Origin of the sequence: Pseudomonas brassicacearum, from assembly GCF_003732225.1 — a bacterium.
Taxonomy (GTDB): Bacteria; Pseudomonadota; Gammaproteobacteria; order Pseudomonadales; family Pseudomonadaceae; genus Aquipseudomonas; species Aquipseudomonas brassicacearum_E.
The window spans coordinates 1-55,557 of sequence record NZ_MOBJ01000001.1 but is presented as its reverse complement, the minus strand read 5'-3'; the positions used below and the strand labels follow the sequence as shown (position 1 = coordinate 55,557).

General features: G+C 59.4%; 58 protein-coding genes. 45 read left to right on the top strand and 13 right to left on the bottom strand.

The features are described 5' to 3' along the window. Window positions 1-175 precede the first annotated feature (175 nt). From BK659_RS00295 to BK659_RS00280, 4 genes are all read left to right on the top strand, one after another. Window positions 176-955 carry a transporter substrate-binding domain-containing protein gene (locus tag BK659_RS00295; RefSeq protein ID WP_123423214.1) on the top strand — a complete coding sequence of 260 codons (780 nt, stop codon included), beginning with the start codon at window positions 176-178 and terminating at the stop codon, window positions 953-955. A 57-nt stretch (window positions 956-1,012) separates the two neighbouring features. Further along, window positions 1,013-1,741 (top strand): ABC transporter permease, encoded by a 729-nt coding sequence (locus tag BK659_RS00290; protein ID WP_123423213.1) that lies wholly within the window; start codon window positions 1,013-1,015, stop codon window positions 1,739-1,741. Continuing rightward, on the top strand, window positions 1,738-2,448 hold the full coding sequence (locus BK659_RS00285) for an ABC transporter permease (protein ID WP_019689329.1): 711 nt from the start codon (window positions 1,738-1,740) through the stop codon (window positions 2,446-2,448). Before BK659_RS00290 ends, BK659_RS00285 begins: the two co-directional genes overlap by 4 nt. Before the next feature lie 77 nt (window positions 2,449-2,525). Next, the gene (locus BK659_RS00280) at window positions 2,526-3,290 is read left to right on the top strand and encodes an ABC transporter ATP-binding protein (RefSeq protein ID WP_123423212.1); all 765 of its coding nucleotides are present in this window, start codon (window positions 2,526-2,528) and stop codon (window positions 3,288-3,290) included. Between the two features lie 117 nt (window positions 3,291-3,407). On the opposite strand, the gene BK659_RS00275 is transcribed toward BK659_RS00280, so the two are convergent. The 3 genes from BK659_RS00275 to BK659_RS00265 all read right to left on the bottom strand — a co-directional run bounded on the left by BK659_RS00275 (window position 3,408) and on the right by BK659_RS00265 (window position 5,549). Beyond that, complete coding sequence (locus BK659_RS00275; protein ID WP_123423211.1) at window positions 3,408-4,046, bottom strand: LysE family translocator; 639 nt, start codon at window positions 4,044-4,046, stop codon at window positions 3,408-3,410. Between the two features lies 1 nt (window position 4,047). After that, the gene (locus BK659_RS00270) at window positions 4,048-4,818 is read right to left on the bottom strand and encodes a 2OG-Fe(II) oxygenase (protein ID WP_123423210.1); all 771 of its coding nucleotides are present in this window, start codon (window positions 4,816-4,818) and stop codon (window positions 4,048-4,050) included. A 104-nt stretch (window positions 4,819-4,922) separates the two neighbouring features. Then, entirely contained in the window at window positions 4,923-5,549 is a 627-nt protein-coding gene (locus tag BK659_RS00265) for an alanyl-tRNA editing protein (RefSeq protein ID WP_123423209.1), read from the bottom strand. A 90-nt stretch (window positions 5,550-5,639) separates the two neighbouring features. Here BK659_RS00265 and BK659_RS00260 point away from each other — a divergent pair, with 90 nt between their 5' ends. Further along, window positions 5,640-6,638: a LysR family transcriptional regulator gene (locus BK659_RS00260; RefSeq protein WP_123423208.1), complete on the top strand. Its 999-nt coding sequence runs from the start codon at window positions 5,640-5,642 to the stop codon at window positions 6,636-6,638. A 292-nt stretch (window positions 6,639-6,930) separates the two neighbouring features. Here the strand turns inward: BK659_RS00260 and BK659_RS00255 are convergent, their stop codons facing one another. Continuing rightward, the gene (locus BK659_RS00255) at window positions 6,931-7,329 is read right to left on the bottom strand and encodes a PA2817 family protein (protein WP_123423207.1); all 399 of its coding nucleotides are present in this window, start codon (window positions 7,327-7,329) and stop codon (window positions 6,931-6,933) included. A 95-nt stretch (window positions 7,330-7,424) separates the two neighbouring features. After that, complete coding sequence (locus BK659_RS00250; RefSeq protein ID WP_123423206.1) at window positions 7,425-9,872, bottom strand: acyl-CoA dehydrogenase; 2,448 nt, start codon at window positions 9,870-9,872, stop codon at window positions 7,425-7,427. Window positions 9,873-10,121: 249 nt separating this feature from the next. On the opposite strand from BK659_RS00250, the gene BK659_RS00245 reads away from it, so the two are divergent. From BK659_RS00245 to BK659_RS00230, 4 genes are all read left to right on the top strand, one after another. Further along, window positions 10,122-10,781 (top strand): transglutaminase-like domain-containing protein, encoded by a 660-nt coding sequence (locus BK659_RS00245; protein ID WP_123423205.1) that lies wholly within the window; start codon window positions 10,122-10,124, stop codon window positions 10,779-10,781. Window positions 10,782-10,826: 45 nt separating this feature from the next. Then, a complete protein-coding gene (locus BK659_RS00240; RefSeq protein ID WP_123423204.1) occupies window positions 10,827-11,450 on the top strand; it encodes a glutathione S-transferase family protein in 624 nt (207 codons plus the stop codon). A gap of 133 nt (window positions 11,451-11,583) precedes the next feature. Next, complete coding sequence (locus BK659_RS00235) at window positions 11,584-12,516, top strand: ABC transporter ATP-binding protein (RefSeq protein ID WP_123423203.1); 933 nt, start codon at window positions 11,584-11,586, stop codon at window positions 12,514-12,516. Next, window positions 12,513-13,292 carry an ABC transporter permease gene (locus tag BK659_RS00230; RefSeq protein WP_019689336.1) on the top strand — a complete coding sequence of 260 codons (780 nt, stop codon included), beginning with the start codon at window positions 12,513-12,515 and terminating at the stop codon, window positions 13,290-13,292. The genes BK659_RS00235 and BK659_RS00230 overlap by 4 nt, the downstream gene beginning before the upstream one ends. Window positions 13,293-13,462: 170 nt before the next feature. On the opposite strand, the gene BK659_RS00225 is transcribed toward BK659_RS00230, so the two are convergent. Then, window positions 13,463-13,981, bottom strand: a complete 519-nt coding sequence (locus BK659_RS00225) for a DUF2062 domain-containing protein (protein ID WP_123423202.1) — start codon at window positions 13,979-13,981, stop codon at window positions 13,463-13,465. A 135-nt stretch (window positions 13,982-14,116) separates the two neighbouring features. Between BK659_RS00225 and BK659_RS00220 the strand changes: the two genes are divergently transcribed. The 11 genes from BK659_RS00220 (at window position 14,117) to BK659_RS00170 (ending at window position 24,513) form a co-directional block, all read left to right on the top strand. Continuing rightward, window positions 14,117-16,351 (top strand): DNA internalization-related competence protein ComEC/Rec2, encoded by a 2,235-nt coding sequence (locus BK659_RS00220; RefSeq protein WP_123423201.1) that lies wholly within the window; start codon window positions 14,117-14,119, stop codon window positions 16,349-16,351. A gap of 110 nt (window positions 16,352-16,461) precedes the next feature. Further along, on the top strand, window positions 16,462-17,097 hold the full coding sequence (locus tag BK659_RS00215) for a MotA/TolQ/ExbB proton channel family protein (protein WP_046031667.1): 636 nt from the start codon (window positions 16,462-16,464) through the stop codon (window positions 17,095-17,097). Further along, window positions 17,094-17,522 (top strand): ExbD/TolR family protein, encoded by a 429-nt coding sequence (locus BK659_RS00210; protein WP_123423199.1) that lies wholly within the window; start codon window positions 17,094-17,096, stop codon window positions 17,520-17,522. The genes BK659_RS00215 and BK659_RS00210 overlap by 4 nt, the downstream gene beginning before the upstream one ends. Next, window positions 17,522-18,532 (top strand): tetraacyldisaccharide 4'-kinase, encoded by a 1,011-nt coding sequence (lpxK, locus tag BK659_RS00205; RefSeq protein ID WP_123423198.1) that lies wholly within the window; start codon window positions 17,522-17,524, stop codon window positions 18,530-18,532. The genes BK659_RS00210 and lpxK overlap by 1 nt, the downstream gene beginning before the upstream one ends. Before the next feature lie 24 nt (window positions 18,533-18,556). Then, window positions 18,557-18,742, top strand: coding sequence for a Trm112 family protein (locus tag BK659_RS00200; RefSeq protein WP_071551147.1), 186 nt, complete (start codon window positions 18,557-18,559; stop codon window positions 18,740-18,742). Then, window positions 18,739-19,515 (top strand): 3-deoxy-manno-octulosonate cytidylyltransferase, encoded by a 777-nt coding sequence (gene kdsB / locus BK659_RS00195; RefSeq protein ID WP_123423197.1) that lies wholly within the window; start codon window positions 18,739-18,741, stop codon window positions 19,513-19,515. Before BK659_RS00200 ends, kdsB begins: the two co-directional genes overlap by 4 nt. Beyond that, window positions 19,515-19,979 carry a low molecular weight protein-tyrosine-phosphatase gene (locus BK659_RS00190; protein WP_123423196.1) on the top strand — a complete coding sequence of 155 codons (465 nt, stop codon included), beginning with the start codon at window positions 19,515-19,517 and terminating at the stop codon, window positions 19,977-19,979. The genes kdsB and BK659_RS00190 overlap by 1 nt, the downstream gene beginning before the upstream one ends. Then, window positions 19,976-20,995 (top strand): UDP-N-acetylmuramate dehydrogenase, encoded by a 1,020-nt coding sequence (gene murB, locus BK659_RS00185; RefSeq protein WP_123423195.1) that lies wholly within the window; start codon window positions 19,976-19,978, stop codon window positions 20,993-20,995. Before BK659_RS00190 ends, murB begins: the two co-directional genes overlap by 4 nt. A 136-nt stretch (window positions 20,996-21,131) precedes the next feature. After that, complete coding sequence (locus tag BK659_RS00180) at window positions 21,132-21,602, top strand: (2Fe-2S)-binding protein (protein ID WP_123423194.1); 471 nt, start codon at window positions 21,132-21,134, stop codon at window positions 21,600-21,602. Then, the gene (locus tag BK659_RS00175) at window positions 21,599-23,914 is read left to right on the top strand and encodes a xanthine dehydrogenase family protein molybdopterin-binding subunit (protein WP_123423193.1); all 2,316 of its coding nucleotides are present in this window, start codon (window positions 21,599-21,601) and stop codon (window positions 23,912-23,914) included. Before BK659_RS00180 ends, BK659_RS00175 begins: the two co-directional genes overlap by 4 nt. Further along, a complete protein-coding gene (locus tag BK659_RS00170; RefSeq protein ID WP_123423192.1) occupies window positions 23,914-24,513 on the top strand; it encodes a nucleotidyltransferase family protein in 600 nt (199 codons plus the stop codon). The genes BK659_RS00175 and BK659_RS00170 overlap by 1 nt, the downstream gene beginning before the upstream one ends. A 197-nt stretch (window positions 24,514-24,710) precedes the next feature. Here BK659_RS00170 and rne read toward each other — a convergent pair whose 3' ends face one another. Next, on the bottom strand, window positions 24,711-27,878 hold the full coding sequence (gene rne / locus BK659_RS00165; RefSeq protein ID WP_123423191.1) for a ribonuclease E: 3,168 nt from the start codon (window positions 27,876-27,878) through the stop codon (window positions 24,711-24,713). A 740-nt stretch (window positions 27,879-28,618) separates the two neighbouring features. On the opposite strand from rne, the gene rluC reads away from it, so the two are divergent. The 3 genes from rluC to BK659_RS00145 are packed head-to-tail and all read left to right on the top strand — an operon-like array spanning window position 28,619 to window position 31,244. Continuing rightward, window positions 28,619-29,581, top strand: coding sequence for a 23S rRNA pseudouridine(955/2504/2580) synthase RluC (gene rluC, locus BK659_RS00155; protein WP_123423190.1), 963 nt, complete (start codon window positions 28,619-28,621; stop codon window positions 29,579-29,581). After that, on the top strand, window positions 29,568-30,233 hold the full coding sequence (locus tag BK659_RS00150; protein ID WP_123423189.1) for an HAD-IA family hydrolase: 666 nt from the start codon (window positions 29,568-29,570) through the stop codon (window positions 30,231-30,233). Before rluC ends, BK659_RS00150 begins: the two co-directional genes overlap by 14 nt. A gap of 21 nt (window positions 30,234-30,254) precedes the next feature. Next, window positions 30,255-31,244, top strand: a complete 990-nt coding sequence (locus BK659_RS00145; RefSeq protein ID WP_123423188.1) for a S49 family peptidase — start codon at window positions 30,255-30,257, stop codon at window positions 31,242-31,244. Between the two features lie 112 nt (window positions 31,245-31,356). Here BK659_RS00145 and BK659_RS00140 read toward each other — a convergent pair whose 3' ends face one another. Then, window positions 31,357-31,935 (bottom strand): Maf family protein, encoded by a 579-nt coding sequence (locus tag BK659_RS00140; protein ID WP_123423187.1) that lies wholly within the window; start codon window positions 31,933-31,935, stop codon window positions 31,357-31,359. Between the two features lie 105 nt (window positions 31,936-32,040). On the opposite strand from BK659_RS00140, the gene BK659_RS00135 reads away from it, so the two are divergent. The 13 genes from BK659_RS00135 (at window position 32,041) to BK659_RS00075 (ending at window position 42,216) form a co-directional block, all read left to right on the top strand. Next, window positions 32,041-32,568: a YceD family protein gene (locus BK659_RS00135; protein ID WP_008152342.1), complete on the top strand. Its 528-nt coding sequence runs from the start codon at window positions 32,041-32,043 to the stop codon at window positions 32,566-32,568. A 13-nt stretch (window positions 32,569-32,581) separates the two neighbouring features. Continuing rightward, the gene (rpmF, locus tag BK659_RS00130; RefSeq protein WP_003179396.1) at window positions 32,582-32,764 is read left to right on the top strand and encodes a 50S ribosomal protein L32; all 183 of its coding nucleotides are present in this window, start codon (window positions 32,582-32,584) and stop codon (window positions 32,762-32,764) included. Window positions 32,765-32,767: 3 nt separating this feature from the next. Further along, on the top strand, window positions 32,768-33,778 hold the full coding sequence (gene plsX / locus BK659_RS00125; protein ID WP_123423186.1) for a phosphate acyltransferase PlsX: 1,011 nt from the start codon (window positions 32,768-32,770) through the stop codon (window positions 33,776-33,778). A gap of 126 nt (window positions 33,779-33,904) precedes the next feature. Further along, on the top strand, window positions 33,905-34,843 hold the full coding sequence (fabD, locus tag BK659_RS00120) for an ACP S-malonyltransferase (protein WP_123423185.1): 939 nt from the start codon (window positions 33,905-33,907) through the stop codon (window positions 34,841-34,843). 17 nt (window positions 34,844-34,860) lie between these two features. Next, complete coding sequence (fabG, locus tag BK659_RS00115) at window positions 34,861-35,604, top strand: 3-oxoacyl-ACP reductase FabG (RefSeq protein ID WP_123423184.1); 744 nt, start codon at window positions 34,861-34,863, stop codon at window positions 35,602-35,604. Window positions 35,605-35,796: 192 nt separating this feature from the next. Then, the gene (gene acpP / locus BK659_RS00110) at window positions 35,797-36,033 is read left to right on the top strand and encodes an acyl carrier protein (RefSeq protein ID WP_003175607.1); all 237 of its coding nucleotides are present in this window, start codon (window positions 35,797-35,799) and stop codon (window positions 36,031-36,033) included. Window positions 36,034-36,143: 110 nt separating this feature from the next. Continuing rightward, complete coding sequence (gene fabF, locus BK659_RS00105) at window positions 36,144-37,388, top strand: beta-ketoacyl-ACP synthase II (protein ID WP_123423183.1); 1,245 nt, start codon at window positions 36,144-36,146, stop codon at window positions 37,386-37,388. Further along, on the top strand, window positions 37,388-38,203 hold the full coding sequence (gene pabC, locus BK659_RS00100; RefSeq protein WP_123423182.1) for an aminodeoxychorismate lyase: 816 nt from the start codon (window positions 37,388-37,390) through the stop codon (window positions 38,201-38,203). The genes fabF and pabC overlap by 1 nt, the downstream gene beginning before the upstream one ends. Before the next feature lie 3 nt (window positions 38,204-38,206). After that, the gene (gene mltG / locus BK659_RS00095) at window positions 38,207-39,385 is read left to right on the top strand and encodes an endolytic transglycosylase MltG (protein WP_123423181.1); all 1,179 of its coding nucleotides are present in this window, start codon (window positions 38,207-38,209) and stop codon (window positions 39,383-39,385) included. Window positions 39,386-39,404: 19 nt separating this feature from the next. Continuing rightward, window positions 39,405-40,037, top strand: coding sequence for a dTMP kinase (tmk, locus tag BK659_RS00090; protein WP_123423180.1), 633 nt, complete (start codon window positions 39,405-39,407; stop codon window positions 40,035-40,037). Beyond that, entirely contained in the window at window positions 40,030-41,016 is a 987-nt protein-coding gene (locus BK659_RS00085) for a DNA polymerase III subunit delta' (RefSeq protein WP_123423179.1), read from the top strand. Before tmk ends, BK659_RS00085 begins: the two co-directional genes overlap by 8 nt. A 42-nt stretch (window positions 41,017-41,058) precedes the next feature. Next, window positions 41,059-41,415 (top strand): PilZ domain-containing protein, encoded by a 357-nt coding sequence (locus BK659_RS00080; RefSeq protein ID WP_123423178.1) that lies wholly within the window; start codon window positions 41,059-41,061, stop codon window positions 41,413-41,415. 12 nt (window positions 41,416-41,427) lie between these two features. Beyond that, on the top strand, window positions 41,428-42,216 hold the full coding sequence (locus BK659_RS00075; protein ID WP_123423177.1) for a TatD family hydrolase: 789 nt from the start codon (window positions 41,428-41,430) through the stop codon (window positions 42,214-42,216). A gap of 239 nt (window positions 42,217-42,455) precedes the next feature. Here the strand turns inward: BK659_RS00075 and BK659_RS00070 are convergent, their stop codons facing one another. After that, window positions 42,456-43,589, bottom strand: a complete 1,134-nt coding sequence (locus tag BK659_RS00070) for an aminotransferase class V-fold PLP-dependent enzyme (RefSeq protein WP_123423176.1) — start codon at window positions 43,587-43,589, stop codon at window positions 42,456-42,458. 79 nt (window positions 43,590-43,668) lie between these two features. On the opposite strand from BK659_RS00070, the gene BK659_RS00065 reads away from it, so the two are divergent. The 4 genes from BK659_RS00065 to BK659_RS00050 all read left to right on the top strand — a co-directional run bounded on the left by BK659_RS00065 (window position 43,669) and on the right by BK659_RS00050 (window position 46,833). Then, window positions 43,669-44,307, top strand: a complete 639-nt coding sequence (locus BK659_RS00065; protein ID WP_123423175.1) for a TetR/AcrR family transcriptional regulator — start codon at window positions 43,669-43,671, stop codon at window positions 44,305-44,307. 140 nt (window positions 44,308-44,447) lie between these two features. Beyond that, the gene (locus BK659_RS00060; RefSeq protein WP_123423174.1) at window positions 44,448-45,416 is read left to right on the top strand and encodes a GTP 3',8-cyclase MoaA; all 969 of its coding nucleotides are present in this window, start codon (window positions 44,448-44,450) and stop codon (window positions 45,414-45,416) included. A gap of 233 nt (window positions 45,417-45,649) precedes the next feature. After that, window positions 45,650-46,255 (top strand): DUF4823 domain-containing protein, encoded by a 606-nt coding sequence (locus BK659_RS00055; protein ID WP_123423173.1) that lies wholly within the window; start codon window positions 45,650-45,652, stop codon window positions 46,253-46,255. A 17-nt stretch (window positions 46,256-46,272) separates the two neighbouring features. Continuing rightward, a complete protein-coding gene (locus BK659_RS00050; protein ID WP_123423172.1) occupies window positions 46,273-46,833 on the top strand; it encodes a DUF1285 domain-containing protein in 561 nt (186 codons plus the stop codon). A gap of 63 nt (window positions 46,834-46,896) precedes the next feature. Here the strand turns inward: BK659_RS00050 and BK659_RS00045 are convergent, their stop codons facing one another. The 3 genes from BK659_RS00045 to BK659_RS00035 form a co-directional block, all read right to left on the bottom strand. After that, window positions 46,897-47,769: an esterase/lipase family protein gene (locus BK659_RS00045; RefSeq protein WP_123423171.1), complete on the bottom strand. Its 873-nt coding sequence runs from the start codon at window positions 47,767-47,769 to the stop codon at window positions 46,897-46,899. A 119-nt stretch (window positions 47,770-47,888) separates the two neighbouring features. Next, complete coding sequence (locus tag BK659_RS00040) at window positions 47,889-49,109, bottom strand: MFS transporter (protein WP_123423170.1); 1,221 nt, start codon at window positions 49,107-49,109, stop codon at window positions 47,889-47,891. A 112-nt stretch (window positions 49,110-49,221) separates the two neighbouring features. Next, a complete protein-coding gene (locus BK659_RS00035; protein WP_123423169.1) occupies window positions 49,222-49,887 on the bottom strand; it encodes an HD domain-containing protein in 666 nt (221 codons plus the stop codon). 122 nt (window positions 49,888-50,009) lie between these two features. Between BK659_RS00035 and BK659_RS00030 the strand changes: the two genes are divergently transcribed. From BK659_RS00030 to BK659_RS00015, 4 genes are all read left to right on the top strand, one after another. After that, complete coding sequence (locus BK659_RS00030) at window positions 50,010-50,492, top strand: GNAT family N-acetyltransferase (RefSeq protein WP_123423168.1); 483 nt, start codon at window positions 50,010-50,012, stop codon at window positions 50,490-50,492. A gap of 222 nt (window positions 50,493-50,714) precedes the next feature. Further along, a complete protein-coding gene (locus BK659_RS00025) occupies window positions 50,715-51,716 on the top strand; it encodes a 2-dehydro-3-deoxygalactonokinase (protein WP_123423167.1) in 1,002 nt (333 codons plus the stop codon). 9 nt (window positions 51,717-51,725) lie between these two features. Next, entirely contained in the window at window positions 51,726-52,355 is a 630-nt protein-coding gene (locus tag BK659_RS00020; protein WP_123423166.1) for a 2-dehydro-3-deoxy-6-phosphogalactonate aldolase, read from the top strand. 60 nt (window positions 52,356-52,415) lie between these two features. Then, entirely contained in the window at window positions 52,416-53,210 is a 795-nt protein-coding gene (locus BK659_RS00015; protein ID WP_123423165.1) for an IclR family transcriptional regulator, read from the top strand. Window positions 53,211-53,222: 12 nt separating this feature from the next. Here BK659_RS00015 and BK659_RS00010 read toward each other — a convergent pair whose 3' ends face one another. Continuing rightward, a complete protein-coding gene (locus BK659_RS00010) occupies window positions 53,223-54,275 on the bottom strand; it encodes an NAD(P)-dependent alcohol dehydrogenase (protein ID WP_123423164.1) in 1,053 nt (350 codons plus the stop codon). Window positions 54,276-54,455: 180 nt separating this feature from the next. Between BK659_RS00010 and BK659_RS00005 the strand changes: the two genes are divergently transcribed. After that, complete coding sequence (locus BK659_RS00005) at window positions 54,456-55,346, top strand: AraC family transcriptional regulator (RefSeq protein ID WP_123423163.1); 891 nt, start codon at window positions 54,456-54,458, stop codon at window positions 55,344-55,346. Window positions 55,347-55,557: the final 211 nt, after the last annotated feature.

Sequence of the window (55,557 nt, the reverse complement as noted above, 5' to 3'; positions counted from 1 at the left end):
TTGGCTGGTTGATTGCATATGCTTGTATGTACAAGTAAATGTGTGTGCGTGGGAGTCGCCGGCAGGCGTTGACGCGCAGCATTGCTTTGAGGTTCAGGTTCACAGCGTCACACGCATTCCAGTAACAGCACCCATGCGCCATAAGCGCCCGTAGTGGTTTTAGGAATTGATAATAATGAAAAGAACATTGCTGACCCTTTCTGCTTTGACCTTGTGCATGGCCGCAGGTGTAGCCACGGCCAAAGAGTACAAAGAGCTGCGTTTTGGCGTTGATCCTTCTTACGCACCGTTCGAGTCCAAAGCGGCTGACGGTAGCCTGGTGGGCTTCGATATCGATCTGGGCAACGCGATCTGCGCCGAGCTGAAGGTCAAGTGCAAATGGGTCGAGAGCGATTTCGACGGCACGATTCCAGGCCTGAAGGCCAACAAGTTCGACGGCGTGATCTCTTCCATGACCGTGACTCCAGCCCGTGAGAAAGTCATCGACTTCTCCAGCGAACTGTTCTCCGGCCCGACCGCGCTGGTCTACAAGAAAGGCTCCAGCGTTTCTGACGTGGCCTCGCTCAAGGGCAAAAAAGTCGGCTACGAGCAAGGCACCATCCAGGAAGCCTACGCCAAGGCCGTACTGGACAAGGCCGGGGTAGAAACCAAGGCCTACGCCAACCAGGACCAGGTTTACGCTGACTTGATGTCCGGTCGCCTCGACGCCACGATCCAGGACATGCTGCAAGCCAAGCTGAGCTTTTTGAAGTCGCCGCAAGGGGCTGATTTCGAGGTCAGCCAACCGATCGACAGCGAGTTGTTGCCCGCTAAAACAGCGGTGGGTATCGCCAAAGGCAACACCGAGCTCAAGGCCCTTCTCGATAAAGGCATCAAGGCGATCCACGATGACGGCACCTACGACTCGATCCAGAAGAAACACTTCGGTGATCTGAGTCTCTACAGCGGCAAGTAAGGCCCCGGTGCCCGTCCTCGGGACGGGCGCTTTTTTATCGCTATAGGTTCCTGAATTATGTTCGAAGCACTTTTGCAGACACTCGGGCTCTCCGCATTCAGCTTGAAGGGGTTCGGCCCCCTGTTGCTGGAAGGCTCCTGGATGACCGTTAAGTTATCGATACTGTCGCTGTTGTTGAGCGTTCTGCTCGGCCTGATCGGCGCCAGTGCCAAACTCTCCAGCGTCAAACTGTTGCGGATTCCGGCCCAGCTCTACACCACGCTGATTCGCGGCGTGCCGGACCTGGTGCTGATGCTGCTGATTTTCTACAGCCTGCAAACCTGGTTGACCAGTTTCACCGAGGCGCTGGGCTGGGAATACATCGAGATCAATCCGTTCGCCGCCGGGATCATCACCCTGGGTTTCATCTACGGCGCGTACTTCACCGAGACCTTTCGCGGCGCGATCCTCGCGGTGCCTCGTGGGCAGATGGAAGCGGCCACGGCCTACGGCTTGAGCCGTGCTCAGCGCTTTCGCTACGTGGTGTTCCCGCAAATGATGCGCTTCGCCCTGCCAGGCATCGGCAACAACTGGATGGTGATCCTCAAGGCCACCGCGCTGGTGTCGATCATCGGCCTCGCCGATCTGGTCAAGGCCGCGCAGGACGCCGGTAAAAGCTCCTATCAACTGTTCTTTTTTCTGGTGTTGGCCGCGCTGATCTACCTGGTGATCACCAGTGCGTCGAACTATGTCCTGCGCTGGCTCGAACGGCATTACGCGGCAGGTTCCCGGGAGGCTGTACGATGATTGAATTACTGCAGGACTACTGGAAGCCCTTCCTCTATAGCGACGGCTACCACATCACCGGCCTGGCCATGACCCTGTGGTTGCTCAGCGCCTCGATTTTCATCGGTTTCCTGGTGTCGGTTCCACTGTCGATTGCCCGGGTTTCCAACAAGCTCTACGTGCGCTGGCCGGTGCAGTTCTACACCTACCTGTTTCGCGGCACGCCGCTGTATATCCAGTTGCTGATCTGCTACACCGGGATCTACAGCCTGGCCGCGGTCCGTGCGCAACCGGTGCTCGATGCGTTCTTTCGCGATGCGATGAACTGCACCATCCTCGCGTTTGCCCTGAATACCTGCGCCTACACCACGGAGATTTTCGCCGGGGCGATTCGCAGCATGAACCACGGCGAAGTCGAAGCCGCCAAAGCCTACGGCCTGACGGGCTGGAAGCTCTATGCCTACGTGATCATGCCGTCGGCCCTGCGTCGCTCGTTGCCGTACTACAGCAACGAAGTGATCCTCATGCTGCACTCGACCACCGTGGCCTTCACCGCCACCGTCCCGGACATTTTGAAAGTGGCGCGGGATGCCAACTCGGCGACCTTTTTGACCTTTCAATCGTTCGGTATTACCGCGCTGATCTACCTGTTGGTCACCTTTGCGCTGGTCGGTCTGTTCCGCATTGCCGAACGTCGTTGGCTGGCCTTTCTCGGCCCGGCTCACTAATCAGGCCACGGGCTTTGTCGCCGCTTGCGACGTCTACGCAGCGGCGACCCATTTTCCCTTAGAGGATGATTGCGCACATGTACAAATTGACTGTTGAAGAACTACACAAGAGTTACGGTAGCCACGAAGTGCTCAAGGGTGTTTCCCTGAAGGCCAAAACCGGTGACGTGATCAGCCTGATCGGCGCCAGCGGCTCGGGAAAAAGTACCTTTTTGCGCTGCATCAACTTTCTCGAAACACCGAACGACGGCGCCATGAGCCTGGACGGCAAGCAGATTCGCATGGTCAAAGATCACCATGGCATGCGCGTGGCCGACGATGCCGAACTGCAACGACTGCGCACCCGTTTGGCGATGGTGTTCCAGCACTTCAACCTGTGGGGCCACATGACCGTGCTGGAAAACATCACCATGGCTCCGCGCCGGGTGCTGGGTGTCAGCAAGAAAGACGCAGAAGATCGTGCCCGTCGTTATCTGGACAAGGTCGGCCTGCCGGCTCGCGTGGCGGATCAGTACCCGGCGTTCCTGTCGGGTGGCCAGCAACAGCGTGTCGCTATTGCTCGCGCATTGGCAATGGAGCCGGAAGTCATGTTGTTCGACGAACCGACCTCGGCGCTGGACCCGGAACTGGTGGGCGAAGTGCTCAAGGTAATCCAGGGCCTGGCCGAAGAAGGCCGGACCATGATCATGGTGACTCACGAAATGAGCTTCGCCCGTAAAGTGTCGAATCAGGTGCTGTTTCTGCATCAGGGGCGAGTGGAGGAAGAGGGCGCGCCAGAGGACGTGCTGGGCAACCCGAAGAGCGAGCGTTTGCAGCAGTTTCTCAGTGGCAATCTGAAGTAACCCCCAGAACCCTGTAGGAGCTGCCGCAGGCTGCGATCTTTTGACTGCTCTGGAAATGCCCACGAGCGAAGATCAAAAGATCGCAGCCTGCGGCAGCTCCTACAGGGCGGGCACGGCTCACATCGACAGAATCAAGCGTCCGGCAAACAGAATCAGGATCACTCCCATGGTTCGTTCGAACCAATGGCCCATGCGCATGAACAGCAGTCGCACCCGAGCGCTGGAAAAGAACAGCGCAACGATCACGAACCACAAGGCGTTTACAAAACACATCCACAGCCCGTACAGCGCCTGAATCTGCAGCGGTGTCGAGGCGCTGATAATGGTGGTGAAGATCGCCAGAAAAAACAGCGTGGCTTTGGGGTTGGTGGCGTTGGTCAGAAACCCCGTGGTGAATGCCTTGAACAACGTCTGTTGTTCAGTTGACTTGTCTGCAACTTTGTCGCCTTCAATCGCCGATTTGGGTTTGCTGCGCAGCAGGCTCACGCCGAGGTAAAGAATGTAGGCTCCCCCCACGACTTTCGCCACGGTCAGTAACCAGGGGGTGGTGTGCATCAGTGCACCGACCCCAAGCAAGGTGTACAGCACATGCACCGAAATGCCCGCGCCAATGCCGAGTGCGGTGCATATCCCGACCAGACGCCCGAAGCGCACACTCTGGCGAATAGTCACTGCAAAGTCAGGTCCCGGCGCGACGACGGCGAGAAAGTGGATCGTCGCCAGTGCAAGGAATTCGCCTAGGTAGTTCGAAAGCATTTCAACTCCAGAAAGTAAGGGGTGAGGCATTGCCGCGATAGCCGACAAAAAACGACAGACTCAATCGCGGATCGGCCACACCAGGGGTTACCGAGTGCATGCACCGCGAATTGAACATGATGAAATCGCCGGGCTCCGGGCGGATTTCCAATGTGGGAGGGCCGAGCAGGGCGGGGTCGATACCGTAGCTGTCGCCGCGCATTTCATCGAACTGGTCCGGCGAAATGTCGTGATCCCACATTTGCAGGGCACCGCCTTCGGTTGGCATGTTCAGGTAAACGTTGCAGGCGAATTGAGCCTCCAGACTCTTGGCCTGAAAGCTGTCGGGCGCGTCCTTGGCGAAAATGTCGTGATGGGCGAGAAAGCACACACCGGGTTTGACCACGCGAGACAGGCCGACGTACATCTTGCGGCCGTAGAGGTTTTCCAGGTGAGCGCCCGCTGGCCAGGACTCGTCGAGCATGCAGCGCAGGGTGTCGACAGGTGAGGAGTAGGGCGCGCAGCGGGCCCGCAGCTCGGCGATGTTGGAGGTGGCTCGTTCGAAATAGTCTTCGATCAGCAGGGGCTGGTTTTCCGCTTCGTAGAACGCCATGCCGATGCGACCGATGCTGGGAGCGTTGATGTAGCCCTCGAAGCCGGGGGCGAGAATCTTGTCGCCGATCTGGATGGCGAGCGGCTCTGCGATAAAGTTCTTTAGCCGAATGGCGAGTACTTCTTCGTTGGCCAGCTTTTGTATGCACGTCTCATCGAGACGCTCGACGTCAAGCATCATGTCTTAGATCCATCTATCAGATTGTCGTCGAGCCCGCGAGCGCAGGCTCCCCAGGCTTCAGGCGATGACGTGGGTCCGGTGTCGGAGCGGCATCGCCGAAGGGTTCAGTCCACGGTGTAGCGAACTGAGAGCGTGCCCTTCTTCTGCGAGAGGGATGCGATCGTAACCGTGCCTAATTCCTGTAGGCGCCGTACATGAGTACCGCCGCAGCCGTAGGCGGGCAACTCGCCGAAACCGATTTCCCGCGCGCCTTCACGCAGCGAAGTCAGGCGTGGCAGGTCGTCGGCAATCCACTGCGCGAGGGTGTTTTGAATAACCTCGGCGTCGAGTTCCTGTGGCGTTTCCCCTGGTTGGAACGTAACCCGGCCTTCGCCTGGCCAGTGGTGCGCCTTGATCGGCGTCCAGCCCCGGGTCTCGGCGAAGTGACCGATCAGGTGGCCGGCAGAATGCAAACGGCTGTTGAGCTGGCGGCGTTGCTCGTCGACCTTGATCGAGGTCATCCCCAGTTTTACCGGCTGGTCGACGTAATGGACGATCCGCTCCGGTTCCTGGACTACCCGCAGCACCTGGCTTTCGCCGATCCAGCCGGTATCACAGGGCTGACCACCGCCCTGCGGGTGAAACAATGTGGCGCGTAGCACCACGGCGAATTCGTTCTCACAGGGCGTGCAACCCAGGACTTCCACATTGGCCTTGAGGTCATCACTATGGAAAAAGAGGCGAAGCGTCATATTCCATGCCCTTATTAAAGTTTCTATTTTTATTATATGAAGGCCGGAATTGCGTGATAATCCATTCAAACATCAAAGGACTGTTGCGCTGTGAGCATAAATCTACCGCTGCCGTTGCTGGGTGAAATGGCGATTTTCGTCAAGGTTGTCGAGACCGGTAGTTTCTCTGAAGCTGCCCGACAGCTGGGGTCTTCGCCTTCGGCGATAAGTCGCAGCATCTCGCGCCTGGAGAAGGCGCTGGCCACTCGGCTATTGCAGCGGACCACGCGCAAGTTGCGTCTGAGCGACGGTGGCGAAGAGGTGTTCAAGCGTTGCCAGGAAATGGTCAGTGCCGCCCGCTCGGTGATGGAAATCAGCGGCCAGTTCACCCATGAGGCCGAGGGGTTGATACGGGTCAGCGTGCCGAAGGCCGTGGGACGATTCGTGATTCATCCGCATATGCCGGAATTTCTTCGGCGTTATCCCAAAGTCGATGTAGAGCTGCTGCTTGAGGATCGTCAGGTCGACCTGATCGACGATCATGTCGATCTGGCGATTCGTATCACGGATCGACCGCCGGCCGGGCTGGTCGGCCGGCAGCTGCTGACCATCGATCATTTGCTCTGCGCGACCCCGCAATACCTGGCAGAGCACGGTACCCCGACTCATCCCCATGACCTGCTGAATCACAGCTGTATCTATCTGGGCGAAACACCAAGCGATGCGCGCTGGAAGTTCAAGAAAGGCACCAAAGCAGTGACCGTCGGTGTCCGCGGCCGGTATGCCGCCAACCACACGGGCGTGCGGCTGGGGGCGGTTTTGCAGCACATCGGGATTGGCAGTTTGCCGTATTTCACGGCACGTTATGCGCTTGAACAAGGGTTGATCGTGCAAGTCCTGCCGGACTGGACTTTTCTCGCGTCTTATCACGGCGGCGCCTGGCTACTGCATTCACCGACACGCTATCTTCCGCCCAAGCTTCGAGTGTTTATCGATTACCTGGTGGAGTGCCTGGAGAAAGAGCCGACGCTGAGCAAGCACAGCAAGTTGAGTGTTTCCAGCAAGGCTGTGCTGGCGTATGAATTGCCGGAAAGCGATGGTTTTTTTTAGTGCGGCGTATCTGTCCGAACAAGCAAAAAGGCCTGCCGGTTAAACCGTGCGAGCCTTTATAAGTATCGACACATTTTTTTGCTTTAACGCCCGTAGCAGCTGTCGAGCCTGCGAGGCTGCGTTCGGCTGCGCAGCAGTCGTGAGATCAGGCAACGCATTCTTTCAGGCTTAACCGCGTACGCAGGATTTGCGAGGACTTCGTCCTCGAACGCAGCCTCGCAGGCTCGACAGCTGCTACGAGTTCAGCCCTGGACCGTATTTCAAAGTTGTGTAGTTACTTTGTGGATTGGGATCAGTGCTTGCTGTCCTGGTTGGACAGGGTCAGCAGTTGTTTTTCCTGGTTCCAGTCGAACGGTTCGTCATTTTGCTCGGCTTCGAAGCGACGTTCTTCAAGGGCTTGATACAGGTCGATTTCATCATCAGGCATGTAATGCAGGCAGTCGCCAGCGAAGTACCACAGCAGGTCGCGCGGAACCAGATGGGCAATTTGCGGATAACGGGTGATGACCTGACAAAGAATGTCCTGACCCAGGTATTGGCTTTCGATCGGATCGATGGGTAGCGACGCGCGCAGTTCGTCGAAGCGCTCCAGGAACAAGGCATGACTTTCGTCTGGAACCTGCTCGGCTTCACCGACAGCGACCAGGATACTGCGCAGGAGGTCGAGCTGGACGAGAATTTGGTCGAGCATAACGGGAGTCCTCTAGAACTAAAGCAAAACGGGCGCTGGAGTATATAGCTCCAGCGCCCGCTTTTCATCATTGACCCGCCGGACGAACCGCCGCGTTAACGGGTCTTGCCCTCAGCCAGCTGAAGCTGCTCCCTGGAAAAGTCATCGACGTCGATCACTTTGCGCCGTGCGGCTTCGGCCTCATGCAAGGTATAGGCTTCTGCAGCTTGCAGCACACCGGCCTCCAGGGCGGCGTCGATGACGTGCTCCCCGGCACTCGGTTTGAACTGCCCGCTCTTGAGCGCAATGTGCATTTTTTTCTGCAACGGTTGTGCAGCGCTCAGCAGGTTGCAGGCATGTTGCAGGGCGCCGACCGGGTCATCGACCGATTGCGGGCGATAGCACCCCCCCAGCAACTCTTCAAGCGTCGGGTCGCCTTTGGCCCGGCCAATCACCGCAGCCACTTCGGCACCGAGTTTATCCGACGGCCCTTTGTGACGACGACCGAACGGGAACACGATCACCCGCAACAGGCAACCCAGCACCTTGCTCGGGAAGTTGCTCAGTAGTTCATCCAGTGCTCGTTCCGACTGGCCGAGACTCTCTTCCATGGCCCAGGCGAACAGCGGCGTCATGTGCTCCGGCGAGTCGAGGTCGTGGTAACGCTTGAGGGCGGCGGAGGCCAGGTACAGGTTGCTCAGTACATCGCCGAGTCGGGCCGACAGGCGTTCGCGACGTTTCAGTTCACCGCCCAGCAGCATCATGCTCAGGTCAGCGAGCAGGGCGAATGCCGCGGCCTGACGGTTGAGGGCACGGAAGTAGCCCTGACTGAGTTTGTCCCCAGGTACATGTTCGAAGTGCCCGAAGCCGAGGTTCAGCACCAGGGTGCTGGCGGCGTTGCTCACGGCGAAACCGATGTGCTTGAGCAGCAGGCCGTCGAATTCCTTCAGTGCCTGGTCCTTGTCTTCACGGCCAGCGAGGGCCATTTCCTTGAGCACAAACGGATGGCAACGGATCGCGCCCTGACCAAAGATCATCAGGTTGCGTGAAAGGATGTTCGCGCCTTCCACCGTGATGAAGATCGGAGCACCTTGCCAGCTGCGCCCGAGGTAATTATTGGGCCCCATGATGATCGCCTTGCCGCCATGCACATCCATGGCGTGGCTGATGCATTCGCGACCGCGTTCGGTGAGGTGATACTTGAGAATCGCCGAGAGCACCGAAGGTTTTTCGCCAAGATCCACCGCGTTGGCGGTAAGCATCCGCGCGGCGTCCATCATCCAGGCGTTGCCGCCGATACGCGCCATGGCTTCCTGAATCCCTTCGAAGGCAGATAGCGGTACGTTGAATTGTTCGCGAACCTGAGCGTACTGGCCGGTCACCAGACTGGTGAACTTGGCCGCGCCAGTGCCGACTGCCGGCAGCGAAATCGAACGTCCGACCGACAGGCAATTCATCAGCATCATCCAGCCTTTGCCGAGCATTTCCTGGCCGCCGATGAGGAAGTCCAGCGGCACGAATACGTCCTTGCCGGAGTTCGGGCCGTTCATGAACGCGGCGCCGAGGGGCAGGTGGCGGCGACCTATTTCGACCCCGGCGGTGTCGGTAGGGATCAATGCGAGGCTGATGCCAAGGTCTTCCTCGTCCCCCAGCAGATGGTCCGGGTCATAGGCCTTGAACGCCAGGCCGAGCAGGGTGGCGACCGGGCCCAGGGTGATGTAGCGTTTTTCCCAGTTCAGCCGAAGGCCCAGGGTTTCCTGGCCTTCCCATTCACCTTTGCAGATCACCCCGGTGTCGGGCATGGCGCCCGCATCGGAGCCGGCCAGCGGGCCGGTCAACGCGAAGCACGGGATATCGTCGCCACGCGCCAGGCGGGGCAGGTAATGGTTGCGCTGTTCATCGGTGCCGTAATGCAGCAACAGTTCGGCCGGGCCGAGGGAGTTGGGCACCATCACGGTGGAGGCCAGGTCGCCGCTGCGGGTCGCCAGTTTCATTGCGACTTGTGAGTGGGCATAGGCAGAAAACCCCTTGCCACCAAACTCCTTGGGAATGATCAGGGCAAAAAAACCATTTTGCTTGATGTGCGTCCAGGCCTCGGCCGGCAAGTCCATCGCCTGGCCGATCTGCCAGTCGCTGACCATGGCGCAGAGTTCTTCGGTCGGGCCGTCGATGAATGCCTGTTCTTCTTCGCTCAACTGCGCTTTGGGATAGGACAGCAGTTTGTTCCAGTCCGGACGACCGCTGAACAGCTCGCCATCCCACCAGACGGTGCCGGCATCAATGGCATCGCGTTCGGTTTGTGACATCGGCGGCAGGGTTTTCTGGAACCAGTTGAACAATGGCGCACTGAAATATTTGCGTCGCAGCTCGGGCAGCAGCAGGGGAACTGCCACGGCGGCCAGCACGATCCAGAAAATCAGCATCAACCAGCCTCGAGCATGGCTGAAGACACCCATCGCCAGCAGGTAGACAGCCACGATACCCAGGACGGGCAGGGGCGCAATGCGGCGGTGAGCCAGCCAGGCAATCCCGACCACCAGAACCAGTATCCACAACAGCAGCATATTCAATCCTCCGTGAAACCAGGGTCAAAACCACCTTCAGAGCTTAGACGGCATCTGTAAAACAGGGTGGTCAGAGCAATGTGTTTGAAATCGTGGGAAACAGCGGTGATTTTCGTGAGTGATAACGCTGACGAACGCCGTAAAAAAGCTTCGCTGAGCGTGCGACAAGCTCTGATGTTTGGCCGAAACGTCGTTATCTCTGTGCTAGGTCTGTCGCTAGACTCGTGGCTTCCCCAGGAGATTGTTCTCATGCACGAGTATCTGAGTCCCGGCCGCTTCATCGATAGTGACCACCCGGCGGTGGTGGAGTTCGCTGAACAGCATCGCGGCAACAGCCGTGATCCGGTCGAGCAGGCGGTGAGTCTGTACTACGCCGTGCGTGAAGCGGTGCGTTACAACCCTTACACCTTCAGCCGTGATCCCGCGACCTTGCGCGGCAGTTATGCGCTGGCCACTGGCGAGAGTTACTGCGTGCCCAAGGCCACGTTGCTGGCCGGTTGTGCGCGGCACTGTGGAATCGCGGCGCGGATCGGGTTGGCGGATGTGCGCAATCACCTGTCGACCCCGCGCTTGATCGAGTTGCTCAAGAGCGACGTGTTCGCCATGCACGGTTACACCGAGTTGTATTTGCAGGGTCGCTGGGTCAAGGCCACGCCGGCGTTCAACCAGAAACTCTGTGAGTTGTTCGATGTGCCGGCGCTGGAGTTCGACGGGGTCAACGACAGTGTGTTTCACCCGTTCAATCGCCAGGGGCAGCAGTCGATGGAGTACCTGGTCGATCACGGCCAGTTCGCCGATGTACCCGAAGCGTTCTTCTTCGAGTACCTGGAAAAACTCTACCCGCATTTGTTCGGTGAGCTGTCGCCAGCCCTGTTGGGCGACATCCAGAGCGATTTGAGTCACGGCTGATCCGGGGCGTAGACTGCTCCGGCATTCATCCATTGAGGAGCGGTCATGCTGAAGATCTGGGGTCGGAAAAATTCGTCGAATGTCAGAAAGGCCCTGTGGTGCGCCGAGGAACTCGGGCTGAGCTACGAAACGCAGGATGCGGGCGGGGCGTTTGGTGTGGTCGACACGCCAGAATACCGGGCGATGAACCCCAATGGCCGCATCCCGGTGATCGAAGACGACGGTTTTGTGCTGTGGGAATCCAATACCATCGTGCGTTACCTGGCCGCCCGTCACGCTGCTGATTCGAACTGGTATCCGGCCGATGTGCAGGCCCGGGCAGCCGCTGAAAAGTGGATGGACTGGACCACTTCGTCGTTTGCCGAACCGTTCCGCCAGGTATTCTGGGGCGTATTGCGTACTCCGGCAGATCAGCAGGATTGGGTCGCGATCAACGCGGCGCAGAAAGTCTGCGAACAATTGTTGTCGATGGTCGATCAGGCATTGGCGCAGAAGCCGTATTTGTCGGGCGACGAGATCGGTGTGGGCGACATTCCTCTGGGCAGCTTCATCTATGCCTGGTTCGAGATGCCCATCGAGCGAGCGCCAATGCCTCATCTGCAAGCCTGGTATGCGCGTCTCAAGCAACGTCCGGCTTATCAAAAAGCGGTCATGACCGCGTTGACTTAATACTGACTATCAACACACGTGACTGTACTTGTGCTGCGTCGCCAAGCACCATTGCGTTTATGCGCCGCGGTTGCATTGATCGCCGCTTGCTCTTATTTATTCCTGACTTCCCTTCTTGGTGCGTAAATCCGATATGAGTTCTGCTCTGTCCATCCGGCAGCTAACCAAAACCTACGGCAACGGTTTCCAGGCCTTGAGTGGTATCGATCTGGATGTCGCCGAAGGTGACTTTTTTGCCTTGCTCGGCCCCAACGGCGCCGGCAAATCCACGACCATCGGCATTCTCTCGACCCTGGTGAACAAGACCAGCGGAACGGTGAATATCTTTGGCCATGACCTGGACCGCAACCCTGCCGCGCTCAAGCGCTGTATCGGTGTGGTGCCGCAGGAATTCAATTTCAACCAGTTTGAAAAGACCTTCGACATTGTCGTGACTCAAGCCGGTTACTACGGTATCCCGCCCAAAGTCGCCAAGGAACGCGCCGAGCAATACCTGACCCAGCTCGGCCTGTGGGACAAGCGCGATGTGCCGTCGCGTTCACTGTCGGGTGGCATGAAGCGTCGTCTGATGATCGCGCGTGCGTTGGTGCATGAACCGCGTCTGTTGATCCTCGACGAACCGACTGCCGGCGTGGACATCGAACTGCGTCGCTCGATGTGGACCTTCCTCACCGAGCTGAACCAGAAAGGCATCACCATCATCCTCACCACGCATTACCTGGAAGAGGCTGAGCAGTTGTGCCGCAACATCGGCATCATCGACCACGGCACCATCGTCGAAAACACCAGCATGCGTAACCTGCTCAGCCAGCTGCATGTCGAGACGTTCCTGCTGGACCTGAAGCACGACATGACGGTCGCGCCGCAACTGAACGGCTATCCGACCCGCCTGCTCGACAGCCATACACTGGAAGTCCAGGTCGATAAGGCCGTCGGCATCACCGCGTTGTTCAGTCAGTTGGCCATGCAGAACATCGAAGTGCTGAGCCTGCGCAACAAAACCAATCGCCTCGAGGAGCTGTTCGTGTCTCTGGTGGAGAAAAATCTGGCGAAGGTGGCCGTATGAGTTCCGAACTGAAACCCAACCTCGTCGCGCTCAATACCATCGTTTACCGTGAAGTCCGGCGCTTTACCCGGATCTGGCCGCAAACCCTGCTGCCGCCGGCGATCACCATGGTTCTGTACTTCGTGATCTTCGGCAATCTGATTGGCCGGCAAATCGGTGATATGGGTGGCTTCACCTATATGGAATACATCGTGCCGGGTCTGATCATGATGTCGGTGATCACCAACGCCTACGGCAATGTGGTCTCGAGCTTCTTCGGCAGCAAATTCCAGCGCTCGATCGAGGAGTTGATGGTTTCACCGGTTTCGCCGCACACCATTCTGATCGGCTACACCGTGGGCGGGGTGCTGCGCGGTTTGGCAGTGGGCGTGATCGTGACGCTGCTTTCGCTGTTCTTCACTCACCTGCAAGTGCACCATTTGGGGATTACCCTGCTGGTGGTGTTGCTGACGGCTACGATTTTCTCGCTGCTGGGTTTCATCAACGCAGTGTTCGCGCGCAACTTCGACGACATCTCGATTATCCCGACGTTCGTGCTGACACCGTTGACCTACCTGGGCGGGGTGTTCTACTCGATCAGCCTGCTGCCACCGTTCTGGCAGACCGTGTCACTGGCCAACCCGGTGCTGCACATGGTCAACGCTTTCCGTTACGGCATCCTCGGCGTCTCGGACATCAAGATCAGCATCGCCATTACCTTCATGCTGGTGGCGACCGTGGTGTTGTACATCGGTTGCGCGCGGTTGCTGGTCAGCGGTCGCGGAATGCGCACATAAGGGGCGACCGCGCCGCCTGCCATCGCGAGCAGGCTCGCTCCCACACTGGATTGGTGTTCCCACATAATTTGTGATCGACACAGAGCCTATGTGGGAGCGAGCCTGCTCGCGATGGCGTCAGCCCAGACACAGCAATAAAAACGGCCTCCACTCAGGAGGCCGTTTTGCATTCAGAGCATCCGGTTTTGCCTGCGCCGCTTCCATTGTCGACCCACCCACCAGCGCCAGTAGGTCATGGTCAGGCAGTAGGCCAGCGCGCCGAGCACCAGCCCGGCCACCACCGAGCCCAGTAGAAACGGTTGCCAAAGGGTCGACAGCTCACCGCTGATCCATTCCCAGGTCAGCTCATCCGGCAAGCTGCGGGCGGGGACATCCATCAGCCAGGCGCCGGTCTGATAGGTGCAGTAAAACACCACGGGCATGGTGATTGGGTTGGTCAGCCAGACCAGACTCACCGCGATCGGAATATTGCCTCGCACCCAAATGGCGAGCATTGCCGCCACCAGCATTTGCAACGGAATCGGTAGAAACGCGGCGAACACTCCAATCGCCATGGCGCGCGCAACCGAATGCCGATTGAGGTGCCAGAGGTTCGGGTCGTGCAGCAGCGTGCCGAGAAAGCGTAAGGATTTGTGTTCCCGAATGCTGGTCGGGTCTGGCATGTAACGTTTGAATAAGCGCCGGGGCATAAGGCTTCTCGGTCGGTTCAAGCGGCAAGTATGCCCGGATTCTACTGAGCGCCAGTTCAGACTTTGTGACAATTAATAAACGCGGACTTTGGTAACTCGGCTAATCCAAGAGGAGGGACTCTCAAGGACAGGCTAATGCGCACAGGGATGTTGGCGCTCGCGTTGGGTCTGTTGGCCTTGCGTTTTTTACCGGTGTTGCCACCGGTCGGGTTACTGCTGTTATTACCCGTACTGGCATTGATGCTGTTGCCGTTTCGCACGTATCCACTGGCGTTTTTTCTGTTCGGTTTCAGCTGGGCGTGTGCCAGTGCGCACTGGGCTTTGGCAGATCGTTTGGCGCCGGACCTCGACGGGCAAACCCGCTGGGTCGAAGGACGAGTCGTCGGCTTGCCGCAGAACGCGCAAGGCGTGGCGCGTTTCGAATTGGCCGATGGCGCGGCGCGGCGCACACAATTGCCGAGGCTGATGCGGTTGGCCTGGTACGGTGGGCCGACCGTCAGCAGCGGTGAGCGCTGGCGACTGGCGGTGAAATTGAAGCGCCCCACGGGCCTGCTCAATCCGCAGGCCTTTGATTACGACGCCTGGCTGTTGGCGCAACGCATTGGCGCGACGGGAAGCGTCAAGGACGGACAATTGCTCCGACCCGCACAGGGGGCTTGGCGTGATGCTATTCGTCAGCGCTTGCTGGCGGTTGATGCCCAGGGTCGTGCGGGGGCGTTGGCCGCATTGGTGTTGGGCGACGGATCCGGATTGAGCAGCGAAGACTGGCGTGTATTGCAAGACACCGGCACCGTGCATTTGCTGGTGATCTCCGGGCAGCACATCGGTTTGCTGGCCGGGATGGTTTACCTGCTGATTGCCGGATTGGCGCGTTATGGCCTGTGGCCGCAAAGATTACCCTGGTTGCCCTGGGCCTGCGGCATGGCATTCGCGGCGGCGCTCGGTTATGGACTGCTGGCGGGGTTTGAGGTGCCGGTGCGCAGAGCCTGCGTGATGATCGGTCTGGTGTTGTTATGGCGCCTGCGGTTTCGCCATCTGGGTGCCTGGTGGCCATTGCTGTTGGCGTTGAATGCAGTGCTATTGCTTGAGCCGCTGGCCAGTTTGCAACCGGGGTTCTGGTTGTCGTTTGCGGCCGTGGCGGTGCTGGTTTTCACCTTCGGCGGCCGCCTGGGCGCCTGGCGCTGGTGGCAAACCTGGACGCGCGCGCAATGGCTGATCGCAATTGGCTTGTGTCCGTTGCTGCTGATACTCGGTTTGCCCATCAGTCTCAGTGGCCCGTTGACCAATCTGCTGGCCGTGCCGTGGATCAGCCTGGTGGTGTTGCCCCCGGCCTTGCTGGGGACGTTGCTGTTGCCGCTGCCTTATGTCGGTGAGGGGCTGTTGTGGCTGGCCGGTGGCTTGCTCGATGTTCTGTTCAACGGCCTGGCGTTGGTGGCTGGGCAGATACCGGCATGGGTTGCACCGGCGATTCCGCTCTGGGCCTGGGGGATAAGTGCTTTCGGCGCTTTTCTGCTGTTGCTGCCCAAAGGCTTGCCCATGCGGGTGTTGGGCTGGCCGATGTTGCTGTTGATGGTGTTCCCGCCACTCAGAACCGTGCCTGAGGGTATGGCCGAAATCTGGCAGCTGGACGTCGGGCAAGGCCTGGCCATAGTGGTCCGCACGCGTCATCACACGTTGCTCTACGACGCCGGTCCGCGTTTCGGTGATTTTGACTTGGGTGAGCGGGTGGTATTGCCGTCGTTGCGCAAGCTAGGAGTGCGCACGCTGGATGTGATGCTGATCAGTCACGCCGATGCCGATCACGCCGGTGGTGCGCGCTCGGTTTCAAACGGATTGCCGGTGACGCGGGTGCTCAGCGGTGATCCTCAAGCGCTGCCGGCCGAGTTGCATGCGCACGCCTGTGAGAGCGGTCAACGCTGGGAGTGGGACGGTGTGGGTTTTATGCTTTGGCAATGGTCCGAGGCGAGCGAAAGCAACCAGAAGTCCTGCGTCCTGCAAGTCGAAGCCAATGGTGAACGCTTGCTGCTGACCGGCGACATTGATGCCCGCGCCGAGCAGGCGTTGCTGGAGAGTCCGCTGGCTGTCTCAACCGACTGGCTACAGGCGCCGCATCACGGTAGTCGCAGTTCGTCGTCGATGGTCTTTCTCACGGCGCTGGCCCCCAAAGCCGTATTGATTTCTCGCGGGCACGACAATTCGTTCGGTCATCCCCATCCTCAAGTGCTGGCGCGTTATCGCAGGTTGGGCATGCAGGTCTATGACAGCGCCGAACAGGGCGCCTTGCGTTTGCGTCTGGGGGCGTTCGAGGCGCCCGAATCATTGCGTCAGCAATCACGTTTCTGGCGTGACCCGCCGCCCGTCAGCCAATAGCCGCCAGTCATCGGCGCGGCGCGCCATGCGACACACGGTCTGTGGCGTGCCGGGTCGCTCTGTCGAGTCTGTATGTTAAAGTGGCGGACTTTTTCGAGGGGACTGTCACTGTGTGGGAATTGGTCAAATCCGGCGGCTGGATGATGCTGCCGATCATTCTGAGTTCCATCGCGGCAATGGCGATCGTTGCTGAACGTCTCTGGACCTTGCGAGCCAGCCGTGTAACCCCGGAGCATTTGCTCGGGCAGGTCTGGGTCTGGATCAAGGACAAGCAACTCAATAAGGAAAAACTCAAGGAACTGCGCGCCAACTCGCCGTTGGGCGAGATCCTTGCGGCGGGCCTGGCCAACTCCAAGCATGGTCGCGAGATCATGAAAGAGTGCATCGAAGAAGCCGCTGCCCGGGTGATCCACGAGCTGGAGCGCTACATCAACGCGCTGGGCACCATCGCCGCCATGGCGCCGTTGCTGGGGCTGCTCGGCACGGTGTTGGGCATGATCGATATCTTCAGTTCGTTCATGGGCACGGGCATGACCACCAACGCCGCGGTGCTGGCCGGGGGTATTTCCAAAGCCTTGATCACCACGGCTTCGGGCCTGATCGTCGGTATCCCGTCGGTGTTCTTCCACCGGTTCCTGCAACGGCGCATCGATGAACTCGTCGTGGGCATGGAGCAGGAAGCCATCAAGTTGGTTGAAGTGGTGCAGGGCGACCGTGACGTTGATCTGGCTGAGGGCAAAGCGTGAAGTTTCGCCGCAAGCAACGGGAGAACGTGGACATCAACCTCGTGTCGCTGATTGACGTGGTGTTTGTCCTGCTGCTGTTTTTCGTTGTGACCACCACCTTTACCCGTGAAACCCAGTTGCGCGTCGACCTGCCGGAGGCTGTCAGCGGATCGCCTGCTGAAGACCAGCAGACCAAGCAGTTGGACATCGCCATCAGCGCCGACGGGGTGTTTTCGGTCAACAACCAATTGTTGCCGAAGAACGATCTGGCCAGCCTGATCGACGCCTTGACGAAAGAATCGAATGGCGACACCCACTTGCCGCTGTCCATCAGCGCCGATGGCAAAACCCAGCATCAGGCCGTCATCACCGCAATGGATGCCGCGGGCAAGCTGGGTTTCACGCACTTGCGCATGACCACCGTTGAGGCGGCGCCGAAGCCCTGATGGCCATGTCCGATCGTTTGCTCGCCGCCTGGTACGCCGGTCATCCGGCGCTGAAGCTTTTGCAGCCACTGGAGTGGCTGTACCGGCGCGTGGTCACGGCCAAGCGCGAACGGTTTCTGGCAGGCCAAGGCGAGATCTACCAGCCACCAGTGCCGCTGATCGTCGTCGGCAACATTACTGTCGGCGGCACCGGCAAGACGCCGTTGATTCTGTGGATGATCGAGCACTGCCAACGCAGTGGCCTGCGGGTGGGCGTGGTCAGTCGCGGTTATGGCGCCAAACCGGCGCAATTGCCCTGGCGGGTCGAAGCCGATCAGAGCGCAGCCGTCGCTGGCGATGAACCGCTGTTGATCGTCCAGCGCACCGGTGTGCCGTTGATGATCGATCCGGATCGCAGTCGCGCCGTGCAGGCACTGCTGGCCGCTGAACCGCTGGATCTGATCCTGTCTGACGATGGCATGCAGCATTACCGTCTGGCGCGCGATCTTGAGTTGGTGCTGATCGATGCCGCCCGTGGACTGGGCAATAAACGCTGTCTGCCGGCAGGCCCTCTGCGTGAGCCGGTCGAACGCCTGCAAAGCGTCGATGCGCTGCTCTACAACGGTGCCTCGGTAGATCGTGAAGACGGCTTTGCCTTCCTGCTGCAACCGACCGCGCTGGTCAACCTGCTGACTGGCGAACGCCGCTCGCTTGAGCATTTCCCTGCCGGTCAGGTCCTGCACGCGGTGGCCGGAATCGGTAATCCGCAACGTTTCTTCAATACCCTTGAAACGCTACACTGGCAGCCTGTTGCACATGCTTTTGCCGACCACGCCGAGTACAGCGCGGCGGCCTTGAATTTCACGCCATCACTGCCGTTGGTGATGACCGAGAAGGATGCGGTGAAATGCCGACCCTTCGCGGCCGCCGACTGGTGGTATCTGGCGGTCGATGCTGCGCCATCACCGGCCTTTGTGGCCTGGTTCGATACGCAGTTGATGCGGCTGTTGCCCGCGCGTCTTTTGCCTTAAAACGCTTTTTTCCAGGGAATGCTCATGGACACCAAATTGCTCGACATCCTCGCTTGCCCGATCTGCAAAGGTCCGCTCAAGCTCAGCGCTGATAAAACCGAGCTGATCAGCAAAGGCGCCGGTCTGGCTTATCCGATTCGTGATGGCATTCCGGTGATGCTCGAAAGCGAAGCGCGCACCCTGACGGCCGACGAGCGTCTGGATAAATGAGCACTGCCTTCACCGTCGTGATTCCGTCGCGTTTTGCTTCCACCCGTCTGCCGGGCAAACCCCTGCAAATGATTGCCGGCAAGCCGATGATCCAGCACGTTTGGGAACAGGCGAGCAAAAGCAGCGCGCAACGGGTGGTCGTCGCCACTGACGATGCGCGCATCGTCGAGGCCTGCAAGGCATTTGGCGCTGAAGTGGTGATGACTCGCGAGGACCACAACTCCGGCACCGATCGTCTGGCTGAAGTCGCTGCCCAACTGGGCCTGGCGCCGGACGCTATCGTGGTCAACGTGCAAGGCGACGAGCCGTTGATTCCGCCGAGCGTGATCGATCAGGTTGCAGCCAACCTCGCGGCCCATACCGAAGCGCGTATGGCGACCTTGGCCGAGCCGATCGAAGACGTTGAGACCCTGTTCAACCCGAACGTGGTCAAGGTTGTCAGCGACCTGAATGGTCTGGCGCTGACCTTCAGTCGTGCGACCTTGCCGTGGGCGCGGGACGATTTCGCCAAGAGCCGCGAGCAATTGCCGGCTGCATTGCCGGAGAAGGTTCCTTACCGCCGCCACATCGGCATCTATGCCTACCGCGCTGGTTTCCTGCATGACTTCGTCAGCTGGGGCCCGTGCTGGCTGGAAAACACCGAGTGTCTGGAACAACTGCGTGCGCTTTGGCACGGTGTGCGGATTCACGTCGCCGATGCGCTGATTGCACCGCCGCCGGGTGTCGACACGGCAGAAGACCTCGAGCGCGTTCGTCGCCTGCTGGAGGCCTGATGCGGGTTTTGTTCGTCTGCCTGGGCAACATCTGCCGTTCACCCACGGCTGAAGGTGTGCTGCGGCACAAACTGCGTGAAGCCGGTTTGACCGACCAGGTCGAAGTGGCTTCTGCGGGCACCGGTGACTGGCACGTCGGCAAGGCGCCGGACAAACGCAGCCAGGCCGCAGCCCTGCGCCGTGGTTATGACCTGTCCGCGCAGCGTGCCCGGCAGGTCACACGCGCCGACTTTTCCAGCTACGACCTGATCCTGGCCATGGACCACAGCAACCTGCGCAACCTCAAGGCGTTGCAACCGGCGAAGGGCAGGGCAGAGCTGGACTTGTTTCTGCGTCGCTATGAATCGAGCGTGGATGAAGTGCCGGATCCTTATTACGACGGCGATCAAGGCTTCGAGCAGGTGCTTGACCTGATCGAGCGCGCCAGTGATTTGCTGGTGATTGAATTGAAGGGACGTTTATGACTTTGCACCTGCAATCGCAGGTTTCGCTGAAGCCGTTCAACAGCTTTGGCGTGGACGTGCGTGCGCAATTGTTTGCGCAAGCGCACAGCGACGCCGATGTGCGCGAGGCGCTGGCTTATTCGGCAGCGCACGACGTGCCGCTGCTGGTAATCGGCGGTGGCAGCAACCTGTTGCTGACCGCAGATATTCCAGCGCTGGTGCTGCGCATGGCCACCCGTGGTATCCGCGTATTGAGCGACAACGGCAGTCAGGTGGTGATCGAAGCCGAGGCCGGCGAAATCTGGCACCCGTTCGTGCAGTGGACCCTGGCGCAGGGCCTGTCGGGCCTTGAGAACCTCAGCCTGATCCCCGGCACGGTCGGTGCCGCGCCGATGCAGAATATCGGTGCCTATGGGGTCGAGATCAAGGATGTGTTCGCCGGGCTGACCGCGCTGGACCGCCAGACCGGTGAGCTGCGCGATTTCACCCTGGCCGAGTGCAACTTTGCCTACCGTGACAGCCTGTTCAAGCAGCAGGTCGGTCGCTGGTTGATCCTGCGAGTGCGATTTGCGCTGGATCGTGTCGAGCATTTGCATTTGGAATACGGTCCGGTTCGTCAGCGTTTGACCGAGCAAGGCATCGATCATCCGACCGCAACCGATGTCAGTCAGGCGATTTGCAGCATTCGCAACGAGAAACTCCCCGACCCGGCAGTGCTCGGGAATGCCGGCAGCTTCTTCAAGAACCCGTTGGTGTCGGCGGTGCTGGCGGATGAAATCCGGCTTGCCCACCCGGGCCTGGTCGGTTATCCGCAAGCAGACGGCCGGGTCAAGCTGGCGGCCGGCTGGTTGATCGAACAGGCAGGCTGGAAAGGCTTTCGTGACGGCGACGCCGGCGTGCATCGCTTGCAGTCGCTGGTACTGGTCAACTACGGCACGGCCACCGGGCTTGAACTGCTCAAGCTGGCACAGCGGATCCAGAGAGACATCGCCGAACGCTTCCATGTCGAGCTGGAAATGGAGCCGAATCAGTATTGAGCTACGCTTGATCGCTGAATTCAGAGCCCTGCACACCTACCTTGGTTGCAGGGCTTTTTTGTTAATGCTGAGTTAACTTAGCCTCCTAACGATGCAGCTATTTGTTGCATAACCCTACACATATGCGGGCGCGCCCATGATTACCCTGAAGCTCAATGGTCAAGATCATCAGCTCGACGTCACCGAGGACATGCCACTGCTCTGGGCAATCCGCGATGTGGCCGGTTACAGCGGCACCAAATTCGGTTGCGGCATGGGCCTGTGTGGTGCCTGCACCATCCACATCGACGGTGCCCCGGCACGCAGCTGCATCACACCGATCGGTTCGGTGATCGGGCAGGACGTCAGCACCATCGATAACCTGCACAGCGATCCGGTCGGTCAGGTCGTCCAGCAGGCCTGGCTCGACACGGCGGTCGCCCAGTGCGGTTTTTGCCAGGGCGGGCAGATCATGTCGGCCACCGCGTTGCTCAAGACCAACCCCAATCCCAGCGATGAACAGATCGAACAGGCGATGGTCGGCAATATCTGCCGCTGTGGCACGTACAACCGCATCAAGACCGCGATCCGCCAGGCCTCCACTCATTTGCAGGAGAGCAAGGCATGAGCCAGCTACCGAATGATTTCGCCCTGAGCAATCTCAGCCGTCGTGGTTTTCTCAAAGGTGTTGGCGCGACCGGTGCGCTGGTGCTGGCGGCCAGTTGGGGTTGGCAGGGCGCGTTCGCCGAAGAGAAGAAGTTCGGCGCCGACGGCATGCCCAATGGCTGGATCGATGATCCCAAGGTCTACGTGAGCATTGCCGCCGATGGCAGCGTGACGGTGCTTTGCAACCGCTCGGAAATGGGCCAGGGCGTGCGCACCAGCCTGAGTATGGTGGTCGCCGATGAGCTGGACGCCGACTGGGTGATGGTCAAAGTCCAGCAGGCGCCGGGCGATGAGGTGCGCTTTGGCAACCAGGACACCGACGGCTCGCGCAGCATGCGTCATTGGTACGAGCCGATGCGCCGTTGCGGTGCTGCCGCGCGGACCATGCTCGAGCAGGCTGCGGCTGATCAGTGGAAGGTACCGGTTGGCGAGTGCCGCGCCCAATTACACAAAGTCATTCACCAGCCGACCGGTCGCGAGCTGGGCTATGGCGCTCTCGCCGCCGCTGCCAGCGTACTGGCGGTGCCTGCCCGTGACAGCCTGCGGCTCAAGCAGCCGTCGGAATTCCGTTATATCGGTAAGGAAGGGACTAAGGCTATCGACGGTGCGGACATCGTCAACGGTCGTGCGATCTACGGTGCGGACGTGCATTTTGACGGCATGCTGTTCGCCACCGTGGCGCGGCCGGCGGTGTATGGCGGCAAGGTCAAATCCTTTGATGCCAGCGCGGCGCTGAAAGTCCCTGGAGTGGTCAAGGTCATACAGATTGAAAGTCGCCCATTGCCCTCGGAGTTCCAGCCGTTGGGCGGGGTAGCGGTGATTGCCAGCAATACCTGGGCGGCGATCAAAGGACGTGAAGCGCTGAAGATCGAGTGGGATGACGGCGCGAATGCCGTTTACGACTCGATTGCCTACCGCAAGGAACTGGAAGCCGCCGCTCTGAAACCCGGCAAAGTGGTGCGCAGCACCGGCAACATCGATGAGGCCATGAACCGCGCCGACAGCAGTCTGGAGGCGGCCTACTATTTGCCGCATCTGGCGCAATCACCGATGGAACCGATGGTCGCCGTCGCCCGTTTCAAGGATGGCCAGTGCGAAGCCTGGGCGCCGAGTCAGGCACCGCAAGTGACCCGTGAGCGCATTGCCGAGCGTTTGGGCATTCCATTCGAGAAGGTCACGGTCAACGTCACCTTGTTGGGCGGCGGTTTCGGTCGCAAGTCCAAGCCGGACTTCATCATTGAAGCGGCAATCCTGGCCAAGGAATTTCCCGGCAAGGCTGTGCGTGTGCAATGGACCCGTGAAGACGACATCCACTGCTCGTACTTTCATACTGTCTCGGCGGAATACCTCAAGGCTAGCCTGAACAAGGACGGCATGCCGTCCGGCTGGTTGCACCGCACGGTGGCGCCGAGCATCACCGCGTTGTTCGCTCCGGGCATGAATCACGAGGCGGCCTTCGAGTTGGGCATGGGCTTTACCAACATGGCCTACGCGATTCCCAACGTGCGCCTGGAAAACCCTGACGCGGCAGCTCATACCCGGGTCGGTTGGTATCGTTCGGTGTCGAACATCCCTCATGGTTTCGCGATTCAGAGCTTTGTCGATGAGTTGGCACACAAGGCCGGGCAGGATCCGCTGAAGTACCAGATCAAGCTGTTGGGGCCGGACCGTCAGATCGATCCGCGTACCTTGAGCGAAGAGTGGAACTACGGTGAATCGCCAGAGCATTACCCAATCGATACGGCGCGCTTGCGTGGCGTTCTGGAAACGGCGGCCAAGGGCGCTGGTTGGGGACGTAAACTGCCCAAGGGTCGTGGTTTGGGGCTGGCGGTGCACTACAGCTTCGTCACCTATGTGGCGGCGGTCATCGAGGTAGAAGTCAAAGACGACGGCACGCTGATTGTGCACAAGGCCGACATCGCGGTGGATTGCGGTCCGCAGATAAACCCGGAACGGATTCGCTCGCAGTTCGAAGGCGCCTGTGTGATGGGCCTGGGTAACGCGGTGCTGGGCGAAATCAGCTTCAAGGATGGCAAGGTCCAGCAGGACAACTTCCATATGTATGAAGTAGCGCGCATGTCCCTGGCGCCGAAAGAGGTCGCGGTGCATTTGGTCACGCCTCCCGGCAATGTGCCGCTGGGTGGTGTCGGTGAGCCAGGTGTGCCGCCCATCGCTCCGGCGCTGTGCAATGCGATTTTCGCTGCCACCGGCAAGCGAATTCGCAGTTTGCCGGTGCGCTACCAGTTGCAAGGTTGGCAGCAGGCCAAAGCCTGATGAGTCATGTCGACCGGAACGTGGGCGCTGTCATTCTCGCGGCGGGGCAGGGCAGTCGTTATCGACAAGTGGCCGGTGTCGATCAGGACAAGTTGCTGGCGATGTGCGAAGGGCGCGACGGCATTGTGCGGCCGGTGATCGAGCAGGTGCTGCGTAATCTGCCAAGTGGCGTTAAGGCGCGGTTGCTGGTGACGACGCCGGGTCGTCCAGAGGTTGCACGGCTGGCTCGGGCTTATGGTTGCCAGGTGCTGTTGTTGGCGTCGGCGGGCATGGGTGACAGCATTGCGGCGGCGGTTGCTGCGTGTCCGGCGCTGGATGGATGGCTGGTGGTATTGGGGGATATGCCGTTTGCCCTGCCATCGAGTATTGAGCAGATTGTTGAGGGGATGGAGTTCGATACCGTCAGCGTACCAGTGCAGGGCGGCGAGTTTGGGCATCCGGTGGGGTTTGGACGTTCGTTTGGTCCCGCGCTGATGGCGTTGTCCGGTGATCGCGGGGCGAAGCCGTTGTTTGCGTCGGCGAAAGTCGTTGAGGTGGCGGTGGAGGATCCCGGGGTGTTGTGGGATGTGGATGTGCCTGCGGCGTTGGTCTTCAAGTAGCCCCGGCGCAGATCCAGTGTGGGAAGGGCCGGGCGACGTTCGCTTGCTCGCGATGGCGATTTAACATTCAACATTGATGCAAGCTGATCCACCGCTATCGCGAGCAAGCTCGCTCCCACAGAGGATTGGTGTGATGTTAAAGACATAAAAAAGCCCCGCCTGGATCACCAGGCGGGGCTTTTTAGTGGCTGATGGAATCAGGCGAGGGGTTTAGGCTCGTGCTCTTTTTCCAGGGCCTCAGGTTTTTGCTCTACCACTTCTTCGACGGAACGCAGATTTTCGTCGATGGTTGGGGCAGCAGGCTCGGCGCTCACTTCAGCGGTTGGGGCAGGGGCTGCCTCGACGACTTCAGCAACAACCGGGGCTGGCTCGGAAGCAACAACCGGTGCAGCAGCGGCAGCCTGTTCGGCTTCCTTTTGCAGGCGCTCGGCTTCACGTTTGCGGCGACGCACTTCACGTGGGTCATTCGGCGCACGGCCACTTGGGGTCAGGGCGCTGACAGGGGCGGCTTCGACAGCCGGTGCAGCCTCAACCACCGGAGCAGGCTCGGCCGCAGCAACCGGGGCTTCAGCGACTGGCGCTGGAGCTTCGACCGCCGCAGTTTCTGCAACCCAGTTGAACGCAGTTTGCTCTTCACGAACCTCAGGCGCTTTTTCAACGACCGGGGCTTCAACCACAGGCTCGGCAGCGAATACTGGCTGTTCGGCAACTACGGCTGGTTCAACAGCAGCGTGAACTTCAGGCTGTGCTTCACGAGTTGGAGCTACTTCTACAGCTGGAGCGGCTGGCGCTTCGACTGGAGTAGTGGCTTCCACGACTGGCGCTTCAACTTGAGCAACTTCCTGAGCAGCTTCTTCAGTCACGGCAGCAGTAGCGCGTTCAGCTTGCTGGTGAGCCTGGGCTTCAGCTGGAGCGCTGATCACAGTGCTGGCAACAGCAGCGGTAACGGCCAGGCCGGCAGCCAGTTCAGCGCCAGTTGGCTCTTCGCTGGTTTCGGACTCTTCCGAGCCTTCGATTACGTTGCCGTTGGCATCGCGTTGACGCTCGCGACGGTTGCTGCGACGACGCTGACCACGGGAGCGGCGGCGTGGACGATCGCCTTCGGCGTTGTCCTGACCGTCTTCCTGCAGTTGCTCTTCGTTGGTCGGCAGCTCTTCTTCGGCAACAGCAGCGGCAGCCTGTTCGGCGCGTGGTTGACGCTCTTCACGCGGTGGACGTGGCGCGCGCTCTTCGCGCGGCTGGCGAGCCGGACGCTCTTCAGCTACGGCGGCAACAGCGGCTGCTGCTGCCGGGGCGGCATCCAGAGGTTCACGCAGTTCACGAACCGGGCGCTCTTCACGCTCGCCACGTGGCTTGCGATCTTCACGCGGAGCACGTGGTGCGCGTTCTTCACGCGGTGGACGTGGTGCGCGCTCTTCGCGAGCGACTGCTGGAGTCTCTTCGCGGGCTTCGCGTGGTTGACGCTCTTCACGAGGCTCGCGTGGTGCGCGCTCTTCACGAGGAGCACGTTCTTCGCGCGGCTTGCGTTCTTCATCGCGGCGACCGTTACGGTTGCGGCTCTGTTGACGACCGTTGCGGCGCTCTTCGTTGCGTGCCGGACGCTCGGTAGCTGGCTTTTCAACCACAACCGGAGCAGCAGGCTCTTCCTTGGTGGCGAACAGGCTGACCAGCGACTTCACCAGGCCTTTGAACAGGCTTGGCTCAGGGGCGGCAACTGGAGCAGCAACCGGGGCGGCAGCGACTTCGGTCGGAACCGGAGCGTTGGCGCGGGCTGGAGCGGTTTTCACGGCAGCTTCCTGGCGAACCAGGGTGCGGGTGGCGGCGGCCGGTTGAACTTCTTCCACTTCAGCAGCGGCAGCAGCGATTTCGTAGCTGGACTGGTTGATGTGGGCTTCCGGGCTGTCATCGCGCAGACGCTGAACTTCGAAGTGCGGCGTTTCGAGGTGATCGTTCGGCAGAATGACGATGCGGGCACGGGTGCGCAGTTCGATCTTGGTGATCGAGTTGCGTTTTTCGTTCAGCAGGAACGCAGCGACCGGAATCGGCACTTGTGCGCGAACTTCGGCGGTGCGGTCTTTCAGGGCTTCTTCTTCGATCAGGCGCAGAATTGCCAGCGACAGTGATTCAACGTCACGAATGATGCCGGTGCCGTTGCAGCGTGGGCAGACGATGCCGCTGCTTTCGCCAAGCGATGGACGCAGGCGCTGACGGGACATTTCCAGCAGGCCGAAGCGCGAGATGCGGCCGACTTGCACGCGAGCGCGGTCGGCTTCCAGGCATTCGCGGACTTTCTCTTCCACGGCGCGCTGGTTCTTGGCAGGGGTCATGTCGATGAAGTCGATGACGATCAGGCCGCCGATGTCGCGCAGGCGCAACTGACGGGCGATTTCTTCGGCGGCTTCAAGGTTGGTCTGCAGAGCGGTTTCTTCGATGTCGCTGCCTTTGGTGGCGCGCGCCGAGTTGATGTCGATGGACACCAGGGCTTCGGTCGGATCGATAACGATGGAACCACCGGAAGGCAGTTCAACGACGCGCTGGAAGGCGGTCTCGATCTGGCTTTCGATCTGGAAACGGTTGAACAGCGGAACGCTGTCTTCGTACAGCTTGATCTTGCTGGCGTACTGCGGCATCACCTGGCGGATGAAGGTCAGGGCTTCGTCCTGGGCTTCAACGCTGTCGATCAGCACTTCGCCGATGTCCTGGCGCAGGTAATCGCGGATCGCACGGATGATCACGTTGCTTTCCTGGTAGATCAGGAACGGTGCGGAGCGGTCCAGCGAGGCTTCTTTGATGGCGGTCCACAGTTGCAGCAGGTAGTCGAGGTCCCACTGCATTTCTTCGCTGCTGCGGCCAAGGCCGGCAGTGCGCACGATCAGACCCATGTCGGCCGGGGCTACCAGGCCATTCAGGGCTTCACGCAGTTCGTTGCGCTCTTCACCTTCGATGCGACGGGAGATACCGCCGGCACGCGGGTTATTAGGCATCAGAACCAGGTAACGACCGGCCAGGCTGATGAAGGTGGTCAGGGCGGCGCCCTTGTTGCCACGTTCTTCTTTTTCGACCTGAACGATGACTTCCTGGCCTTCGCTCAGGACGTCCTTGATGTTGACGCGGCCTTCAGGAGCTTTCTTGAAGTATTCGCGGGAGATTTCTTTGAGGGGCAGGAAGCCGTGGCGCTCAGAGCCGAAATCGACAAAGGCAGCCTCAAGGCTTGGTTCGATGCGAGTAATCCGGCCTTTATAGATGTTGGCCTTCTTCTGCTCGCGTGCACCGGATTCGATGTCCAGGTCGTAGAGGCGCTGGCCGTCTACCAGTGCAACACGCAACTCTTCGGGTTGAGTTGCGTTAATCAGCATTCTTTTCATGTAGTACCGTCGGTTTCCGGGCTGCCGGAAACGGCGTTCGGCACACACGACTTCTCACGGTCGGTGTCAGGTGCGTCAGGAGTGGTTGGCCACTCCCGTGTCTAGCGAGGTCCGACCAATTGGGTCGGTGTCGCGACGTACGCGTCCTGCTTGCTGTGGCTACTTAAGCACTCAGTCAGGAGGAGGAATCAACCGGCGACTGTGGACGAGATGAAGCGTCTAAATATAAGCCTAGTGCTACACAGTCCGACGGTTGTGCATCTCCACCCTACACGTATCCCTGATAATTCGGGTGCTGCCGCGCGCAGAATCCGCAGCGGGTTGGCATTTACCGTGTTCTCCAATGGGGAGTTCACGCTCATGGCTACACAAGACTGGGCGAGAGCTGTTTCGCTAGCGCTCAGCTTGTAACAGGCGTTGTTTCCGAAGCATTCGCGTAAGGGCTGATTCGAGACTGACTGCACTTTGTGAACTGGCCGTAAATATCGGCGCATCAGACGAGTGGTTACTCTGTTTGCTGCGCTCGCTTCAGGCCTCATGTCACCTGCGCTCGTTACAATCACGAACCTTCCAACGTAGCGAAAGCCCCGTAGGACGGCCTCGCGTCCTGATGAATTGCGTTGGTCAGGGCCGGCAATCTGCCGTTTGTCCTCTGTCCAGGCCGCTTTTGGCGGCGTTCGCGACTATAGCAGCAATGATTAAGTGCTTCAATTCCATAAAAAATTGATATCATTCGCGGCATGACGACTACTGCCCCCTCGACCCCTAGCGTACAACTGCTTGAGGTCTCGCCGGAATATGCCGGCCAACGTATTGATAACTTCCTTCTCGCTCGGCTCAAAGGCGTGCCCAAGACCTTGATTTACCGCATTTTGCGTAAAGGCGAAGTGCGTGTGAACAAGGGTCGGATCAAGCCCGAATACAAGCTGCAGGCGGGCGACATCGTGCGCGTGCCGCCGGTGCGTGTGCCGGAACGCGACGAGCCTGTGCCTTTGGCGCAAGGTTTGTTGCAGCGCCTCGAGGCCTCGATTGTCTTCGAAGACAAAGCGCTGATCGTGATCAACAAGCCTTGCGGCATCGCTGTTCACGGCGGCAGTGGCTTGAATTACGGGGTAATCGAAGCCTTTCGTCAGTTGCGTCCGGATTGCAAGGAGCTTGAGCTGGTTCACCGTCTCGACCGTGACACCTCCGGCCTGCTGATGATCGCCAAAAAGCGCAGCATGTTGCGTCACTTGCACACGGCGTTGCGCGGCGATGGCGTTGACAAGCGCTACATGGCGTTGGTCCGCGGTAACTGGGCGGCCTCGATCAAGCAAGTCCGTGCGCCGCTGGGCAAGAGCAACCTGCGCTCCGGCGAGCGCATGGTCGAGGTCGACGAGGAGGAGGGCAAGGAGTCTGTGACCGTGTTCAAGGTTCTGCGTCGCTTTGGCGACTTTGCCACCATGATCGAAGCCAAGCCGATCACCGGCCGGACTCACCAGATTCGTGTCCACACCCTGCACGTCGGGCATTGCATCGCCGGCGACACCAAGTACGGCGATGACGATTTCAGCAAGGAAATTCGTGACCTGGGCGGCAAGCGCCTGTTCCTGCACGCTTACATGCTCACCGTACCGCTGCCTGATGGCGGCGAGTTGAAGCTTCAGGCCCCTGTCGATGAAATGTGGGCCAAGACTGTGGAGCGCCTGAGTGTCGCGCCTTGATTACAAACTGCTGATCTTCGATTGGGACGGTACTCTGGCTGATTCCATCGGTCGGATTGTCGAGGCGATGCATGTGGCATCGCAGCGGTCTGGTTTTCAGCTGCGCGATGATCTGGCCGTCAAGGGCATCATCGGTCTGGGGTTGCCGGAAGCGATTCGGACCTTGTATCCGGAGATTGGCGATGACGAGCTAGTGGCGTTTCGTCAGCACTATGCGGATCACTACATCGCGTCGGAGGCCGTGCCTTCGCCGTTGTTTGAAGGTGTGGTCGAGTCGCTCGAGGCGTTTCGTGCCGAGGGTTATCACCTGGCGGTGGCCACCGGAAAAGCGCGTCGCGGACTGGATCGTGTGCTGAAGTCCCACGGCTGGGAGGATTATTTCGATATCACCCGCGCCGCCGATGAAACTGCCAGCAAGCCGCATCCGCTGATGCTTGAACAGATTCTGGCCCATTGCGACGTCCGCCCGGAGCAGGCGTTGATGGTGGGGGATTCGTCGTTCGATCTGCAGATGGCGCGCAACGCCGGGATGGATTCGGTCGCCGTCAGCTATGGTGCTCAATCGATAGAGGCCTTGCGCGTGTTCGAGCCGTGTCTGGCCATTGATCATTTTTCGCAATTGCACGCCTGGCTGGGTCAGCGGGCCAATTAAGTTTTTGTTGGGGTGGATGGAATGACCGACGAATGGAAGGCGCCAGCCAAGGCCAGTGCTGAAGGTAGCGACGACAAAAGCTGGAAGCTACTGGAGAAAACCCTGCTTGCAGGCGTGCAAGAGCAGCGTCGTTCGCGGCGTTGGGGGATTTTCTTCAAGTTGCTGACCTTTGTTTATCTGTTCATCGCGTTGATCCTCTTTACGCCGCTGATGGATATTGAAAAAAGCGCGACTCGCGGGTCGGGCTATACGGCGTTGATCGAAGTGAATGGGGTGATTGCCGACAAGGAGTCGGCCAGTGCCGACAATATCGTCGGTGGTTTGCGCGCGGCGTTCGAGGATCCGAAGGTCAAGGGCATCGTGCTGCGAATCAACAGCCCGGGCGGCAGTCCGGTGCAGTCGGGTTATGTCTACGATGAAATCGGTCGTCTGCGTTCTCTGCATCCAGGTACCAAGGTTTACGCGGTGATTTCCGATCTTGGTGCTTCGGGGGCTTACTACATCGCCAGCGCGGCAGACCAGATCTACGCGGACAAGGCGAGTCTGGTGGGTTCGATTGGTGTGACGGCGGCCGGTTACGGGTTTGTCGGCACCATGGAGAAGCTCGGTGTCGAGCGTCGGACCTATACCTCGGGCGAGCACAAGTCGTTTCTCGATCCGTTCCAGCCACAAAAGCCTGATGAAACCGAGTTCTGGCAGGGCGTGCTGGACACCACGCATCAGCAGTTCATCGCCAGCGTCAAAAAAGGCCGTGGCGATCGCCTGAAAGACAAAGAGCATCCGGAGCTGTTCTCCGGGCTGGTCTGGTCAGGCGAGCAGGCGCTGCCATTGGGCTTGATCGATGGTTTGGGCAGTGCCAGCTCAGTGGCGCGTGATGTGATCGGCGAGAAAGAGCTGGTCGACTTCACGGTTCAAGAGTCGACGTTCGACCGCTTCTCAAAAAAGCTCGGCGCCAGCGTGGCTGAGCAGTTGGCCATGTGGATGGGCTTTCAAGGCCCGACATTGCGCTGATTGCTGCACGACATGAAAAAACCGGCCCGCGTGGCCGGTTTTTTTTGATCAAAAGATCGCAGCCTGCGGGGCGCTTGTGTAGGAGCTGCCGCAGGCTGCGATCTTTTGACTCTTAGGGGATCTGCACGCCCTCCGCCAGCAGCATATCCACCAGGCGAATCAATGGCAGGCCGACCAGGCTGGTGGCGTCCGGGCCTTCGGTGCTTTGAAACAGGCTCACGCCCAACCCTTCGGCCTTGAAGCTGCCAGCGCAGTCGTAGGGCTGTTCGGTGCGCAGGTAGCGTTCGATGCGTGCCTGGTCGAGTGTGCGCATGTGTACGGTGAAAGGGATGCAGTCGAGCTGGCAGTGGCCAGTCTGGCTGTTGAGCAGTGCCAGGCCGGTCAGGAAGGTCACGCTGGCGCCGCTGGCAGCCAGTAGCTGCTCGCGGGCCTTCTCGAAGGTGTGGGGTTTGCCGATAATCCGCTCGGCGAGCACGGCGACCTGGTCTGAGCCGATAATCAGGTGGGCAGGATGACTGTCGGCCAGCGCGCGGGCTTTTTCATGCGCCAGGCGTTTTACCAGCTCGATGGCTGACTCGCCCGGTTGGTGGCTTTCGTCGATATCCGGTGAGCTGCAGGTAAATGGCAGCTGCAAGCGGGCCAATAATTCGCGGCGATAAACCGAGCTTGAAGCAAGTAATAAAGGCAGCATACGGCTCTCCAAAAGTCAGTCGCAAATTCTAGCGGGGCTTCCAAGTGACGGACAGGGCTGAATTTCCTTTGACATGGCTGGGTGCATCCCTATAATGCTGCGCCTATGTTGAATGACCCGATTCCACCTCACGTTGACCCGCGCAAATTGGCTGATCGTGGCACCACCCTTCAAGGTGAAATGCTGCTGGCCGATTTGGAGAGACTCTGCGACCCGCTTTCCGACACTGTCGGTACGGTGCAGGCTAAATTCGTTTTTGAACGAGATGAACGTAAGTCTGTGGTAATCCACAGCTTTATCGACACCGAAGTCAAAATGGTTTGCCAGCGTTGTCTTGAGCTGGTCACCCTGCCGATTCACAGCGAATGCAGTTATGCTGTGGTGAAGGAGGGTGCGAATACCCAGTCGTTGCCGAAAGGTTATGACGTGCTGGAACTGGGCGAAGATCCTTTGGATCTGCAGTCACTGATCGAGGAGGAGCTTCTGCTCGCCTTGCCCATTGTGCCTGCTCATCATCCGGAAGAATGCCAGCAGCCGGCGGGTCTCGATGAGCCCGAACCGAGCGAGGACGAGGTAACGCGGTCCAACCCGTTCAGTGTATTGGCGCAGTTAAAGCGTGACCCAAACGTTTAGGAGTTAATCAATTATGGCTGTTCAGCAGAACAAAAAATCCCGCTCCGCCCGTGACATGCGTCGTTCGCACGATGCTCTCGAGGCAAGCACCCTGTCCGTAGAAAAGACCACTGGTGAAGTTCACCTGCGTCACCACGTATCGCCAGAAGGCGTATACCGTGGCCGTAAAGTGATCGACAAGGGCGCTGACGAGTAATCCTTGTCCGCTCAAGTCATCGCGATTGACGCAATGGGCGGGGACTTCGGTCCCCGCAGCATTGTTCAGGCCAGCCTTGCTTGTCTGTCTGCTACGCCCTCGCTGCACCTGACCCTCGTTGGTCAACCCTCCCTTTTAGAAGAATTGATTGCCAGCCAGTCGGCTGTGGATCGCGCGCGCCTGACGATTGTGCCGGCCAGCGATGTCATCGGCATGGACGAAAAGCCTTCCCAGGCCTTGCGCGGCAAGCCGGACTCCTCGATGCGGGTTGCGCTTGAGTTGTTGCGCGATGGCAAGGTTCAGGCGTGTGTCAGTGCCGGTAATACCGGTGCGCTGATGGCGTTGTCGCGTTATGTGCTCAAGACCTTGCCGGGTATCGATCGGCCGGCCATGGTGGCGGCGATTCCGACCCAGCGTGGTTATTGCCAGTTGCTCGATCTGGGCGCGAATGTCGATTGCAGTGCCGAGCACCTGTTCCAGTTCGCGGTGATGGGCTCGGTGGCGGCTGAAACCTTGGGCATTGTTCGCCCGAAGGTCGCGTTGCTGAACATCGGCACGGAAGACATTAAGGGCAATCAGCAGGTCAAGCTGGCGGCCACGCTGCTGCAAAACGCTCGCGGGCTGAATTACATCGGCTTCGTCGAGGGTGATGGCGTGTACCGCGGTGAGGCTGACGTGGTGGTCTGCGACGGCTTTGTCGGCAATATCCTGCTCAAATCCAGCGAGGGGCTGGCGACCATGATTGCCGGTCGGATCGAGGCGTTGTTCAAGCAAAACCTGGCATCGAGAATGGTCGGGGCTTTGGCGTTGCCGCTGATGAAGCGCCTGCAGGCCGATCTGGCGCCTGCGCGACATAATGGCGCAAGCTTCCTCGGTTTGCAGGGAATCGTCGTTAAAAGCCATGGCTCGGCCGGTGTGCAGGGCTTTCAGAGTGCCATTCAGCGCGCCTTGATCGAGATTCAGGAGAACCTGCCGCAGCGGCTTCACGGTCGCCTTGAGGATTTGTTGCTTTAGGCATTTTCGTCGGACAATGCTTAAATGTGACCGCTCAGTTCAATTGGCCATCCAACTGTCAGTTTCTTGCGTCCAGCCGTACAGGACGTCAATTCTCCGGCGACAAGATCATTAGGGGCTTGTTACATGTCTGCTTCCCTCGCATTCGTCTTTCCAGGACAGGGTTCGCAGTCCCTCGGCATGCTGGCCGAGTTGGGCGCGCAATATCCGTTGATCCTTGAAACTTTCAATGAAGCTTCCGAAGCTCTGGGTTACGACCTGTGGGCACTGACCCAGCAAGGGCCGGAAGAGCAACTCAATCAAACCGACAAAACTCAACCGGCGATTCTCACCGCTTCGATTGCCTTGTGGCGTCTGTGGCTGGCTGAGGGCGGCGCACGTCCGGCTTACGTTGCCGGTCATAGCCTGGGCGAATACAGCGCGCTGGTCGCGGCTGGCAGCCTGAGTCTGGGTGATGCGGTGAAGCTGGTAGAGCGTCGCGGTCAGCTGATGCAGGAGGCGGTGCCGGCTGGACAGGGCGGCATGGCCGCAATCCTCGGTCTGGACGATGCCGATGTGCTGGCTGCCTGTGCCGAAGCGGCGCAAGGCGAAGTCGTCAGTGCGGTCAACTTCAACTCGCCGGGCCAGGTAGTGATTGCCGGTGCCAAGGCTGCTGTCGAGCGCGCCATCGAAGGCTGCAAGGCGCGTGGCGCCAAGCGCGCCATGCCGCTGCCGGTCAGCGTGCCGTCGCACTGCGAGCTGATGCGCCCGGCTGCCGAGCGTTTCGCCGAGTCGATCGCTGCGATCAACTGGCAGGCTCCGCAAATCCCGCTGGTACAGAACGTCAGCGCCGATGTGGCGCCGGATCTGGAAACCCTCAAGCGCGATCTGCTCGAACAACTCTACAAGCCGGTTCGCTGGGTTGAGTCGGTCCAGGTGCTGGCCGCCAAAGGCGCTACTCAACTGGTTGAATGCGGTCCGGGCAAAGTCCTGGCTGGCCTGAACAAGCGCTGCGCCGAAGGCGTGTCGACCTCTAACCTGAACACCCCGGATGCTTTCGCTGCTGCTCGTGCAGCGTTGGCCTGAACTTAGGAGAAGCCTGCATGAGTCTGCAAGGTAAAGTTGCACTGGTTACCGGCGCCAGCCGTGGTATTGGCCAGGCTATCGCACTGGAACTGGGTCGTCAGGGCGCTATCGTGGTGGGTACCGCGACTTCGGCTTTGGGCGCTGAGCGCATCGCGGCAACCCTGAAAGAGAACGGTATTCAAGGCGCCGGTCTTGAACTCAATGTCACCAGCGACGAGTCCGTAGCGGCTGTGCTGGCAAGCATTCAGGAGCAGTTTGGTGCGCCGGCGATTCTGGTGAATAACGCCGGTATCACCCGCGATAACCTGATGATGCGCATGAAAGATGACGAATGGCATGACGTCGTCGACACCAACCTGAACAGTCTGTTTCGCCTGTCCAAGGGGGTTTTGCGTGGCATGACCAAGGCGCGTTGGGGGCGAATTATCAGTATTGGTTCGGTTGTGGGTGCCATGGGCAACGCAGGCCAAGTAAACTATGCAGCCGCCAAGGCAGGTCTGGAAGGTTTCAGTCGCGCTCTGGCGCGTGAAGTGGGTTCGCGCTCGATTACGGTCAACTCGGTGGCCCCTGGGTTCATCGACACCGATATGACTCGCGAACTGCCAGAGGCGCAGCGTGAAGCCTTGCAGACACAAATTCCGCTGGGCCGCCTGGGGCAAGCTCAAGAGATCGCGTCTGTGGTCGCTTTTCTTGCGTCGGACGGTGCGGCTTACGTTACTGGGGCTACAATCCCGGTGAACGGCGGGATGTACATGAGTTAAATGTGACGGATTGATTCAAAAAAATGTCATACGAGCTGTCTAAAATCCGTTATAAAGCTGCAATCTATTTATAGGCAGATGGTCGTCAGGGTTTGAGGAGTGAAGCTTTCAGTTGAAAAACTGAAAAGCCTTTCTATACACTTACCCACTGGCCAGCTGCCTGAATTTGTCCATTAGGAGTGAAAACAAGGTATGAGCACCATCGAAGAGCGCGTCAAGAAAATCGTTGCTGAGCAACTGGGCGTTAAAGAAGAAGAAGTTGTGAACACTGCTTCCTTCGTTGAAGACCTGGGTGCCGACTCCCTTGACACCGTTGAGCTGGTGATGGCTCTGGAAGAGGAATTCGAGACCGAAATTCCTGACGAAGAAGCTGAGAAGATCACTACTGTACAAGCTGCCATCGACTACGTTACTAGCCATCAGGCGTAATAGTTTGTAGCCGTTGTTAGCTGTCATGGAAAAACCGCACTGCCATCACGGCGTGCGGTTTTTTCCTTTAGGCCTGATGCAAAGTCGTCATTTGAAAAAAGGAGAGTGCTGTGTCGCGTAGACGCGTCGTAGTCACCGGTATGGGTATGTTGTCGCCACTGGGCACGGATGTGCCGAGCAGCTGGCAGGGCATTCTGGCTGGCCGCAGTGGCATTGGTCTGATCGAACACACCGACCTTTCTGCCTATTCCACCCGTTTTGGCGGCTCGGTAAAGGGCTTCAATGTCGAGGAATATCTGTCGGTCAAGGAAGCTCGCAAACTCGACCTGTTCATTCAATACGGTCTGGCAGCAGGGTTTCAGGCAGTGCGTAACGCAGGCCTGGAAGTCACCGACGCCAATCGTGAACGCATCGGCGTGGCCATGGGCTCGGGTATTGGCGGTCTGACCAATATCGAAGAAACCAGCCGCACGCTGCATGATTCGGGGCCACGGCGGATTTCTCCGTTTTTTGTGCCGGGCTCGATCATCAATATGATTTCCGGTTTCCTGTCCATCCATCTGGGTACGCAGGGGCCTAACTACGCCATTTCGACAGCCTGTACCACCGGTACGCACTGCATCGGTATGGCGGCGCGCAACATTGCCTACGGCGAAGCCGACGTGATGATTGCCGGTGGTGCTGAGATGGCCGCTTGCGGACTTGGCATGGGCGGCTTTGGTGCTGCTCGTGCACTGTCGACCCGCAATGACGAACCGACTCGTGCCAGCCGTCCATGGGACAAGGGCCGTGATGGCTTTGTGTTGTCTGACGGTGCCGGTGCATTGGTGCTTGAGGAGCTGGAGCACGCCAAGGCGCGTGGCGCGACCATTTACGCCGAGCTGATTGGCTTTGGCATGAGTGGCGATGCGTACCACATGACTTCGCCACCGGCCGATGGCGCAGGCGCCGCACGTTGCATCGTCAACGCGCTGCGTGACGCCAAGCTGAATGTCGAGCAAGTGCAGTACATCAACGCCCACGGTACTTCGACCTCCGCCGGTGACCTCGCCGAAGTCTGCGCGATCAAGTCGGTGTTTGGCGATCACGCCTACAAGCTGGCTGTCAGTTCGACCAAGTCCATGACCGGTCACCTGCTGGGTGCGGCGGGCGCAGTCGAAGCGATCTTCAGTGTGTTGGCAATCAATGGCCAGGTGGCGCCACCGACCATTAACCTCGATGAGCCGGATGAAGGTTGCGACCTCGATTTCGTGCCGCACACTGCACGCGATATGAATATCGATGTGGTGTTGTCCAACTCGTTCGGTTTTGGCGGTACCAACGGCTCGCTGGTGTTCCGTCGGTTCGTTGATTGATGGAAAGCTGGGTCGACGGTCAGCCGGCTGACGCTCTGTCGCTAAAGGACCGCGGCCTGGCGTATGGCGATGGTCTGTTCGAGACCATTGCTGTCAGGGGCGGGCAGCCACTGCTGCTGGATCGACATTTGAGTCGTCTGGCCGATGGCTGCTCGCGTTTGGCGATTAACGCGGATCACGCGTTGATTCGCAGTGAGCTACTGACGTACGCCGCCGCACTTGGCGAAGGCGTGCTCAAACTTATTCTCACTCGCGGCGACAGCCAGCGTGGTTATGCGGCCGATCCTTCGGTGGCGCCGCGACGAATTCTGCAAGGCAATCCGCCTGCTGCTTATCCTGCTGTCCATGCGCAGCACGGTATTCGACTGTTTCCCTGTGCCACACGACTTTCCGAGCAATCCCTACTCGCCGGCCTCAAGCACCTCAATCGTCTCGAACAGGTCATTGCCCGTTCGGAATGGCAGGACACCGAGCACGCCGAAGGATTGATGCTGAATCTTCAGGGCAGGGTGATCGAAGGCGTTTTCAGCAATCTGTTCCTGGTGCGCGATGGCGCGTTGCTGACGGCTGATCTGAGTCGTTGCGGCGTGGCCGGAGTGATGCGCGCCGAACTCTTGTTTCAAGCCGAGAGTCTGGGGATTGCCACATATATCACTGACATCAGCCTTGATCAGCTGCAACAGGCTGATGAAGTTTTTGTTTGCAACAGCGTGTACGGTATCTGGCCGGTACGCGCTTATGCTGCGCTGAGCTGGCCGGTTGGGCCGCTCACCCGTAAACTGCAAGGCATTGCCCGCGCGCTACTGGATGCTTGATTCGTGAGACGTAAATTCTTGCTGCTGCTGGAAACCGGACTGGTTCTGGCGGGGCTACTGCTGGGCGCTTCGGCCTGGAAGATCAACTCGGCGCTGGAGCAGCCACTCAACATTACTCAGGAAGAGTTGCTGGATGTGCCGAACGGCTCGACACCGTCCGGGACTTTCAATCGCCTTGAAACCGACGGTGTGCTTCAGGACGCCTTCTGGTTGCGCCTGTACTGGCGCTTCAACCTTGCCGCGCAGCCGTTGCACAGCGGTGAATACCGCATGCTGCCAGGTATGAGTGCGCAGAGCCTGATCGGTCTTTGGCAGCGCGGTGAAGTGGTTCAGTACAGCCTGACGCTGGTCGAGGGCTGGAACTTTCGTCAGGTTCGTGCGGCGCTGGCAAAAAGTGACAAGCTCGAACAAACCCTCTCGGGTCTGAGCGACAGCGACGTGATGAACAAGCTTGGTCACGCCGGAGTGTTTCCGGAGGGCCGGTTTTTCCCAGACACTTATCGTTTTGTGCGTGGCATGACCGACGCCGAGCTGTTGGAAAAAGCTTACGAGCGCCTCGACGAAGTCCTAGCGAAAGAGTGGAGCAAACGCTCTCCCGACGCGCCCTATACCGAACCCTATCAGGCACTGATCATGGCTTCGCTGGTGGAGAAGGAAACCGGTGTGCCGCAAGAACGTGGGCAGATTGCCGGGGTGTTCGTACGACGGATGCAGATCGGCATGTTGCTGCAAACCGATCCGACCGTGATCTATGGCCTGGGTGAGCGCTACAACGGCAAGTTGACCCGTGCCCACCTGAAAGAACCGACGCCCTACAATACCTACATGATCTCTGGGCTGCCGCCGACGCCGATTGCCATGGTCGGTCGTGAAGCGATTCATGCGGCGCTGAATCCGGTGTCCGGTACCAGTTTGTATTTCGTGGCGCGCGGTGACGGCAGTCACGTGTTCTCCGACGATCTGGATGCCCACAACAGTGCTGTGCGCGAGTTCCAGATCAAACGACGCGCCGATTACCGTTCCAGCCCGGCGCCGACCAATGGAGCTGCGGCGCCTGATGCGCAGACGCCGATTGCTCCAGCGGCGCCCGACACGGCTCCAGAGGTGACGCCGCAACTGCCGCCATCGCAACCGGCTCCAGCTCCAGCACCGAGTGCCGATGAGCCGCAAAGCCCGCAATGACTCTGACTAAGGACTGCCTGTGACTGGCTTGTTTATTACCCTGGAAGGCCCGGAAGGCGCCGGCAAGAGCACCAATCGTGAATACCTGGCCGAGCGTTTGCGCGCCGAGGGTATCGAAGTCGTGTTGACTCGAGAGCCGGGTGGTACACCGCTGGCCGAGCGAATCCGCGACGTGCTGCTGGCCCCGGTCGACGAGGTCATGAACCCGGATACCGAGTTGTTGCTGGTGTTCGCGGCACGGGCCCAGCATTTGGCCGAAGTGATTCGCCCGGCGCTGGCGCGGGGTGCGGTGGTGTTGTGCGACCGCTTTACCGATTCGACATACGCCTATCAGGGCGGTGGTCGCGGATTGTCGCTTGAGCGTATCGCGACTCTGGAAACCTTCGTTCAAGGCGACCTGCGCCCGGACCTGACACTGGTGTTCGACTTGCCGATTGAAATCGGCATGGCGCGGGCCAGCGCTCGCGGTCGACTGGACCGTTTCGAGCTTGAGGGTCGAGTGTTTTTTGAGGCGGTGCGCAGCGCGTTCTTGAAGCGCGCCGAGGCTGATCCGGCGCGTTACCTGTTGGTGGACGCCTCGCAGCCATTGGCACAGGTTCAGCAGTCGCTGGATGCCTTGATGCCACGATTGCTGGAGCGTCACCGTGGCTGAGGCCTATCCGTGGCAAGACAGCCTTTGGCAGCAACTGGCCGGTCGGGCACAGCACGCCCACGCCTATTTGCTGCATGGCCCGGCCGGGATCGGCAAGCGTGCGCTGGCCGAGCGGTTGATGGCCAGTTTGCTCTGCCAGCGTCCGACCGCCCAGGACGCCTGTGGCGAGTGCAAATCCTGCCTGCTGCTCAAAGCCGGCAGTCACCCCGACAACTACATCCTGGAGCCGGAAGAAGCCGACAAGGCGATCAAGGTCGATCAGGTTCGTGATCTGGTCAGCTTCGTGGTCCAGACCGCGCAGATGGGCGGCCGCAAAGTCGTGTTGATCGAGCCAGCCGAGTCGATGAACATCAACGCCGCCAACGCCTTGCTGAAAAGCCTCGAAGAACCGTCAGGCGATACGGTATTGCTGTTGGTCAGTCACCAGACCAGTCGTCTGCTGCCAACCATCAAGAGTCGTTGCGTGCAACAGGCCTGTCCGTTGCCGAGCGAGGCCATGAGCCTGCAATGGCTGGCCAAGGCCTTGCCCGATTGCGCCGAAGAAGAGCGTATCGAGCTGCTGACCCTGGCTGCCGGTTCGCCGCTGGCGGCTGTCAAGCTGCAAGGGCAGGGCGTGCGCGAGCAGCGTGCGCTGGTAGTCGAGGGCGTGAAGAAGTTGCTCAAGCAGCAACAGTCGCCGACGCAACTGGCCGAAGAGTGGAAATCCATTCCGATGTTGCAGCTGTTCGACTGGTTCTGCGACTGGTCGAGTCTGATTCTGCGCTACCAGTTGACCCAGGATGAAGAAGGGTTGGGGTTGGCGGACATGCGCAAAGTGGTTCAGTACCTGGCGCAGAAAACCGCTCAGGAAAAAGTCTTGAATATTCAGGACTGGATTCTCGCCCAGCGGCAGAAAGTGATGAGTAAGGCGAACCTTAATCCGGCGTTGTTGCTGGAAGCGTTGTTGGTGCAATGGGTGTCCTTGCCCACCCAGAAGTGAGCGTCTGCGCCTAGACTCTGATCATCAGCCATGGAGGTCAGCATGAATGAACCCGTCAGCCCGGGCCCGCGCAACGGCATCTTGTCCCTGACCATCAAGGACAAATCAGTGCTTTATGCGGCCTATATGCCGTTCATCAAGAACGGCGGCCTGTTTATCCCGACCAACAAAAGCTACAAGTTGGGTGACGAGGTATTCATGCTGCTGCACCTGATGGATGAGCCGGAAAAAATTCCGGTGGCCGGTAAAGTGACCTGGGTGACCCCCAAGGGCGCTCAGGGTAATCGCGCTGCGGGTGTCGGCGTGCAATTCAACGAAGGCGACGACACCGCTCGAAGCCGAATCGAAACCTATCTGGTCGGAGCCCTGAAGTCCGACCGTCCCACTCATACGATGTAGTTGCAGCCTTTTATGCTCGTAGATTCCCATTGTCACCTTGACCGTCTCGACCTTGCCGCACACGACGGCTCGCTGGATGCTGCGCTTGCAGCCGCTCGTCAGCGCGGGGTAGGGCATTTCCTCTGTATTGGCGTCAGCGTCGACAACGCCAAGGACGTCAAAGCCCTCGCCGAGCGTTACGACGACGTTGATTGTTCGGTGGGCGTGCATCCGTTGGATGTTCAGCCGGGCGCCGCTCCGGCGCTGGACTGGCTGCTGCAGGAGCTCAATCACCCGCGGGTGGTGGCGATCGGCGAAACCGGTCTGGATTACCACTACGAACCAGAAGCCGCCGAGTTGCAGCAGGAGTCCTTCCGTTTGCACCTGCAAGCGGCCCAGCAGACCGGCAAACCGGTGATCGTCCACACCCGTGGCGCCCGCGCCGATACGCTGAGGTTATTGCGTGAAGCAGCATTGCCGCAGGCCGGGGTGTTGCATTGCTTCACCGAAGACTGGGACATGGCCAAGGCTGCGCTGGATCTGGGGTTCTATATATCGTTGTCGGGGATCGTGACTTTCCGCAATGCCGACGCCTTGCGTGATGTGGCCCGGCAGGTGCCGGCGGATCGCCTGCTGGTGGAAACCGATTCGCCGTACCTGGCGCCGATCCCGCATCGTGGCAAGCCGAATCTTCCTCAGTACGTGAGGGATGTCGCGGAGTTTCTGGCCATGTTGCGTGGTGAGTCCTACGAGCGCTTTGCCGAGCAGACCACGGAGAACTTCAAGCGGCTGTTTCCGTTGGCGCACGTCAAGTCGATTTGACAGGGTCGAGCCGGAGCCTCAAATCGCAGGCAAAAAAAACCCGGGTTCTGGGGGGTGAATCCGGGTTAAGACCATTAGGAGTAAAACAAAGGTACGCGGTCCTTTGGTACCTTCATCGGCGCAACACTTGGGGGAGATGCCGCGCCGACAGTTCAAGTATTGATCACTATTGCGCCGAGTCCAGTTTGCCCCAGCTGTTTCTTAAACATATTTGGAATACAGGCGCTTCGCTTGAGTTCTCACTGCCTGGCGATCGACGCAACAATGGCAACAGTTTCGTCGATCACGCGCTTTTCGGTGTAAAAATGTGGTGAAAAACGAATGCCTGGGCCGCGTGGGATGCAAATCACCTGTTGGGCTTTCAGGGCCTCGTAAACGGCCTGGTTATCGATGCCATCGATACTGAACGAAAGAATCCCCCCGCGCCGGGCTGGATTAAGCGGGCTGTGCAGCTGTACGCCGGGAATCGCGCTGAGGCCATCCTGTAGCCATTTCACTCGCTCGGCGATCAGTGCAGCGACTTGCTCCATGCCGACTTCTTCCAATAACGACAGACTGGCTTCCAGCGCCATCGCCCCGAGCATGTTCGGGCTGCCGCATTCAAAACGCCGTGCACTCTTGGCCGGTTCCCATTCAGTGCGGTTGTAATCGCCCATGTGTTCGAGCATGTGCCAGCCGAATTCGTGCAGTTTCAGCTGTTCACGCAGTTCGCTGCGCACATAGAGCACCCCCAGGCCTTCTGGCCCGAGCAGCCATTTATGGCCGTCGGCCATGGCGAAGTCGCATTGATAGCTCTGCACATCGAAGGGCAGGGCGCCGAGTTGCTGGATGGCGTCGATGCAGAACAGCACGTTCTGTTGTTTGCAGCCAGCACCCAGGCGTTGCAGGTCCAGGCGCAGACCGCTGGCAAATTGCACTGCACTCACTGACATCAAGCGGGTGCGCGGTCCGCAGGCCGCCAACAGGGCGCCTTCCGGGTCATCGCCCTTGAGGCTGGCCTGAATCACTTCCACGCCTTGGGAGGCTAAAGCTTCCCAGACGATGCGGTTGGAAGGAAATTCTTCATCGCTGATGACGATCTGGTCGCCGCTTTGCCACGACAGTCCGAAGGCGACAAAAGACAATGCTTCAGAAGTATTTTTGACCAGTGCCACGTCATCCGTCGACGGTGCGTTAAGCAGGCGCATCAGGCGTTCACGCAAGCATTGTTCAAGTGCCATCCAGTCCGAATAGTCCCTTGCGCCCAGTAAAACGTTCTCCTGGGCGAAGCGTGACACCGCCGTGGCAGCGCGATTTGGCCAGGGTGCAACGGCCGCATGATTCAAATAACGCAGGCCCGGTGCCTGTACAAATTCATCAAGAAACGTAGTCATGGTCGGATGATCCGTGCAATTTGGCGCAAGTTAGGCATAATACGCGGCTTCGAATTTTGACCCCTACAGACCTTTTCTTATGCATAAAGAACCTCGTAAGGTCCGTGAGTTTCGTCGCCGCGAGCAAGAAATTCTCGACACCGCGCTCAAGCTGTTCCTCGAACAAGGTGAAGACAGTGTCACCGTCGAGATGATCGCTGATGCCGTGGGTATCGGCAAAGGCACCATCTACAAGCATTTCAAGTCCAAGGCGGAGATCTATCTGCGCCTGATGCTCGATTACGAGCGTGACCTGAACGAGCTGCTGCACTCTGCCGATGTCGACAAGGATAAGGAAGCCCTGTCCCGGGCCTACTTCGAATTCCGTATGCGCGATCCGCAACGTTACCGGCTGTTCGATCGTCTGGAAGAGAAGGTGGTCAAGGGCAATCAGGTGCCGGAGATGGTCGAGGAGTTGCACAGGATTCGCGCCTCCAACTTCGAACGCCTGACCTTGCTGATCAAGGGCCGCATCAGCGAAGGCAAGCTTGAAGACGTGCCGCCGTACTTCCACTACTGCGCGTCCTGGGCGTTGGTGCACGGTGCTGTCGCGCTGTATCACTCGCCGTTCTGGAGCAATGTGCTGGAAGATCAGGAAGGTTTCTTCCAGTTCCTGATGGACATCGGCGTGCGCATGGGCAACAAGCGCAAGCGCGATACCGACACGCCGAGCAGCTGATTCATTCAGATGCCTTATTGCGCCATGTTTTCCCTGTATGGCGCAGTGCCCCAGGAATATACTCAGGCTTAGGTATTGCTAAAACTTGATTTGTGAGTCAAGTTTTAGCGCTTCCGAATCTACTTCCGCCGGAGTGATCCATGATCGTTGACCGACAAGGCAGGCGTTTCCGCAATTTGCGGGTCAGTCTGACCTCCGCCTGCAACTACGCCTGTACCTACTGCGTGCCCAATGGCAAGCGACTGGTGGCGGCGCAGGATGAACTGTCGGCCGAGGCCATGGCGCGCGGCGTTGCCTACCTGATCGAAGCCGCGGGTATCGAGCGTTTGCGCATCACCGGCGGTGAGCCGCTGGTGAGCCCGAAGCTGGAAGCCTTCATGACCGCCGTCGGGAAGATGGGCCTTGCCGACATCAGCCTGACCACCAATGGCCAACTGCTGGCGAAGAAACTGCCCTTGCTGGTGGACGCTGGCATTCGGCGGATCAACGTTTCCCTCGATACCCTGGACGCCGATGCGTTCCGCAGCATTGCGCGCGGCGGCGATCTGGCGACGGTGCTCAACGGCATGGACCAGGCACACGCTGCGGGCATGAAGATCAAGGTCAACATGGTGCCGTTGCGCGGGCAGAACCTCGATCAGGTGATGCCGCTGCTCGATTACTGTCTGGAACGCGGTTATGAGTTACGGTTCATCGAACTGATGCGCATGGGCCATCTAGCCAGTGATTCGAACGCATTCCTGCAGCAGTTCGTCAGCCTCGAGCAGCTGCTGAGCCTGATTGGCGATCGCTACGAGTACCTGCAGGCCGACGCGCCAGTGGATGCCACGGCGGTGCGTTACGAAATTCCGGGGCACGGCTATTTCGGCGTGATCGCCAATGAAAGCGTGCCGTTCTGCCGTACATGCTCGCGTTTGCGCCTGTCGTCCACTGGCTGGCTGCATGGCTGCCTGTCGTCGAGTAACCGCCACTATGTCGGCGACTTGCTCGACAAGCCGCGCCATCAAGCGTTGCCGGCGCTCCAGCGTCTGCTGGTAAAGGCTTTGGGCGACAAGCAGGAAGTGGCGTTTTCCGGTGGTGCGACCGTGATGAAAATCATCGGCGGCTGACCCGGCTTTTTGTAGCAGCTGCCGAAGGCTGCGTTCGAGGGCGCAGCCCTCGCAAAAAAACAAGCGACTTGCATTCGTCATTCAATCTATATCTCGTGCTCAGGTTTACGACTGCTGCGCAGCCGGACGCAGCCTTCGGCAGCTGCTACAAATGGGTGTCGCATTGAGCTGGCGCGGAAGCTGCATCCTGCGGACATTCGCCGGTTTTCCGTCACCGGCCTCTGGAGGGTAGGATGCGTAGCCTGGTTTTGCTGCTGGCCTTTTTGGCGCTTGGCGGCTGCATGAATGTCAGCGATATGGGCGAAGGGGTTCGCTACCACATGAGCGACGCAGGTCTGCTCGATCACAGCGACAGCCGTCGTGTAAATAATCTGCGCATTCAGCCGGACTCGTTTATCTACATCGCTCAAGGTGCTTTTGCGCCGCCGGGCAGTGCCTATCCGCGGCCGAACGTGGTTGCTGAAGAAGCCTTCAACGGCTTCATCGAATATTTCCCGATGGTTCGCCGCGCTCGCGCGCCTGAAGGTCTCGACACCGCCATGGGCGAGGCGCGTGCGGCGGGCGCGCATTACCTGCTCTACACCCGCTTTGCCAAGGCCGACGACCGTATCGGCAACTCGGATGAGTTGATCGATCAGGGCGCCGTGGATCGCCTGGGGCTCGACAGCGGAGTGATTCAGATCATGCTGATCGAGACCAGCACCCAGTATTTGATCGATACTGCACGAATCAAGAGCCGTGGCGGTTTACTGACGTTCCACGACAACAAGCCAGAAGACCTGATCGCTCAGCCGCTGCAGCAATACGCTCGTAGCCTGTTGGGCATGAGCGATCAGTAACTCACCAGGAGAGCAGCATGAGTGGTCCGCAAAAAGCTAACGATCTGTTGGGGCAAATCCCCAAGTCCAAAGGCTTGCCGCCGGTCCATTTGTGGAACCCCGACTTCTGTGGCGACATCGACATGCGCATCGCCCGCGACGGTACCTGGTATTACCTCGGCACGCCGATCGGGCGCAAGCCGATGGTCAAGCTGTTCTCCACCATCATTCGCCGCGACGGTGATGATTATTTCCTGATTACCCCGGTCGAGAAGGTCGGGATCAAGGTCGATGACGCGCCGTTTGTGGCGGTTGCACTGGAGGTTGAAGGCGAGGGCGAAGCGCAGGTTTTGCGTTTTATCACCAACGTCGAAGAGCAGGCCGAGGCAGGTGTCGAGCATCCGTTGCGCGTGGTGATCGATCCGCTGACCCAGGAACCAGCGCCTTACGTGCACGTCCGCACCAATCTTGAAGCGCTGATCCATCGCAACGTGTTTTATCAACTGGTCGAACTGGCCGTGACCCGCGAGATCGACGGGCAGCGCTGGTTGGGCGTGTGGAGTGGTGGCGAATTTTTCCCTATCGGCCTTGAGCCGTAACACGCTGTGCTTTTGTGTTCTGGAAAATGGCCTGGTATTTAAACCGGGCCATTGCCGATGGGCTTACAAGCCCTTGCTCTTGAGCCGAGCGGCATGTTCCACATAGAGCTTGACCGGGTGCACATTCAAACTGGTGATCCCGGCCATTTGATTGACAGCGTCAAAATGGTCCATGGGGTAATCCGAGCGAATCACTTTCCCCAGGTGCGAGCTGTAACGGCCGACCAGCCCGTCGTTGGCGTGTTTCTCTTTATAAAACAACTCCGACAGCACGATGCAGTTCAGATGGGTCGGATCGAGTAGTTGCGGGGTTTGAATCTTTTGTACGATCCCGCTCCAGGAGTAGTAATACACGCCGTTTTCAATTTCGTTGCCTTCACCGCCCCAGACTTTCGGCACCCCTTGCGGGTACTTGCGATTGAATTCAGCCAATCCTGCGCTGGTCAGCGATTCGAACGCTGCTTGAGGGTCCACGGGGTTCTGCGGATGGCCGCTGATCAATGAAATGAAGGTGCCGACTGCGCTCAACAGGGCCAGTACGAGCGCTTCGGGCAACTCGCCGGGCGTCAGGGCCTTGTGTAATTGGTCGGCAATCTCGGAGCCGTGATTGGGGCAGCTGACAGAGGTGACCGACGCGACCTTTTCCGGGTGCAGTGCCGCTACATAGCGTGCTGCCAGGGGGCCTTGGCTATGGCCGATCAGATTGACCTTGTCGGCGCCCGTTTCGCGCAAAATGCGGTTGACCTGTTCGAGCAGTTTTTCACCGCGTTCCTCATTGCCGTTGACGGCTGGAATGTTCACCGCAAACACCTGAGCGCCAGCGCGTTCGAGGGCTTCCTTGATATTGAAGAAGTATGGATAACCGGCAATTGTATCGAAGCCGAAAAGGCCGTGAACCAAAACAATCGGGTATTGCGTAGACGCATCCATGTTCATGCTTATACCTGTCGATAGCGGATTCAAGTGGAACAGATGCTATTGACTGCTTGATCTGTCGCGGCTAACCGTAGTTTACAAAACAGGTTGGTACAAATCGCTTCGGGCAGGGCATCGGTCTATGCCGCTTGCGGCACATTGCTGGCGATTACCCAACGCCAAAGCAGGCGACCAACGGTGATCGACCAGTTCAACAGCGCCACCGCCAACACCGTGAGCAGCAGCGTCGGCAAACCGTGTTCGACGATGATCTTGCCGGCGAGTAAGGGAAAGCCAAACACGCCCACGAAGTACCCGAGACTGAACAGCAACAAGGCTTGGGAAGTGTTGCCTGCGGGCGCTTCATTGGCGGCCAGGCCGTTGATCACCGAGTAGGTCAGCCCGTAACCGATGCCCAGCGCTGCGGCGGCCATCAAGTAAGTGAAGGCATCGTCGACCACGAAGCGGAACATCAGAATCGACACCACCATCAGCCCTGACAGCCAGCAGGACGCCCAATAGGGGTCGCGTTTGACCACGACACTGGCGATCAGCATTCGGCTGGTAATCGCAGCGCTCATGAAGCCGAGAAAGAACAGCGAATAGTCCAGCGAGCGGGATTCGGCATAGCTGGTCTGGAAACTCGACAGACCACCAAACACGCAGCCGCCGAGGCCGACCATGACAATGGGAAACAGTGCTCTGGACGACATCACCCGCGCGGCGGCGGCCCAGGAGATCCGCGAAACTGCCGCCGTGCCCAATTGATTCGGGCGCTGTTTGAGTGCGACACCCAAACGCCAGAACAGCACCGCGCCGATCAGGCTCGCCAGTGCGGCGAGGTAAAATGCGCTGGTTACAGGGTAACCCAGCGCGCTGGCCGCCCGCCCGAGCAACGGCCCTGAGCCGATGCCAGTCATCATGCTGCCAGAGAGCAGCGCGAAGTACTTGGCGCGTTGTGCGGGCGTGACCAGCATCGCCACGATGATCGGCCCCAAAGTGTAAAACACGCCCCAGCCCAGACCCAGCGTCAGGCCGAAAAACAGTAAGGTGCTACCGAAACCCGGGGTCAGGGCAAAGCCCAGGCTGGCGAGTACCAGCAAGCCGCCAAACACGGCAATCGAACGGGCCGCACCGAGCGCGTCCGACAAATGCCCCGACAGGATCACCGCCGCGAACGTGCTGAGCATCGCCGCCGAAATCACGCTACCGGCATCATGCTCGTTACCGCCGCGTGAGCTGATCAGCAGCGAGAGCAAAAAGGTCGAGCCGTAGGACAGCGAAAGCAGGTAACTGGCGAGGCAGAACAGGCCAAACAGTTTTCCTGAAACGGCGGTGTCCGGGGTGTTGCGACTGGGCATGGATAAGTCTCTTTATCTATTGGTTTTATACGCGACTTATCTAACACAGGCAGTTGTGGCGTATGTTCTGTGGTTAGCGGTTTCAGGGTTAGCAATTGGCGGAGTAATGGCTTCAGACGACGCTGGGTGGTAAACCGATCTCCTCAATGAACTCGTCCATGAAGCGCTTCAGACGCTCGTGGCGTAGTTGCGCAAGACGCTTGCCGGTCAGTGTCTGGAAGCCGTTGGCCAAGTGCAAAAGCTTGGTCTGGAAGTGGTCGAGGCAAAAGCGTTTGTCGTCGTACTCGCGGGATGTTGCCGTGGGATCCTGCGGATCATAGAGCGTGCTGCCCATGCGTCCGGCGATGTAAAACGTGCGGGCAACGCCGAGCATACCGAGGGAGTCGAGACGGTCGGCGTCCTGGAGAATTCTTGCTTCCAGGGTTGTCGGCTGAATGTTTGCCGAAAAACTGTGGGCTTCGATGGCGTGAGCGACTGCTGCGCTTTTGTGCTTGGGCCAATTCAACTGGCTCAGGATTGCCAAGGCTTTTTCCGCCGCCAGCCGCGAGGCCTGAGAGCGCAGCGGCGAGTTTTTTTCCACTGCCACACAGTCGTGCAGCAATACGGCCGCCAGCAGCACTTCAAGGTCACCGCCTTCTTCGGTTTGAATCCGCTGAACGTTGCGCCATACCCGTTGCAAGTGCGACAGGTCGTGGGCGCCATCCTCGGACGGCTCCAGCGCGTGGGGCAACAGGGTCGAGGCGAGGGCCTGCAGTGGGGCGAAGGCGGGGAGGCTCATAACAATCCTTTTGTGCGGAGCACTTTTGTGGCGGCGCCCGTAGATTAAGTTTTGAAGTGACATGTGACGAGCGCTGATCGCCGACATAGTATGGCGGTTTCAACTGTTCACAAGGCACGTCCATGTCGATCGAAATCCGTCCGGCCACTCCCAGCGATGCGCCACAAATTCTTGCGTTCATCACCGAGCTGGCCGACTACGAGCGCGCCCGGCATGAAGTCATCGCCAGTGTCGCCGATATCGAGCGCAGCCTGTTCAGCGAAGGTGCCACCGCCCATGGCCTGATCTGCCTGCGCGACGGTTTGCCGATTGGTTTCGCGGTTTTTTTCTTCAGCTACTCGACCTGGCTGGGCAGCAACTGCCTGTACCTTGAAGACCTCTACATCACTCCCGAACAACGCGGTGGCGGCGCCGGCAAACAACTGCTGCGCCACCTCGCCAAAATCGCCTGCGCGAACGACTGCGGTCGCTTCGAATGGAGCGTGCTGGAATGGAACACCCCAGCCATCGATTTCTACAAATCTCTCGGCGCCCAGCCGCAGGAAGAGTGGGTGCGTTATCGCATGGATGGCAATGTGTTGCGTGAGTTTGCCGAAGGCAACTGATCGCTAGCAGCGTCTGTTAAAGATCGCAGCCTTCGGCAGCGCCTACACCGATTCGTAGGAGCTGCCGCAGGCTGCGATCTTTTTTTGGCCAGGAAAAACCTGAATCATCTTTCAATTCAATTTATCCCAATATATGGGAGTTGTATTTATATATTGAGATATTCCTGCGTCCGGATTTATAGTCCTGCTCACTCACTGCCAAAAACAAATTCAGGTGAAGCGATGCAGGCGCAATTGATCGCGCTCGATTGGGGGACCACCTCCCTTCGTGCTTACAAACTCGGCTCCAATGGCCAGGTACTCGACCAGCGTTCGCTGGCGTCGGGGATCATGCATTTGCCGAGCGCGCCACGGATGATTGCTGGCCAGTCATGCGCAGACGGTTTTGAACTGGCATTCGACGAGGCCTGCGGTGACTGGCTCGATGCACAGCCCAGCCTTCCGGTGATTGCCTGCGGCATGGTCGGCAGTGCTCAGGGCTGGCGTGAAGCCGCCTACTGCGACACCCCGGCGAATGTCGCTAACCTCGGCTCTTCCCTGCAAACCGTCCGCAGCCTGCGCGGCATCGATGTGCACATCGTGCCCGGCGTCATCCAGCGTTCGCGTTTGCCGAATGTGATGCGCGGCGAAGAAACCCAGGTCCTTGGCGTGCTGCAAAACCTGCCGGTCATGGCAGGAGACAACCTGTTGATCGGCCTGCCGGGCAGCCATTCGAAATGGGTCGAAGTGGTCGAAGGCTGTATCACTCATTTCGACACCTTCATGACCGGCGAGCTGTTCGCCGTACTCAGCGAACACAGCATTCTCGGGCGTACGCAACAACGCACGCCGGCATTCGATGGCGCAGCCTTTGATCGCGGTGTGCAAGTGGCATTGTCGGTGGACGGCGAAATTGGTCCGCTGTCGACGTTGTTCAGTGCGCGCAGCCTTGGTCTGACCGGTGAGCTCAGTGCCACAGCGCAACCGGACTATCTGTCTGGCCTGTTGATTGGCCATGAGTTGTCCGCGCTGGCAACGGTGCATCGCCATCGCCGCCACAGCGCAAAGCTTCCTTCGATCATCCTGATCGGCAATGCCCAACTCTGTGCCCGCTATCAACGAGCCCTCGACACCTGCGGCTTCCCTCATGTGACCTTGGCCGAGCAGGCCACTGAACGCGGGTTGTGGCAGCTGGCGGTCTCGGCGGGGCTGCTCGGTAAAACCGCTCCCGTTCAACCTGACTAGAGGTCCGACATGCTCAAGCAAGCACTGGCAACAAACGGTCTGATCGCGATCCTTCGCGGCCTGCGTCCGCAAGAAGCTGCGGCCATCGGCGAGGTTTTGTACCAGGCCGGTTTCCGGGTTATCGAAGTGCCGCTCAATTCTCCTGAACCCTATGAGAGCATCCGCATTCTACGCAGCACATTGCCTGCCGATTGCCTGATCGGCGCCGGTACGGTGCTGACTCCGGAGCAGGTCGCCCAGGTGAAAGCCGCCGGTGGCCAGGTGATCGTCATGCCCCACAGCGATGCCAAGGTCTTGCGTGCGGCGAAGGCTGCTGGCTTGTACCTGTCGCCGGGTGTGGCGACACCGACCGAAGCGTTCGCGGCACTGGCCGAAGGCGCGGATGTGTTGAAGATGTTCCCGGCCGAGCAGATGGGGCCGGCGGTCGTGAAGGCCTGGCTCGCAGTGTTGCCGGCCGGGACCGTGCTGCTGCCTGTGGGAGGGATTACTCCGGACAACATGCAGGCGTTTGTCGAGGCAGGCGTTAAAGGCTTTGGTCTGGGTTCCGGGTTGTTCAAGCCGGGCCTCACGCCTGAGGAAGTGGCCGTTCGGGCCAGGGCGTACGTCACGGCATGGAACGCGCTGCACTTCGAGTTGTAGTGGCGGCACACGGGCAACCATAATGCTGCCCGTTCACTCGCTCAACGGTAAGACTGGACTATGCAGGAAGAGCTCTCGAAAAATGCCGCGCCAACCGGCACCCAAACGTTGCTGCGCGGTTTGGCGGTAGTGCATGCCGTGGCCGGCGGCGCTCGTGACCTCAAGGAAATCGCCCGGCTGATCGGCACTACCCGCAGCACGACGCACCGCCTGGCCAGTTGTCTGGTAGACGAACGCTATCTGCGAGTAGTGCCGCAGGTGGGTTACCTGCTCGGACCGAAGCTGATCGAGTTGGGTTTTCAGGCGCGTGAAGAGCTGCCATTGGTGACCCTTGCCGGACCGTATCTGGATGAGTTGTCGGCGTTGACTGGCGACACCATCCATCTGGCAATCCGTGAAGGCGATGAGGTGCTGTACCTGCACAAGAATCCGGGGCGCAATGGCCCGGAAATGCGCTCGCGGGTCGGTCATCGCATGCCGTTGGCGCGCACCGGGATCGGTAAGGCGCTGATGCTCGATGACTCACAGCAGGAATGGCAGCGGCTGTATCAAGTCAGCTTGCCGGCGGGTGGGAAGAGTCAGTTCTGGCCGCAGCACCCGGAGCAATCCTGGGAGCAGTTTCAGCAGCGCATGCTGGAATATGTGGCGGGTGGCTACGCTTTCGATCTGGAGGACAACGAACCGTCGATCCGCTGTGTGGCTGCTCCGGTTCGCGATGCCAGTCGGCGGATCGTCGCCGGTATCAGTATCGCCAGCACCGTACCGTACATGCCGCTGGAAAAAATGGCCGAGCTGATTCCCCTGATCAAAGGGGTCACGGCTCGGCTGTCGGCGGAGCTAGGGGCCAAGGTATAAGCCGCTAGCTGATCAGACTTTCAAGGTCGCCATGTCGATGACGAAACGATACTTCACATCACCGGCGATCATGCGGCTGTAAGCTTCGTTGATCTGGCGGATGTCGAGCATTTCGATGTCGCAGGTGATGTTGTGTTCGGCGCAGAAATCCAGCACTTCCTGGGTTTCTGCGATACCGCCGATCAACGAACCGGCCAGCACCCGACGCCCCAGCACCAGTTTGGCCGCGTGGACGGGAGGGTCGATCGGCTCGATCAAACCGACCAGGATGTGCACGCCGTCGAAGCGCAGCGTATCGAGGTAGGGGTTGAGGTCGTGCTGCACCGGAATGGTGTCGAGCAAAAAGTCGAACTGTCCTGCAGCGGCTGCCATCTGCTCGGCATCGGTGGAGACGATCACGTGGTCCGCGCCCTGGCGACGACCTTCTTCGGCCTTGCTCGCCGAGCGTGTGAACAAGGTGACTTCGGCGCCCATGGCCTTGGCAAACTTGATGCCCATGTGGCCGAGGCCGCCCATGCCGAGAATGCCGACCTTGTCACCGGCCTTCACGCCGTAGTGCTTGAGCGGCGAGTAGGTGGTGATGCCGGCGCAGAGGATCGGTGCGGCGCTGGCCGGGTCGAGTTTCTCGGGAATGCGTACGACGAAATGCTCGCTGACCACGATGCTGTCGGAGTAACCGCCCATGGTGTTGCTACCGTCGACCCGGTCCGGGGTCGCGTAGGTCAAGGTCGGACCTTCCAGGCAATATTGCTCAAGGTCGGCCTGGCAGGCTTCGCAGTGGCGGCACGAGTCGACCATGCAACCAACCCCGACCAGATCACCCACCTTGTGGGCGGTGACATTGGCGCCGATGGCGGTGACTTTGCCGACAATCTCGTGGCCCGGCATCAGTGGGTAAACCGCGATGCCCCATTCGTTGCGAGCCTGGTGGATGTCGGAATGGCAGACGCCGCAGTAGAGGATTTCGATCGCAACATCGTCGGCGCGTGGGCTGCGACGTTCGAAGGTCATCGGGGCGAGGGGAGTGGTGGCCGATTGGGCGGCGTAACCGATGGCGGTGTACATGGTGAACCTCGCAAAAGCAGTGACGGGTGAGGTGGGCCATTTTCCGCGCCGTCCGCTGGGGCGGCCATGACGATTCCTCCGCGTCTTATGCCTATTCCTCCGGCATCCGCGGTGGACCGGTCGCATTGGCGCTCAGACCTGCGATGATGCTTTCATCCCTTTTTTCGCGAAGTTTTTGCCATGTTGTTGACCCGTCATCTCGATGCCAATGCCGCGCTGGTTGCGCTGATACAGCCGCTGGCGACCCGTGATGGTTTCGTGCCGACGCGCTTGCCCGGCGTGCACGTGCTCAGAGCCAGTTGCGATGTGGCGCGTGGCCCGCAGATCTATGAGCCGAGCCTGATGATCATCGCTCAGGGCAGTAAAGTCGCCTATCTAGGGGCGCGCACTCTGGAGTACGGTGCCGGGCATTACCTGATTCAGGCGTTGCCGGTGCCTTTCGAATGCGAAACCTTTGCCATGGCCGATGCACCATTGCTCGGTGTTTCGATTGCTATCGACCGGGCGCTGCTGGGCGAACTGGTGTTGGCCATGGGGTTGGTGCATGGGCGTAATACGCCGGCGCAAACGCCCGAATCCATGACCTCGGCGGTACTCGATGACAGCATGCGCGGATGTGTCGAACGCTTGTTGCACTGCCTGCACGATCCGCTGGAATGTCAGGTCATGGGGCTGGCGCGGTTGCGTGAGTTGTTGTTCGTGGCGTTGCGCGGTCCACAGGCTGATGTATTGCGAGCACTGGTCGAACAGCAGGGGCAATTTGCCCGGGTTGCCGCATCCTTGAGTCACTTGCACGCGCATTTCACCGAGCCGCTGAACGTCGAGACTCTGGCCAGCTGCGCGAACATGAGCACGTCGACCTTCCACGAGCATTTCAAGCGCAGCACCTTGTTGTCGCCGGTGCAGTATTTGAAGCGCCTGCGATTGCTCAAGGCGCAGCAGTTGTTGCTGTCGGAAGGGCTGGGAGTGGCGCAGGTCGCGCATCGGGTGGGCTATCAGAGTACGTCGCAGTTCAGTCGCGAGTACAAACGCTATTTCGAACGCAACCCGGGGGATGAGCGGGTGGCGTGATGCATCGCGAATCCTTTGTGGGAGCGAGCTTGCTCGCGATAGCGATGGGTCAGACGACATCAATGTTGGATGAACGGGCGCCTTCGCGAGCAAGCTCGCTCCCACACTTGAACGGAGGCGGCTCACAAATTTCGGGCAACAAAAAGGCCCCCACTTAGGGTAATGCTGTTCACTTAAGCGGAGCAGCCTTACGGTCTACTGGAAAACGGGT

Coding starts and splice junctions, on each gene's coding strand:
- BK659_RS00295 (WP_123423214.1), top strand. CDS start 176: ATGAAAAGAACATTGCTGACCCTTTCTGCTTTGACCTTGTGCATGGCC.
- BK659_RS00290 (WP_123423213.1), top strand. CDS start 1,013: ATGTTCGAAGCACTTTTGCAGACACTCGGGCTCTCCGCATTCAGCTTG.
- BK659_RS00285 (WP_019689329.1), top strand. CDS start 1,738: ATGATTGAATTACTGCAGGACTACTGGAAGCCCTTCCTCTATAGCGAC.
- BK659_RS00280 (WP_123423212.1), top strand. CDS start 2,526: ATGTACAAATTGACTGTTGAAGAACTACACAAGAGTTACGGTAGCCAC.
- BK659_RS00275 (WP_123423211.1), bottom strand. CDS start 4,046: ATGCTTTCGAACTACCTAGGCGAATTCCTTGCACTGGCGACGATCCAC.
- BK659_RS00270 (WP_123423210.1), bottom strand. CDS start 4,818: ATGATGCTTGACGTCGAGCGTCTCGATGAGACGTGCATACAAAAGCTG.
- BK659_RS00265 (WP_123423209.1), bottom strand. CDS start 5,549: ATGACGCTTCGCCTCTTTTTCCATAGTGATGACCTCAAGGCCAATGTG.
- BK659_RS00255 (WP_123423207.1), bottom strand. CDS start 7,329: ATGCTCGACCAAATTCTCGTCCAGCTCGACCTCCTGCGCAGTATCCTG.
- BK659_RS00250 (WP_123423206.1), bottom strand. CDS start 9,872: ATGCTGCTGTTGTGGATACTGGTTCTGGTGGTCGGGATTGCCTGGCTG.
- BK659_RS00245 (WP_123423205.1), top strand. CDS start 10,122: ATGCACGAGTATCTGAGTCCCGGCCGCTTCATCGATAGTGACCACCCG.
- BK659_RS00240 (WP_123423204.1), top strand. CDS start 10,827: ATGCTGAAGATCTGGGGTCGGAAAAATTCGTCGAATGTCAGAAAGGCC.
- BK659_RS00235 (WP_123423203.1), top strand. CDS start 11,584: ATGAGTTCTGCTCTGTCCATCCGGCAGCTAACCAAAACCTACGGCAAC.
- BK659_RS00230 (WP_019689336.1), top strand. CDS start 12,513: ATGAGTTCCGAACTGAAACCCAACCTCGTCGCGCTCAATACCATCGTT.
- BK659_RS00225 (WP_123423202.1), bottom strand. CDS start 13,981: ATGCCCCGGCGCTTATTCAAACGTTACATGCCAGACCCGACCAGCATT.
- BK659_RS00220 (WP_123423201.1), top strand. CDS start 14,117: ATGCGCACAGGGATGTTGGCGCTCGCGTTGGGTCTGTTGGCCTTGCGT.
- lpxK (WP_123423198.1), top strand. CDS start 17,522: ATGGCCATGTCCGATCGTTTGCTCGCCGCCTGGTACGCCGGTCATCCG.
- BK659_RS00200 (WP_071551147.1), top strand. CDS start 18,557: ATGGACACCAAATTGCTCGACATCCTCGCTTGCCCGATCTGCAAAGGT.
- kdsB (WP_123423197.1), top strand. CDS start 18,739: ATGAGCACTGCCTTCACCGTCGTGATTCCGTCGCGTTTTGCTTCCACC.
- BK659_RS00190 (WP_123423196.1), top strand. CDS start 19,515: ATGCGGGTTTTGTTCGTCTGCCTGGGCAACATCTGCCGTTCACCCACG.
- murB (WP_123423195.1), top strand. CDS start 19,976: ATGACTTTGCACCTGCAATCGCAGGTTTCGCTGAAGCCGTTCAACAGC.
- BK659_RS00180 (WP_123423194.1), top strand. CDS start 21,132: ATGATTACCCTGAAGCTCAATGGTCAAGATCATCAGCTCGACGTCACC.
- BK659_RS00175 (WP_123423193.1), top strand. CDS start 21,599: ATGAGCCAGCTACCGAATGATTTCGCCCTGAGCAATCTCAGCCGTCGT.
- BK659_RS00170 (WP_123423192.1), top strand. CDS start 23,914: ATGAGTCATGTCGACCGGAACGTGGGCGCTGTCATTCTCGCGGCGGGG.
- rne (WP_123423191.1), bottom strand. CDS start 27,878: ATGAAAAGAATGCTGATTAACGCAACTCAACCCGAAGAGTTGCGTGTT.
- rluC (WP_123423190.1), top strand. CDS start 28,619: ATGACGACTACTGCCCCCTCGACCCCTAGCGTACAACTGCTTGAGGTC.
- BK659_RS00145 (WP_123423188.1), top strand. CDS start 30,255: ATGACCGACGAATGGAAGGCGCCAGCCAAGGCCAGTGCTGAAGGTAGC.
- BK659_RS00140 (WP_123423187.1), bottom strand. CDS start 31,935: ATGCTGCCTTTATTACTTGCTTCAAGCTCGGTTTATCGCCGCGAATTA.
- BK659_RS00135 (WP_008152342.1), top strand. CDS start 32,041: ATGTTGAATGACCCGATTCCACCTCACGTTGACCCGCGCAAATTGGCT.
- rpmF (WP_003179396.1), top strand. CDS start 32,582: ATGGCTGTTCAGCAGAACAAAAAATCCCGCTCCGCCCGTGACATGCGT.
- fabD (WP_123423185.1), top strand. CDS start 33,905: ATGTCTGCTTCCCTCGCATTCGTCTTTCCAGGACAGGGTTCGCAGTCC.
- fabG (WP_123423184.1), top strand. CDS start 34,861: ATGAGTCTGCAAGGTAAAGTTGCACTGGTTACCGGCGCCAGCCGTGGT.
- acpP (WP_003175607.1), top strand. CDS start 35,797: ATGAGCACCATCGAAGAGCGCGTCAAGAAAATCGTTGCTGAGCAACTG.
- pabC (WP_123423182.1), top strand. CDS start 37,388: ATGGAAAGCTGGGTCGACGGTCAGCCGGCTGACGCTCTGTCGCTAAAG.
- BK659_RS00080 (WP_123423178.1), top strand. CDS start 41,059: ATGAATGAACCCGTCAGCCCGGGCCCGCGCAACGGCATCTTGTCCCTG.
- BK659_RS00075 (WP_123423177.1), top strand. CDS start 41,428: ATGCTCGTAGATTCCCATTGTCACCTTGACCGTCTCGACCTTGCCGCA.
- BK659_RS00070 (WP_123423176.1), bottom strand. CDS start 43,589: ATGACTACGTTTCTTGATGAATTTGTACAGGCACCGGGCCTGCGTTAT.
- BK659_RS00065 (WP_123423175.1), top strand. CDS start 43,669: ATGCATAAAGAACCTCGTAAGGTCCGTGAGTTTCGTCGCCGCGAGCAA.
- BK659_RS00060 (WP_123423174.1), top strand. CDS start 44,448: ATGATCGTTGACCGACAAGGCAGGCGTTTCCGCAATTTGCGGGTCAGT.
- BK659_RS00055 (WP_123423173.1), top strand. CDS start 45,650: ATGCGTAGCCTGGTTTTGCTGCTGGCCTTTTTGGCGCTTGGCGGCTGC.
- BK659_RS00050 (WP_123423172.1), top strand. CDS start 46,273: ATGAGTGGTCCGCAAAAAGCTAACGATCTGTTGGGGCAAATCCCCAAG.
- BK659_RS00045 (WP_123423171.1), bottom strand. CDS start 47,769: ATGAACATGGATGCGTCTACGCAATACCCGATTGTTTTGGTTCACGGC.
- BK659_RS00040 (WP_123423170.1), bottom strand. CDS start 49,109: ATGCCCAGTCGCAACACCCCGGACACCGCCGTTTCAGGAAAACTGTTT.
- BK659_RS00035 (WP_123423169.1), bottom strand. CDS start 49,887: ATGAGCCTCCCCGCCTTCGCCCCACTGCAGGCCCTCGCCTCGACCCTG.
- BK659_RS00030 (WP_123423168.1), top strand. CDS start 50,010: ATGTCGATCGAAATCCGTCCGGCCACTCCCAGCGATGCGCCACAAATT.
- BK659_RS00025 (WP_123423167.1), top strand. CDS start 50,715: ATGCAGGCGCAATTGATCGCGCTCGATTGGGGGACCACCTCCCTTCGT.
- BK659_RS00020 (WP_123423166.1), top strand. CDS start 51,726: ATGCTCAAGCAAGCACTGGCAACAAACGGTCTGATCGCGATCCTTCGC.
- BK659_RS00015 (WP_123423165.1), top strand. CDS start 52,416: ATGCAGGAAGAGCTCTCGAAAAATGCCGCGCCAACCGGCACCCAAACG.
- BK659_RS00010 (WP_123423164.1), bottom strand. CDS start 54,275: ATGTACACCGCCATCGGTTACGCCGCCCAATCGGCCACCACTCCCCTC.
- BK659_RS00005 (WP_123423163.1), top strand. CDS start 54,456: ATGTTGTTGACCCGTCATCTCGATGCCAATGCCGCGCTGGTTGCGCTG.